Annotated in this window: 49 protein-coding genes and 1 pseudogene (2 of these 50 running past the window's edge); 25 read left to right on the top strand and 25 right to left on the bottom strand. The window is 63.5% G+C overall.

The features are described from left to right. On the bottom strand, positions 1 to 843 hold the beginning of the coding sequence (locus LNV06_RS12210) for a response regulator (RefSeq protein WP_318013484.1). 2,727 nt of this gene lie to the left of the window's left edge; the window shows 843 of its 3,570 coding nt (coding positions 1-843); it begins with the start codon at positions 841 to 843; the stop codon falls past the left edge of the window. Between the two features lie 89 nt (positions 844 to 932). Between LNV06_RS12210 and LNV06_RS12200 the strand changes: the two genes are divergently transcribed. From LNV06_RS12200 to LNV06_RS12170, 7 genes are all read left to right on the top strand, one after another. Next, on the top strand, positions 933 to 1,889 hold the full coding sequence (locus LNV06_RS12200) for a hypothetical protein (protein ID WP_263538564.1): 957 nt from the start codon (positions 933 to 935) through the stop codon (positions 1,887 to 1,889). A 140-nt stretch (positions 1,890 to 2,029) separates the two neighbouring features. After that, complete coding sequence (locus LNV06_RS12195; protein WP_263538563.1) at positions 2,030 to 2,611, top strand: LuxR family transcriptional regulator; 582 nt, start codon at positions 2,030 to 2,032, stop codon at positions 2,609 to 2,611. 149 nt (positions 2,612 to 2,760) lie between these two features. Next, complete coding sequence (locus LNV06_RS12190; RefSeq protein WP_263538562.1) at positions 2,761 to 3,531, top strand: ABC transporter ATP-binding protein; 771 nt, start codon at positions 2,761 to 2,763, stop codon at positions 3,529 to 3,531. 2 nt (positions 3,532 to 3,533) lie between these two features. Next, entirely contained in the window at positions 3,534 to 4,247 is a 714-nt protein-coding gene (locus LNV06_RS12185; protein ID WP_263538561.1) for an ABC transporter ATP-binding protein, read from the top strand. A 65-nt stretch (positions 4,248 to 4,312) separates the two neighbouring features. Next, positions 4,313 to 5,527, top strand: a complete 1,215-nt coding sequence (locus tag LNV06_RS12180; protein ID WP_263538560.1) for an ABC transporter substrate-binding protein — start codon at positions 4,313 to 4,315, stop codon at positions 5,525 to 5,527. A 235-nt stretch (positions 5,528 to 5,762) separates the two neighbouring features. Next, positions 5,763 to 6,650, top strand: coding sequence for a branched-chain amino acid ABC transporter permease (locus LNV06_RS12175; protein WP_263538559.1), 888 nt, complete (start codon positions 5,763 to 5,765; stop codon positions 6,648 to 6,650). Beyond that, on the top strand, positions 6,647 to 7,630 hold the full coding sequence (locus LNV06_RS12170; protein WP_263538558.1) for a branched-chain amino acid ABC transporter permease: 984 nt from the start codon (positions 6,647 to 6,649) through the stop codon (positions 7,628 to 7,630). The genes LNV06_RS12175 and LNV06_RS12170 overlap by 4 nt, the downstream gene beginning before the upstream one ends. A 47-nt stretch (positions 7,631 to 7,677) precedes the next feature. Here LNV06_RS12170 and LNV06_RS12165 read toward each other — a convergent pair whose 3' ends face one another. After that, positions 7,678 to 8,055 carry a response regulator transcription factor gene (locus LNV06_RS12165; RefSeq protein ID WP_263538557.1) on the bottom strand — a complete coding sequence of 126 codons (378 nt, stop codon included), beginning with the start codon at positions 8,053 to 8,055 and terminating at the stop codon, positions 7,678 to 7,680. Between the two features lie 641 nt (positions 8,056 to 8,696). Between LNV06_RS12165 and LNV06_RS12160 the strand changes: the two genes are divergently transcribed. From LNV06_RS12160 to ubiA, 3 genes are all read left to right on the top strand, one after another. Next, entirely contained in the window at positions 8,697 to 9,590 is an 894-nt protein-coding gene (locus tag LNV06_RS12160; RefSeq protein ID WP_263538556.1) for a PEP-CTERM sorting domain-containing protein, read from the top strand. Between the two features lie 136 nt (positions 9,591 to 9,726). Next, on the top strand, positions 9,727 to 11,259 hold the full coding sequence (locus LNV06_RS12155; RefSeq protein ID WP_263538555.1) for a tryptophan halogenase family protein: 1,533 nt from the start codon (positions 9,727 to 9,729) through the stop codon (positions 11,257 to 11,259). Between the two features lie 82 nt (positions 11,260 to 11,341). After that, positions 11,342 to 12,235 (top strand): 4-hydroxybenzoate octaprenyltransferase, encoded by an 894-nt coding sequence (ubiA, locus tag LNV06_RS12150; RefSeq protein WP_263538554.1) that lies wholly within the window; start codon positions 11,342 to 11,344, stop codon positions 12,233 to 12,235. 135 nt (positions 12,236 to 12,370) lie between these two features. Here ubiA and LNV06_RS12145 read toward each other — a convergent pair whose 3' ends face one another. The 8 genes from LNV06_RS12145 to LNV06_RS12110 form a co-directional block, all read right to left on the bottom strand. Further along, complete coding sequence (locus tag LNV06_RS12145) at positions 12,371 to 12,913, bottom strand: hypothetical protein (protein ID WP_263538553.1); 543 nt, start codon at positions 12,911 to 12,913, stop codon at positions 12,371 to 12,373. A gap of 43 nt (positions 12,914 to 12,956) precedes the next feature. Further along, positions 12,957 to 13,529 (bottom strand): chorismate--pyruvate lyase family protein, encoded by a 573-nt coding sequence (locus tag LNV06_RS12140; protein ID WP_263538552.1) that lies wholly within the window; start codon positions 13,527 to 13,529, stop codon positions 12,957 to 12,959. An 18-nt stretch (positions 13,530 to 13,547) separates the two neighbouring features. Then, positions 13,548 to 14,375, bottom strand: coding sequence for a pyrroline-5-carboxylate reductase (gene proC, locus LNV06_RS12135; RefSeq protein WP_263538551.1), 828 nt, complete (start codon positions 14,373 to 14,375; stop codon positions 13,548 to 13,550). 1 nt (position 14,376) lies between these two features. Then, entirely contained in the window at positions 14,377 to 14,823 is a 447-nt protein-coding gene (locus LNV06_RS12130) for a hypothetical protein (protein ID WP_263538550.1), read from the bottom strand. A gap of 108 nt (positions 14,824 to 14,931) precedes the next feature. After that, a complete protein-coding gene (locus LNV06_RS12125) occupies positions 14,932 to 17,217 on the bottom strand; it encodes a patatin-like phospholipase family protein (protein ID WP_263538549.1) in 2,286 nt (761 codons plus the stop codon). A 66-nt stretch (positions 17,218 to 17,283) separates the two neighbouring features. Then, positions 17,284 to 18,441 (bottom strand): Lnb N-terminal periplasmic domain-containing protein, encoded by a 1,158-nt coding sequence (locus LNV06_RS12120; protein WP_263538548.1) that lies wholly within the window; start codon positions 18,439 to 18,441, stop codon positions 17,284 to 17,286. A 183-nt stretch (positions 18,442 to 18,624) separates the two neighbouring features. Beyond that, entirely contained in the window at positions 18,625 to 19,518 is an 894-nt protein-coding gene (ppk2, locus tag LNV06_RS12115) for a polyphosphate kinase 2 (protein WP_263538547.1), read from the bottom strand. Between the two features lie 41 nt (positions 19,519 to 19,559). After that, the gene (locus LNV06_RS12110; RefSeq protein ID WP_263538546.1) at positions 19,560 to 19,889 is read right to left on the bottom strand and encodes a hypothetical protein; all 330 of its coding nucleotides are present in this window, start codon (positions 19,887 to 19,889) and stop codon (positions 19,560 to 19,562) included. Between the two features lie 320 nt (positions 19,890 to 20,209). Here LNV06_RS12110 and LNV06_RS12105 point away from each other — a divergent pair, with 320 nt between their 5' ends. The 5 genes from LNV06_RS12105 (at position 20,210) to LNV06_RS12085 (ending at position 25,788) form a co-directional block, all read left to right on the top strand. Then, positions 20,210 to 20,896, top strand: coding sequence for a nitroreductase family protein (locus LNV06_RS12105; protein ID WP_263538545.1), 687 nt, complete (start codon positions 20,210 to 20,212; stop codon positions 20,894 to 20,896). Positions 20,897 to 20,983: 87 nt separating this feature from the next. Next, positions 20,984 to 22,165: a GGDEF domain-containing protein gene (locus LNV06_RS12100; RefSeq protein ID WP_263538544.1), complete on the top strand. Its 1,182-nt coding sequence runs from the start codon at positions 20,984 to 20,986 to the stop codon at positions 22,163 to 22,165. 54 nt (positions 22,166 to 22,219) lie between these two features. Next, positions 22,220 to 23,809 carry a sensor histidine kinase gene (locus LNV06_RS12095; RefSeq protein WP_263538543.1) on the top strand — a complete coding sequence of 530 codons (1,590 nt, stop codon included), beginning with the start codon at positions 22,220 to 22,222 and terminating at the stop codon, positions 23,807 to 23,809. Continuing rightward, on the top strand, positions 23,802 to 24,683 hold the full coding sequence (locus LNV06_RS12090; RefSeq protein ID WP_263538542.1) for a phosphate/phosphite/phosphonate ABC transporter substrate-binding protein: 882 nt from the start codon (positions 23,802 to 23,804) through the stop codon (positions 24,681 to 24,683). The genes LNV06_RS12095 and LNV06_RS12090 overlap by 8 nt, the downstream gene beginning before the upstream one ends. Before the next feature lie 31 nt (positions 24,684 to 24,714). Further along, positions 24,715 to 25,788, top strand: coding sequence for an AI-2E family transporter (locus LNV06_RS12085; RefSeq protein ID WP_263538541.1), 1,074 nt, complete (start codon positions 24,715 to 24,717; stop codon positions 25,786 to 25,788). A 1-nt stretch (position 25,789) separates the two neighbouring features. Here LNV06_RS12085 and LNV06_RS12080 read toward each other — a convergent pair whose 3' ends face one another. From LNV06_RS12080 to LNV06_RS12070, 3 genes and pseudogenes are all read right to left on the bottom strand, one after another. Continuing rightward, complete coding sequence (locus LNV06_RS12080) at positions 25,790 to 26,263, bottom strand: c-type cytochrome (protein ID WP_263538540.1); 474 nt, start codon at positions 26,261 to 26,263, stop codon at positions 25,790 to 25,792. A gap of 91 nt (positions 26,264 to 26,354) precedes the next feature. Continuing rightward, the gene (locus LNV06_RS12075) at positions 26,355 to 28,583 is read right to left on the bottom strand and encodes a sensor domain-containing diguanylate cyclase (RefSeq protein WP_263538539.1); all 2,229 of its coding nucleotides are present in this window, start codon (positions 28,581 to 28,583) and stop codon (positions 26,355 to 26,357) included. Positions 28,584 to 29,481: 898 nt separating this feature from the next. After that, a pseudogene (locus LNV06_RS12070) lies at positions 29,482 to 32,403 on the bottom strand (L-glutamate gamma-semialdehyde dehydrogenase); the annotation flags it as partial. A gap of 104 nt (positions 32,404 to 32,507) precedes the next feature. Here LNV06_RS12070 and LNV06_RS12065 point away from each other — a divergent pair. Further along, positions 32,508 to 32,981 (top strand): Lrp/AsnC ligand binding domain-containing protein, encoded by a 474-nt coding sequence (locus tag LNV06_RS12065; protein WP_263538537.1) that lies wholly within the window; start codon positions 32,508 to 32,510, stop codon positions 32,979 to 32,981. A 343-nt stretch (positions 32,982 to 33,324) separates the two neighbouring features. On the opposite strand, the gene LNV06_RS12060 is transcribed toward LNV06_RS12065, so the two are convergent. From LNV06_RS12060 to LNV06_RS12040, 5 genes are all read right to left on the bottom strand, one after another. After that, positions 33,325 to 34,110 (bottom strand): phosphatase PAP2 family protein, encoded by a 786-nt coding sequence (locus LNV06_RS12060; protein ID WP_263538536.1) that lies wholly within the window; start codon positions 34,108 to 34,110, stop codon positions 33,325 to 33,327. Between the two features lie 96 nt (positions 34,111 to 34,206). Then, positions 34,207 to 34,887, bottom strand: a complete 681-nt coding sequence (locus LNV06_RS12055) for a hypothetical protein (RefSeq protein WP_263538535.1) — start codon at positions 34,885 to 34,887, stop codon at positions 34,207 to 34,209. Positions 34,888 to 35,051: 164 nt separating this feature from the next. After that, the gene (ppk2, locus tag LNV06_RS12050; RefSeq protein WP_411970118.1) at positions 35,052 to 35,936 is read right to left on the bottom strand and encodes a polyphosphate kinase 2; all 885 of its coding nucleotides are present in this window, start codon (positions 35,934 to 35,936) and stop codon (positions 35,052 to 35,054) included. A gap of 153 nt (positions 35,937 to 36,089) precedes the next feature. Continuing rightward, positions 36,090 to 38,402: a putative bifunctional diguanylate cyclase/phosphodiesterase gene (locus tag LNV06_RS12045; RefSeq protein ID WP_263538533.1), complete on the bottom strand. Its 2,313-nt coding sequence runs from the start codon at positions 38,400 to 38,402 to the stop codon at positions 36,090 to 36,092. A 173-nt stretch (positions 38,403 to 38,575) separates the two neighbouring features. Next, entirely contained in the window at positions 38,576 to 40,648 is a 2,073-nt protein-coding gene (locus tag LNV06_RS12040) for an NADPH-dependent 2,4-dienoyl-CoA reductase (RefSeq protein ID WP_263538532.1), read from the bottom strand. 245 nt (positions 40,649 to 40,893) lie between these two features. Here LNV06_RS12040 and LNV06_RS12035 point away from each other — a divergent pair, with 245 nt between their 5' ends. Beyond that, the gene (locus LNV06_RS12035) at positions 40,894 to 42,195 is read left to right on the top strand and encodes a DUF4397 domain-containing protein (RefSeq protein WP_263538531.1); all 1,302 of its coding nucleotides are present in this window, start codon (positions 40,894 to 40,896) and stop codon (positions 42,193 to 42,195) included. Positions 42,196 to 42,250: 55 nt separating this feature from the next. Further along, on the top strand, positions 42,251 to 43,231 hold the full coding sequence (locus LNV06_RS12030; RefSeq protein ID WP_263538530.1) for a DMT family transporter: 981 nt from the start codon (positions 42,251 to 42,253) through the stop codon (positions 43,229 to 43,231). 6 nt (positions 43,232 to 43,237) lie between these two features. Here the strand turns inward: LNV06_RS12030 and LNV06_RS12025 are convergent, their stop codons facing one another. Beyond that, a complete protein-coding gene (locus LNV06_RS12025; RefSeq protein ID WP_263538529.1) occupies positions 43,238 to 43,993 on the bottom strand; it encodes a substrate-binding periplasmic protein in 756 nt (251 codons plus the stop codon). A gap of 251 nt (positions 43,994 to 44,244) precedes the next feature. Between LNV06_RS12025 and LNV06_RS12020 the strand changes: the two genes are divergently transcribed. Further along, the gene (locus tag LNV06_RS12020) at positions 44,245 to 44,907 is read left to right on the top strand and encodes an alpha/beta hydrolase (protein ID WP_263538528.1); all 663 of its coding nucleotides are present in this window, start codon (positions 44,245 to 44,247) and stop codon (positions 44,905 to 44,907) included. A gap of 40 nt (positions 44,908 to 44,947) precedes the next feature. Further along, positions 44,948 to 45,448: an LEA/WHy family protein gene (locus LNV06_RS12015; RefSeq protein WP_263538527.1), complete on the top strand. Its 501-nt coding sequence runs from the start codon at positions 44,948 to 44,950 to the stop codon at positions 45,446 to 45,448. A 30-nt stretch (positions 45,449 to 45,478) separates the two neighbouring features. Here the strand turns inward: LNV06_RS12015 and LNV06_RS12010 are convergent, their stop codons facing one another. From LNV06_RS12010 to LNV06_RS12000, 3 genes are all read right to left on the bottom strand, one after another. Next, positions 45,479 to 47,230, bottom strand: a complete 1,752-nt coding sequence (locus tag LNV06_RS12010; RefSeq protein WP_263538526.1) for a diguanylate cyclase domain-containing protein — start codon at positions 47,228 to 47,230, stop codon at positions 45,479 to 45,481. After that, positions 47,227 to 48,249, bottom strand: coding sequence for an extracellular solute-binding protein (locus tag LNV06_RS12005; protein WP_263538525.1), 1,023 nt, complete (start codon positions 48,247 to 48,249; stop codon positions 47,227 to 47,229). The genes LNV06_RS12010 and LNV06_RS12005 overlap by 4 nt, the downstream gene beginning before the upstream one ends. A gap of 193 nt (positions 48,250 to 48,442) precedes the next feature. Next, entirely contained in the window at positions 48,443 to 51,022 is a 2,580-nt protein-coding gene (locus tag LNV06_RS12000) for a cation-translocating P-type ATPase (protein ID WP_263538524.1), read from the bottom strand. A gap of 122 nt (positions 51,023 to 51,144) precedes the next feature. On the opposite strand from LNV06_RS12000, the gene LNV06_RS11995 reads away from it, so the two are divergent. Genes LNV06_RS11995 through LNV06_RS11975 form a run of 5 tightly spaced genes read left to right on the top strand, consistent with a single transcriptional unit; the run spans position 51,145 to position 54,878 of the window. Next, entirely contained in the window at positions 51,145 to 51,546 is a 402-nt protein-coding gene (locus LNV06_RS11995) for a DUF1924 domain-containing protein (protein WP_263538523.1), read from the top strand. Positions 51,547 to 51,555: 9 nt separating this feature from the next. Then, on the top strand, positions 51,556 to 52,035 hold the full coding sequence (locus LNV06_RS11990; RefSeq protein WP_263538522.1) for a diheme cytochrome c: 480 nt from the start codon (positions 51,556 to 51,558) through the stop codon (positions 52,033 to 52,035). Next, a complete protein-coding gene (locus LNV06_RS11985; RefSeq protein ID WP_263538521.1) occupies positions 52,007 to 52,756 on the top strand; it encodes a cytochrome b/b6 domain-containing protein in 750 nt (249 codons plus the stop codon). The genes LNV06_RS11990 and LNV06_RS11985 overlap by 29 nt, the downstream gene beginning before the upstream one ends. Before the next feature lie 20 nt (positions 52,757 to 52,776). Beyond that, complete coding sequence (locus LNV06_RS11980) at positions 52,777 to 53,454, top strand: winged helix-turn-helix domain-containing protein (protein ID WP_263538520.1); 678 nt, start codon at positions 52,777 to 52,779, stop codon at positions 53,452 to 53,454. Between the two features lie 38 nt (positions 53,455 to 53,492). Beyond that, complete coding sequence (locus LNV06_RS11975) at positions 53,493 to 54,878, top strand: ATP-binding protein (protein ID WP_318013482.1); 1,386 nt, start codon at positions 53,493 to 53,495, stop codon at positions 54,876 to 54,878. Here the strand turns inward: LNV06_RS11975 and LNV06_RS11970 are convergent. The 3 genes from LNV06_RS11970 to LNV06_RS11960 all read right to left on the bottom strand — a co-directional run. Continuing rightward, positions 54,875 to 55,360: an EF-hand domain-containing protein gene (locus LNV06_RS11970; protein ID WP_263538518.1), complete on the bottom strand. Its 486-nt coding sequence runs from the start codon at positions 55,358 to 55,360 to the stop codon at positions 54,875 to 54,877. The genes LNV06_RS11975 and LNV06_RS11970 overlap by 4 nt on opposite strands. A gap of 11 nt (positions 55,361 to 55,371) precedes the next feature. After that, complete coding sequence (locus LNV06_RS11965; protein WP_263538517.1) at positions 55,372 to 56,172, bottom strand: DUF4198 domain-containing protein; 801 nt, start codon at positions 56,170 to 56,172, stop codon at positions 55,372 to 55,374. A 71-nt stretch (positions 56,173 to 56,243) separates the two neighbouring features. Continuing rightward, positions 56,244 to 56,623, bottom strand: the 3' portion of a protein-coding gene (locus tag LNV06_RS11960; protein WP_263538516.1) for an energy transducer TonB. Its footprint extends 1 nt past the window's final position; the window shows 380 of its 381 coding nt (coding positions 2-381); the start codon is cut by the window's right edge — 2 of its three bases fall inside, at positions 56,622 to 56,623; it ends in the stop codon at positions 56,244 to 56,246.

Here is a 56,623-nt window from a genome sequence, read left to right as displayed (position 1 = left end):
AAAAGCCCCGACGATGCGCGCCGCCCGCCCATCCACCGATTCACAAACGCCCACGGCCCGAACCCAAATGTGGCGCCCATTTCGCAAAATTTGCGGCAGCTGCAGATCGAAGCCCTGGCCGGTTTGAATCGCCTGCTCAAAGGCTTGATAGATCTTGGGCCTTGCCTCCGGCGTATAAAACTGGATCGCCTCTTCATAGCTCGGCACATAGCCGGCCGGCAGGCCGTGGATACGACAGGTTTCGTCGGACCAGTACAGGCGTTGTTCGATCAGATCGAGCTCCCAACCGCCCACGCCGGCGAGCCGACCGGTGCGGTCCAGGCGCGCCTCGCTGGCGGCCACGGCACGCATTGCCTTGCGCCCCTCCAGCGAACGAGCAGCGGCCGTGGCCAACTCACGCAGCACCTGGCGCTGGGTGTCGTTCAAGACCCGCGGTTGGCGATCGATGACGCAGAGCGTACCGATGCGCGACCCATCGCTGAGCTTGACCGGTGCGCCGGCATAGAAGCGAATGTCCGGCTGCGTCGCCACCAAGGGATTGTCGGCAAAGCGCGGATCTTGCAGGGCATCCGGCACTTCAAACAAGCTGTCGCCCAGCACCGCATGGGCGCAAAAAGCCAAGTCGCGCGGCGTCTCGCTGACGCCGTCCAAGCCGATATTGGCCTTGAACCACTGCCGATCGGTATCGATCAGGCTGATCAGCGAGATCGGCACGCCGCAAACCACCGAGGCGGCGCGAACCAGCGCGTCGAACTCGGGCTCGGGGCTGCTGTCCAGCACCTCCAGGGCTCTCAGGGCCGCCAGGCTGGCGGCCTCGTCATCGCGCGGCGGGGCTGATTGCATGGCTCATGGACCTTTGCGGATACGAGTCCCGACTATGCCTGAGGGCCCAAGGATTCAGCGGCCCTGCTGCACCTAAAATTCGGCCCATCATGTCGCTGCCTCAATGCCCAGAAACTGCTCCTCTTACCGCTGCACCTGCTGCGGGCGCTGCCACCGAGATCTTGGAGTTCGGCGGCAGCCGCTGGCGCGTGCGCCGGCCCAAGCCTTTTGTGCTGGTGATCGAGGGCGAGGCCACCGCTGAATCTTCGGCGCCCAGCGACTATCTGCACGACAAGCTGCTGGACCCGGCTTGCCGCGAAGCCTTTTACCAACTGGTGGACGCCACCGGCCTGGTGGTCTGCCTGAATGTGGCCACGGCCCACCCGACCTATCGGGATGTGCGCGGCCGCTCCAGCAAGGGCCGGCTGAGCCAGGGTGAGTATTACCACCACGATGGCTGCTCGGGCCCGACCAAGCCGCGCTTTGTGGAGATCCGCTGCCCCATCCAGCCGCAAACCCGCGGCATCGCGACCGCGGTGGCGCCCCACCATGCTGTAGTGGCCGCCATGGTGCAGGTGCTGCCGGCCGAGCTGGCCGCCACGCCCGCGCTGGCTGAAGCTCTTGCTGAGGCCTTGGCCGGGCAAGACCTGACACCCGCCGGTATTTCGGCCCTGAGCGACGAAGCGCTGGACCACCTGCAAGGCCTGATCACCCGCACCGTACGCCGCAAGCTCGACGCAGAGGGCGCGCGTGCCTATTTCCGCGCCGTCGATCGCGCGGCAGACGCTTATTTCGAGCCTTGGCAGCTGGGCGAGAGCCGCTTCATTGCCAATGCCAACGCCGGCGTGACCATGCAGCATCGGCGCGCCTATCAAAACGTGCACAGCGGCGGCGTAGCCAACGGCCACCTCGTCAAGCGCTGGACGAATGAAGAACTGCTGCTGCCCGGCCAAACCCTGGACGCCGCACTGATTGCTGCACTTTGCAGCGAGGAAGAAGGCGAAGGCCGGGAAAACGGCCAGGGTCGTGAGGACACAGGCCGCAGCTGCTACCTCAGCGACCACTGAACGGCACCATGGAGCCGCTGGGCTCGCCGCGCCCTTTTGTGCGTCCTTTGTGCGAGCTACGGACAAGGGGGAGCGCGAGCGCATGCCGAGGGCGCAGCTGTTAACAAAGCCGCCGCCAAATTCGGTTAGCCTACGCAGCCATGAGCGCCGCGCCTAGCCCCAAAACTACCCCCGGGTTTTCCCCGGCCGAGACTTTTGCGGCCCTCTGTCCCCTGGGCCTGGCCCTGTCCAGCGAACGCGTGCTCACCTGGGTGAACGACGGTTTTGCCGCCATGTTCGGCTACGCGCCCGAAGAACTCAGTGGCCAAAGCTTTGCCCTGCTGTTCCCGACCGAACTGGAATTCCGCCGCATCGGTCCGCGCATTCAAGCTGCCATGTTGGGCAGCGGCAGCTACCGTGATGAGCGCTTGATGCGGCATCGCGATGGCAGCATGCGCTGGTTCCGGGTGCACGGCCAGGCTCGCCACTTGAACGCCCCTTTTTTGGAAGCCGCCTGGACCTTTGAGCCGATTCCCGGTGGCGGCGATGCCGACACCCTGAGCCCGCGCGAACGCGAAGTCTTGATGGCCATGGCCTCCGGTCAAACGGCCAAGGAATGCGCCCAACAACTGGGCCTCTCACCCCGCACGGTGGAGAAGCTGCGCGCCAAGCTGCGCCAGCGTTACGGCGTTCACAATGCCGCCGGTCTGCTCGGCCGACTGATGAGCACCCTGCCGGAATAAGGCGTTATCCCAGCGAATTCCTTGCAAAAACCAGGGTTAACCCTGGCGAAATGCTACCCACAGGTAATTCCTGTGCCAAGGAGGTGCGGAACGCCCTACATTGGCGACTCAACTAATGCCGCGCCCTCGATCGGTGCGGCCCGGTCACTGTGAGCGAACTCATCCTCGAAACACGCGGACTCAGCAAGGATTTCAAGGGCTTCACCGCCGTTGACGGCGTGAACTTGCGGGTGCAACGCGGCGCCATTCATGCCTTGCTGGGCCCGAACGGCGCCGGCAAGACCACTTGTTTCAATCTGCTGACCAAGTTCTTGGAGCCAACCCGCGGCAGCATCCATCTCAACGGAGTGGACATCACCGCCGAGAAGCCGGCCGAGATTGCCCGCCGGGGCGTGATCCGCTCCTTCCAAATTTCGGCCGTCTTCCCGCATCTCACCGTGCTGGAAAACGTGCGCATCGGCCTGCAGCGCTTCACCGGCACCAGCTTTCATTTCTGGAAGGGGCTGACCGGCCTGAAGCAGCTGGACGCCCGCGTCTTGGCGCTGCTGGAACTGGTGGACCTGCGCGATATGGCCCAACTCAAGGCCGGTGACCTGCCCTACGGCCGCAAGCGCGCGCTGGAGATCGCCACCACCATGGCCATGGAACCCACGCTGATGCTGCTGGACGAACCCACCCAGGGCATGGGCCATGAGGACGTGGACCGCGTCACCGACTTGATCAAGCGCGTGGCCGAGGGCCGCACCGTGTTGATGGTTGAACACAATATGAAAGTGGTGGCCAAGATCGCTGACCGCATCACCGTGCTGGCGCGTGGCGCCGTGCTGGCCGAGGGCAATTACGCCGAGGTGTCCAAGCATCCGGCCGTGCTGGAGGCCTATATGGGCAGCGAAGCCGCTGAACTTCAAGGGGCGCATTGAGCATGGCTGAAGTCGCGCTACAAATCACCGACCTGCATGCTTGGTACGGCGAAAGTCACATCCTTCACGGCATCAATCTGAGCGTCAACAAGGGTCAGGTCTTGACCCTATTGGGTCGCAACGGCGCTGGCCGCACCACCACGCTGCGCGCCATCATGGGCCTGACCGGCGCTCGCAAGGGCTCGATCAAGGTGCATGGGGTGGAAACCATCGCCATGCCCACCCACCGCATCGCGCATCTGGGCCTGGGTTATTGCCCCGAGGAGCGCGGCATTTTTGCCTCGCTGACGACCGAAGAAAACCTGCACCTGCCGCCGCGCCTGAGCGGCGGCCGCGGTACGCCGATGACGGATGAGCAGATTTACGCCATGTTCCCGAATCTGGCCGAGCGCCGCCACAGCCCGGGCACGCGGCTCTCGGGCGGCGAGCAGCAGATGCTGGCAGTGGCACGCATTCTGCGCACCGGCGCCGACATCTTGCTGCTGGATGAAATCTCCGAAGGCCTGGCGCCGGTGATCGTGCAAGCCCTGGCCCGCATGATCAAAACGCTGAAGGCGCAGGGCTTCACCATCGTCATGGTGGAGCAGAACTTCCGCTTCGCCGCCCCGCTGGCCGACCACTTCATGGTGGTAGAGCATGGGGAGGTGGTGGAGTCCTTCCCTGCGGCCGAGCTGCCCGCCAAGCAGGCCAAGCTCGATGAATTGCTCAGTGTTTGATGAATCGTTTGATTGACCGATTGACAGATTGACCGACCGATTGACCCCTTGAAGGAGACAAACCCATGAACCCCAGTTTCAAGCGCATTGCCCTCGCCAGCCTGGCCGCCTGCGGCCTCATCGGCAGCGCCGCCCAGGCGCAGATCTCCGGTGACGTCGTCAAGATCGGCATCATCACCGACATGTCCAGCGTCTACGCCGACATCGACGGCGCCGGCGGCGTCGAAGCCATCAAGATGGCCATTGCCGATATGAAAGGCATGGTCGCCGGCAAGAAGATCGAGCTGATCTTCGCCGACCACCAGAACAAGGCCGACGTGGCCGCCAGCAAGGCGCGCGAGTGGATCGACACCCAGGGTCTGGACATGTTGATCGGCGGCACCAACTCCGGCGCCAATCTGGCCATGGCCAAGATCGCGGCCGAGAAGAAGCGCCCCTTCATCGTCATTGGCGCCGGCTCGGCCCGCCTGACCAATGAGGACTGCTCGCCTTACACCATCCACTACGCCTACGACACGGTGGCCCTGGCCAATGGCACAGGCGCGGCCGTCACCAAGGGCGGCGGCAAGAGCTGGTACTTCCTGACCGCCGACTATGCTTTTGGCGCCTCACTGCAGGCCGACACCGCGGCGGTGGTGGCCAAGAGCGGCGGCAAGGTGGTGGGCAGCGTCAAGCACCCGCTCAATGCCAGCGACTTCTCGTCCTTCTTGCTGCAGGCCCAGGGCAGCGGCGCGCAGATTCTGGGTCTGGCCAATGCCGGTGGCGACACCATCAATGCCATCAAGGCCGCCAATGAATTCGGCGTCACCAAGACCATGAAGTTGGCCGGTCTGCTGATGTTCATCAACGACGTTCACTCGCTGGGCCTCAAGACCACCGAAGGCATGTACCTGACCGACAGCTGGTATTGGAACCAAACGCCCGAAGCACGCACCTGGAGCCGTCGCTTCTTCGAGAAGATGAAGCGCATGCCTTCGTCGCTGCAGGCCGCTGACTACTCGGCCGCTTGGAACTATCTGAAGGCCGTGGAAGCCACCAAGACCGACGACGCCGACAAGGTGCTGGCCCATATGAAGGCCACGCCGATCAATGACTTCTTCTCCAAGGGTCAGATCCGCAAGGAAGACGGCCGCTTCGTCCACGATATGTTCCTGCTGCAGGTCAAGTCACAGAAAGACTCCGTGGAACCCTGGGATTATTTCAAGGTCGTGACCCGCATCCCTGGCGATGAGGCCTTCACCAAGCTGGCCGATTCCAAGTGCCCCGCAGTGAAGAAATGAACCCCTCGCTCACACCCGCGTCGCTGAACGCGCGCGCGTCTGAGCGGGCTTGCAGCCCGCGCTGCGGCAGGCGCCGCAGCACTTCGGCAGCCACATCGCACCCGCAGGGTGTGATGTGTGCGGCCTCAGCCCACGAGGGGACGCCGATCGACGCCGGCGTGGGCCGGCATCGACATCGGCCCTGGCCGCCCTTGGGAGCGGCCCGGCGGGCATCCAGGGTCAGCAAAGACACACCATGACAGATCTCTTCGGTATCCCCTTGCCCGCCCTCTTGGGCCAGTTACTGCTGGGCCTGGTGAACGGCTCGTTTTACGCGATGCTGTCGCTGGGTTTGGCCGTCATCTTCGGCATGCTCAACATCATCAACTTCGCCCACGGCGCGCTCTACATGATGGGCGCCTTTCTGGCCTGGATGGGGCTGGAGTACCTGGGGCTGAATTACTGGGTGATGTTGCTGCTGGCGCCGGCCGTCGTGGGCGTGGTGGGCATCATCATCGAGCGCACCATGCTGCAGTGGCTCTACAAGCTGGACCACATCTACGGCCTGCTGCTGACCTTTGGCATCACGCTGGTGATGGAAGGCATCTTCCGCAGCTTCTACGGCGTGTCGGGCCAGCAATATTCGGTGCCTGAGGCGCTGCAGGGTGCCACCAATCTGGGCTTCATGATTTTGCCGAATTACCGGGCTTGGGTGGTGGTGGCCTCCATCACCGTCTGCCTGGCCGTTTGGGCCTTGATCGAGAAGACCTCGCTGGGCGCCACGCTGCGGGCCGGCACCGAGAACCCCAAGCTGGTGCAAGCCTTCGGCATCAATGTGCCGCGCATGATCACGCTCACCTACGCCGGCGGCGTGGCCTTGGCCGCCTTTGCCGGCGTGCTGGCGGCGCCGATTCTGCAGGTCAGCGCGCTGATGGGCAGCAATCTGATCATCGTCGTGTTTGCGGTGGTGGTGATCGGCGGCATGGGCTCCATCCTGGGCTCCATCTTGACCGGCCTGGGCTTGGGGCTGGTGGAGGGTCTGACCAAGGTGTTCTATCCCGAGGCCTCGAGCACGGTGGTGTTCGTCGTGATGGCCATCGTGCTGTTGGTCCGTCCTGCGGGTCTGTTCGGGAAAGAAAAATGAGCCTCCAGAAGAACCCCCTCCTCGGCTACGCCGCTTTGTTCGGCGCCATCGCCCTGCTGCCGGCCCTGGGCGTGTACCCCATCTTCGTGATGAAGGTGCTGTGCTTCGCGCTGTTCGCCTGCGCCTTCAATCTCTTGATCGGATTCACCGGCCTGCTCAGCTTCGGCCATGCGGCCTTCTTGGGCACGGCCGCTTACGGCGCCGGCCATGCGCTGAAGGTCTGGGGCCTGTCGGCACCGCTGGGTCTGATCTTCGGCGCGCTGGCGGCAGGCGTCGTAGGCTTGGCCATCGGTCTGCTGGCGATTCGGCGCACCGGGATTTACTTCTCGATGATCACGCTGGCGCTCAGCCAGATGCTTTACTTCTTCTTTCTGCAGGCCTCGTTCACCGGGGGTGAAGACGGTTTGCAATCGGTGCCACGCGGCAGCTTTCTCGGCCTGGACCTGTCGAACGATCTGGTCTTGTACTACGTGGTGCTGGCCATCTTCATCGCCGCCTTCTGGCTGATCTATCGCACCGTGCATTCACCCTTCGGCCAGGTGCTGACCTCCATCCGTGAGAACGAGCCGCGCGCCATCTCGCTGGGCTATGACGTCGATCGCTTCAAGCTGCTGGCCTTTGTGCTCTCGGCCACGCTGGCCGGCCTGGCCGGCGCCACCAAGACTTTGGTGTTGGGCTTTGCCACGCTGACCGATGCCTTGTGGACCACTTCGGGCCTGGTCATCTTGATGACCCTGGTGGGCGGCATGGGCACCTTGGTCGGGCCCATGGTCGGCGCGCTGATCATCATTGCGCTCGAGAACAAAATCGGTGACCTGGGCAAGGGCCTGGCCGAGCTCAGCGGTATCAACTGGTTCAACGGCCTGGGCGAGTCGGTCAGCCTGGTGACCGGCCTGATCTTTATCGTCTGCGTCTTGGCCTTCCGACGCGGCGTGGTGGGCGAGGCGCTGGCCTTGCTGGAGAAACGGCGCGGCGGCTGAGTCTGAAGCGATGGGCGGGGCGTGGTCGCTCGCGCCGCCCCATCGATTCAAGTCCGATACAGCGCCGTCAAACTCTCCACCAGTTGCACAGGCCCGAAGGGCTTGGCAATGAAGAGATCGGCGCCGCAGGACTTGGCACCTTCCTTGATTTGATCGACCGGCTTGGCGCTGATCAGCACCACCTTGGGCGCCGCATCTCCTCCAGCCGCCTTGATCTGCCTGCAGGCCTCCACCCCATCGATGGGGCCGGGCATCATGATATCCATCAAGACAATCTCGGGCTGCAAGGTGGCCACAGCCGCCACCGCCGCAGTTCCATCGCGGGCTTCATGCACCTCGAACACCTCGGCCAAATCCAGCGTCGCATGCAGCAAGGCCAAGATGTCGGCGTTGTCGTCAACGATGAGAACTTTTTTCTTCGTCATGCACCCACTCCCAATTGAGAGTCAATACGACCCAAGCTAATCACAGAGTAGCGCAAGCCTGCAATGCCGACAACCGGGAATTGGAGCCTTAGAGCCTCACAGATGCCCACCGGGCCCTTCGGCTTGCAAAAAAGTTTCAACAAGCTGCATACCGCCACCCCTTTGCGCTGCCGATCTGAAGCCGTTCCGCTGAGACCGGCCTGCCTGCGCTGGCTGGCTGCTCTGGCCCCCCTTGAGCGCTCTGGGCATCGCCGTCGATATCGACGCCAGCCGCAATCTCTCCCTCGCCTTCACACGGGGCACGGTGCGAACGCACTCGGACCGTGATGCATTAACGATGCGGCAGGCAAAGAGTTTGGCCAGCATGTCAAAGCCACCACCAACGGGCCGGTCGCCAGCGACGCCGTCTCGATAACGCGCGCGGGTGCTGGGGCCAGGTCTTGCCCAGGCTGCGGATTGCAGCTTGGCCTTGCTCCGCCCAAATGAGGGATTAGAAATGCCACACTTCTCGTTCGCATTTCACGCGATTGAAAACTCCCCGGCGATGACAAAGCCGAATTGGGTGGCCCACGCACTGACACTGCGTGGCCGATCTGCACGCTCTTCTGCTGTGCGACGCCAACCGATAGAGGAGCAATCCCATGCAACGCAAGAATCGTCTCAGCCTGGCGCTCGTGGCCGCCGGCTGCATCGCCAGCACGCCGGTGTTCGCCGCGCCCGTGCTGCTCAGCCAGACCTTCCAACTCAGCAACTCGCTGGATCGCAACAGCGTCAGTCTGAAATTCGATTTAGGCAGCTTTTTGTCCGGCCAGGGCTATTCGTCGAAGGACATCGTTTCGGCTAACGCCACGCTGCATGGCTACTCCGACGTGCAGTATTACGGCGGGCTCCCAAATATTGCTTACGGTGCGTATCAGGTCACCGGACAGTCCAGTCACCAAGCTCAGTATTTGTTGTATGACATCCCGGACACCAATGACTGCGGCTTTTGGGGCAACAGACCTTGCGGCAATGCTCGCAAGGAGTACCGCCAATACACGATTCAAGACACCATATCCACCCAATCCATCGACTGGCAGCATGAGGATTTGGTCGCGGACGCCATGCGACTGTTGATTGGTAACAGCAGCGCAAGCGATGTGGCCGACACCCGCAGCAGTTCTGCCGGCAGCTATGGCCCTGCTCGTTTTCAAACCCAGGTCTGCAAAAGCACCGACTGGTATGGCAACTGCAGCTATGACAACCGCTACGCCCAACAGCGCGACACCTACAGCGCGATCTATGGCGGGCTGGATACCAGCCTGAGTTTCGACGCGGCGGCCTTGTTGGACGTGCGAAGCGATGGCATCTTGGGGGTCGGCGTCCAAGCGACGACCGGGCAGTTCAAGCTCAACACGATCAGCTTTGACGTGTTGGTGGAAAAAGCCGCCGCAGTACCCGAGCCGGCTTCCTTGCTGCTTGCCGGATCGGCCTTGGCAGGCTTGCTGCTGACGACGCGTCGACGCCAGAAAGTGACGGCTCTCAGCAAGCCCTGAGCCAAGCTTTGGCGCCGCGCGGCTACCGCCTCGTACTTCGGCACGCATTCACATTGGCCCGCTCAAGGACTCAGGGTGAATGCCGAAGTTCGAGGCTGCGGCCAACCTGGTCGCCTTGATTTAGTCTGAGTTCCCCATGATTCCTTACCGTTCGATCTTGATTGTGGGCGGCGGCACCGCCGGCTGGCTGGCGGCCGCCTATTTGCAACGTGTACTGGGCTCAAACCCTGAATTGCCGCTGCAGATTCGTCTCGTCGAGTCGCTTGAAATCGGCAGCATCGGGGTCGGCGAGGCGACCGTCCCCACCCTGCTGACCACCCTGCAAACGATAGGCATTCCCGAGTCCGCCCTGTTCACACAAGCGGACGCCACTTTGAAGAACGGTATCCGTTTCAATGGTTGGAAGCATGGCGGCTCGGCCAGCGCCGACCACTTCGATCACCCCTTCGACCACCCGATTCAGTTGGCCGGCCACTCGACCATGCTGCATTGGATGAACCTGCGCCAGCGTGGCTTGACGGAGCAGGCTTTTGACGAGGCCGGCGTCGTGCAAACGGCCTTGTTTGAGACCAACCAGTCACCGAAGTTCCTGAACTCGCCCGACTACCAGGCCCCCATCACCTACGCCTACCATCTCGATGCCATCAAGCTTGCGGCGCTCTTGCGCAAGGTGGCCAGCGAGCGCGGCGTGCAGCACAGCTATGGAGAAGTCACAGAAGTGGAGGTCGGAGAGGAAGGCATCCAGGCCGTGCGGCTGAAAGATGGCCAGCGCCTGACGGCCGACTTGTATATCGACTGCACCGGCTTTGCCGGCCTGCTGATCGGCAAGGCACTCAATGCGCCTTGGGTGTCGTATGCGGACAGCCTCTTGTGCGACCGCGCCGTCGCCTGCCCGATTGCCCACCGGGATGCGCAACAGCCGCTGCGCTCCTACACCACCGCCACCGCCCGCGGCGCCGGCTGGACCTGGGAGATCGACCTGCAGTCCCGCACCGGCACAGGCTATGTGTATTCGTCCGCCCATTGCTCCGACGACGAGGCTCTCGCCACGCTGCGGCAGATGCATGGTTCGGCAATTCCGATGGCGGAGCCCCGCTTGCTGAAAATGCGCATCGGCCATCGTGCCCGCATGTGGGAGAAAAATTGCCTGGCGCTGGGCTTGGCCGGTGGCTTTATCGAACCGCTGGAATCGACGGGCATCTATCTGATTGAGCGCGCCTTGCAGTCGTTCGTCGACTTCTTGCCCGCTACCGCCTCGGCCGCGCAGGGTCGAAACAAGTTCAATGCCTTGATGGCCGATCTGTACGACGAATTGCGCGACTTCATCTTGCTGCACTACGTGATCTCGGGTCGCCGCGACACACCGTTCTGGCGCGACTACACCGAGGAGGTGGTGATTCCGCCGAGCCTGCAAGAACTGCTGGACTTGTGGGATGAGAAGCTACCCCATAACACCGACATTCAGCGTAAGCAGTCGCTCTTCGTCGCCGGCAACTACTTCTACATTCTGGCCGGCATGGGCAGGCTGCCGTCCAAAGGCATCGGCCAATCAAGCTTTCTGGCGCCAGCCATCAGTCAAGATGTGCTGGCCCATATCGCCAGAATTCGCGCTGCCGCCGTTCAGCAATCGCCAACGATGCGCGAATTCACCAACAAGATGCGCGCCTGAGGGCGCTTTGGCTCTCTGATGGCCAGGCTGGCAGCATCTTGTCGGCAGGGGCCGGCCGCCAAAGGCTGGCTAAACTGCCCCCATGTCGACTTCCCGCTTCGCCTCCTACCTGAACCTGATCCGCTGGGACCGACCCGCCGGCTGGTTGCTTTTGCTCTGGCCCACGCTGTGCGCGCTTTGGATCGCCGCCGATGGCTTCCCCGGTTGGCATCTGCTGATCGTGTTCACACTCGGCACGGTCCTGATGCGCTCGGCCGGTTGCTGCGTCAATGATGTGGCCGACCGAGACTTCGACAAACACGTCAAACGCACCGCCAACCGGCCGGTCACCAGCGGCGAGGTTTCGGTGAAAGAAGCAGTGATTCTGGGGGCAGGTCTTGCCTTGCTAGCCTTTGGCCTGGTCTTGACCACCAATGCGCCGACCATTTTGCTATCCTTTGCGGCGTTGGCGGTCACCCTGCTCTACCCCTATGCCAAGCGCGTATTGAACATGCCGCAGGCGGTTCTGGGCGTCGCCTTCAGCTTTGGCATCCCGATGGCTTTCTCGGCGGCTCTGGGCGGCACTGAATGGAGCTTGGGCGCTATCAAGGCGGCCGTGCCGCTGTCGGCCTGGGCGCTGCTGGTGGCGAATCTGTTTTGGGTGCTGGCCTATGACACCGAATACGCCATGGTCGACCGCGACGACGACATCCGCATCGGCATCAAGACATCGGCGCTGACCTTAGGCCGCTTCGATGTGGCCGGGGTGATGGCCTTCTATGCGATCTACCTGGGTCTGTGGACGGCGCTGGGACTGCGCCTGGGCCTGGGGCGGGTGTTCTTGCTGGGCATCGCGGTGGCCGCAGCCCAGGTGGTCTGGCACTACCGCTTGATCAAAGACCGCAGCCGCGAGGGCTGCTTCAAGGCCTTCCGCGAGAACCATTGGCTGGGTCTGGCGGTGTTTGCGGGCACCGCACTCGATCTAGGCTTGCGCTGAGCAGGCCTGACTAGGCGCAATTTAGCGCTGAGTCGATCGGAATACCGACACACTGAGCCCGCATCGCGAGCACAGCTTGGCAGCGACCGAAAACGGCCGGGCCGCCAAAGCCTGCGCTCACCTGCCGGCCAAAGCTCAGGCCTTGGCGGACTTGAGCAATTCTTTCAGTGCCTTGCCTTCGGCACGTTTGGCCCGAGTGGCCGCACGCTGGTAAGACTCTTCGGCCTTGGCGCGCAATTCCACGGCCTTGGCCAGAGCGGCTTGGTACTTCTCGATCGTGTAGGTGTTCTCAGTGCCGATGTAGACACTGCGGCCACGCGGCGCGGCACCATAACGGGGCAAGGACACGGCAAAGCTACAGTCGCGAACGCGGCTGCTGGCACGCTGACGCACGATGGGCCCGGAGATGCCGACCGGCAAATCGTTACCCTTGTTGCCACTGGGCTTGCGTTGCAGCCGGGAGGGCGCAGGCAGCTTGGCAATTCGGCTCAACAATTCTTTGGTCGCCAGGGCCAGCGCTGCTGCGGCACCGCTGCCGTCTTGCGAGTGGTCGGAGAAGAGCTTGGTGCCGCCATAACGCAGTTGCCAACCATGTGTGCTCTGGTGGTCAATGCGCTGGATGCATTGGGGAACAGCAAACTGTTCACCGCTAAAAATGACAATGTCTCGTGTTTTCATGAGATTCCTCAATACGGCTGATGAACCCCCCTAATTTGTAATTCTACGACCGATTGTGCGCTTTTGTGCGGCCCCTAACGCGTCCAATAGTCGGTATATATGCAGCCAATTCAGGATTGAACAATTCCATCACACGTAACTGGGCACCGCAGCGGCTAAAAACCGAGTTGCGGGACCACAACATCTGCTTGGAAGCCGCGGTACCGGTGGCCACCAGCCACTGTTTTTCCATTTGACGGCGGGTGTGGCCATAGCGGGCCAGCCGTACGGGCTGCAATTCGCTGCGGTGCACCCGAGGGTCGGCATAGAGCAAATCGGCCAGTGGCCGTGGCCCCAAACCCTTCAGGGCTTGCCAGGGCCCGGCCAAGGCGGTGGAATGCAGGCTGGAGCGCGCCCAGACCAGGGGCTGGCCGTCGACCCGCAAAATCACCTCACGCACCAGGGTGCAGCCACGGCGCGGGCGCCCCAGAGCATCGAGCTCACGGCTGCGCAGCGGCGCGGTGCGTTGGCTCAATAACTGCACTTCAAAGCGGTCGCCCAGCAGCGCCAAGCGGCGACTGAGAGAGCCGGGCGCACGCAGCCAAGCGCGCAGACTGAGTCGACTGGCAAGCCCCATCGATGCGCAGCCCTAGACTCAGGCTTGGCCGAATTCGTCGCCCAGTTCCCGGGCGCGCTGCTGCGCCGCCTTGACGGCGCGCTGTATGGCCGCCCCGACCCCATCGGCCTGCAAGCTGCTGAGCGCCGCATAGGTGGTGCCACCTTTGGAGGTGACGCGCTCGCGCAAGGTCGCCGGCGACTCTGTGGACTGCTGGGCCAAGGCGGCCGCGCCGGCGCAGGTGGCCAGGGCCAGCTGACGGCCTTGCTCAGCGCTCAAGCCCATCTCGACGGCGGCAGCTTCCATCGCTTCGATGAAATAGAAGAAGTAAGCCGGGCCGGAGCCGGACAAGGCGGTGACCGCATCCAGATCGGACTCCTGCGCCAACCACATCAGCTCGCCGGTGGGCGCCAAGACGCGCTCGACCAACTGTTTGTCTGCGGCGCTGACTTCGGGGCGGGCATAGAGCCCAGCCATGCCGCGCCCAATCAAGGCCGGGGTATTGGGCATTGCGCGCACGATGCGTGCCGCGCCGCACGCTTGCAGCAAGGCCTCGCTGCGAATGCCGGCCATCACCGACAAATGCAAGGCCTGGCCAACAAAGGGCGCAAATGAGGCAAGAGGCGCGGCGGCTTCTGCAAACATCTGCGGCTTGACGGCCCACATCAGCAAATCGGCCTGCGCCAACGAGGCATCGGCGCTCGCCAAGGCTTGCAAACCGAAGTCAGAAGCCAGCTTGTCGCGTTGCGGGGCGTAGGGCTCCACCACGATCAGCCGATCGCGAGGATGGCCACTCTCCAGCAAGCCGCCGATGATAGCGCTGGCCATATTGCCGCCGCCGATAAAGGCCAAAACGGGATGACTCATCTCAGTTCGAAGCCGCTGGGCTGCTGGCGGGTATCGCTGCAGGCTCGGCCGGATTGGTATGCACCACCACGCCGGGCGAGAGCGAGATATCGCTGGCCACCGCCACCTTGGTCACGTAGTGCCGCGTCTCACCAAAACAGGAGGTCGGCAGGCCCACTTTCTCCTCGTAGTGCAGCGTGACGCGTTTGCCCATCACCTCGGTCAGCTCGGCCGCCACGGCGTCATTCGCCACCGTGAACTGAAACTTCTCGACGGTCGAGCTGCCAGGAATCGACACCAAGGCCAGCTCGCCCTCCCAGGTCTTGCAGACCCAGCCCTTTCGGGAGAGTTTCTGAATCCAGCCGGCTCGTTCACCCGAGGAATAGCTCCAGTTCAACGCGACATAGAAGTAGCCGGTTAGCAATACGGCAAGCACCAGCAAGGCAAGGAAAACGCGTTTGAGGGTCATGGTGGGCGCAATGGATTCAGTCAGACGGCAGGAGAACGCGGCGTCAGCCTTTCAGCGCGCCTGGGCCAGTGGAGGCATGACGCCCTTCCCGCCCTTCGGGGGGCGATGTTACCGCCCCGGCGTTAAGACGCTTCCCAACACCAGATAGAAGCTGGTGGCCCCATCGGACGCACGGCCGGCGCCGAAATAGAGCGGGCCGACAAAGGTGTCCAGGCCAACATAGACCGCCATCGACTTGCGCCAGGCTTCCGAGTTGACCCACATCAGAGGGCCGGTCACGCGACCCAGTTCCAGCGACAAGCCGCCGTAAGCGCCCTCCAACAATTGGCCCTGAGACACCCGGCGGTAATACATCAGGCGGGCGAATTCCAAGCGCTGACCCAAGAGCTGACCCTGGGCATAGCCGGACTGCTGAAGGAAGCCGCCCCACTGAACCAGACTGTGTCCGGGCAAGTCATTGTTGCCCATGGGGCCGGCACCGACCAGCGCCAGATTGAGGGTGTTCTCGCCAAAGGTATAGGCCCCCGCCGCCGTGGCATCCCACTTGGTGTAGTCATCATCTGCACCCATGCTCTTCATCGATCGGAACAGGCTGGCACCTGCCAGCCAACCGGAACGTGGGAACAGCACGCTGTCCAAGCGATCCAACTGCAAACGCGCATTCAAGCCGCCCGTGGACACTTGAGCCGATCGGGGCACACCGATGCCGTCCCCGGTATTGAGACGGGCGCTGACGCGTCCCCGCTGCGCGCCCAAGCGGAACTCGCCGTATTGGTAGAAATGCCGGCCTAGATCCAGCCCGACTTGGCTCGACACCAGAGTGAAAATCGACTGGCGGGCATCGCCGGCGTAAACCGAGATGGTGCTGCGCCCCACATTCAGGCTGGGCGCGACAAACCAATCCTGACGCGCGTCCAGGGGCTGATAGAACTCGCTGTTCAGGCTGTGGTTGTAGCCAAAGCGCAGATCGGTGCGCCACTCGGCACCGAGGGAGTTGATCCAGGTGCGGCGGTAGGACGCAAACAAACTGGCCTGCGACTCGCTGCCAAAGTCGCTGCTCATGCCCAGGCCGAAACGCAGATAGTTCGGGCCCCAGCTCTTTTCGAGAGCTTCGATGGCCAAAATGCGCTTGTTCTTCTCGGTCAGGACACGGTAGTTGACATGCTCGAAGTCACCGCTGCCGTAGAGCCGGCGCATATCGTCGTCCAGCACTTCCTGCTTGATCGGCGCATTCGCCGTCGTCACCATCAGCGAGGCGGCTGCCTCGGGATTGACGCGCTTCAGATTGACGAAGCGCAGCTCATCCACCGGCCGCAAATCGGCCGAGACCGTGGCCTTTTGCCGCTGGCGCAAGGCTGCATACTCCTCCGGCGACACCGAGTAACGGCTCAGCTGCTGGGCCACCAACCGAGCCGCGATCTCGCCCTTGGGGGCAATCTGGCTCAAATGGTCGAAGTCAGCGGTGGAGAAGTCGCCGAGATCGGGCGAGATCAAGATATCTCCAGGCCTCAAAGAGGCCAAAGACGCTTGCACATTCTGCTCGGTCAGAATGTTCAGCATCTGGTTGGCCACGCCCAAGACGCCATTGAGTTGCTCGCGCTTGAGCAAGGGCGTACCGACATTGACGGCTATCACCACATCGGCCCCCATGGCCCGCGCTGCATCGACCGGCAGATTGCTGGTCAACATGCCGTCCACCAGGAGCAGGCCGCCGATCTCGGCCGGCGCCACCGCCCCGGGCACCGCCATGCTGGCGCGCATCACATTGGAGATATCGCCCTCGCTGAAAACCACCGCCTTGCCGCTGACCAAATCGGTGGCCACGGCGCGAAAAGGAATCGGGAGGTTGTCAAAGTCCCGGTAGCCACGCACCTTGGTCAGCTGGCGCAACACGCTTTCCAGCTGCACGCCCGACACAAAGCCCTTGGTCGCCACCGCTTCCTCGGCGCCCACGCCGATCTCGGGGCCGACGAAGTTATAGAAATCGTCTTGCTTGCGCCGCATGGTCAGCTCTTTGCGAGGCGCCTTTTCCTTGAAGAGCTTTTCCACCGTGATGCCGGCATTGACCGCATCCATCTCATCCACGCTCATGCCCGTGGCATAGGCGCCCCCGACCAGCGCGCCCATGCTGGTGCCGGTGATGCAGTCAATAGGCACCCGCAAGTCTTCCAAGACCCGCAAAACACCGGTATGCGCAGCACCCCGAGCCCCGCCGCCCGACAAAACCAGGCAAATCTTCGGTCGCTTGGGCTTGGGGGTCGGCGCTACCGCCTCAGCCGCCTGCGCCTCGGACGGCACCGGCTGCACGGCGGCCGCCCTTTTGCAGGCGGCCATGCTCAACAAAGCCGTGATCACCAGCAAGACCGCCGAGCTGCGACGGCTAGGAAAGTTCATGACTGAAGACATACAAGAACGAAGGCGCAAGCGTTGGGAAGGTGAGGCGAAGCTGGCACCTAGACCCTAGGGTTGTTTGACTGCAGGGCCACCCGCGCGGTTGCCATTGTTGCCGCTATTGGCAGCGTTCGATGTGCCGGCTTTCTTGGCCGTCTGATTGGCCGTCAGTTTGGCTGGCTTGTCCTGCCCGGCCACTGTCTGCAGCGTTGGCGCCCGGATGCGCGCTGAAAAGTCGCTGGCTTGATCAGCCGCCTTGGCACGCTCATTGATGTGCGAGCGCCGCTGTAGCGCGGCTAGATCCAAGCCGGCATCGGCGTCGAGCATGTCGAGCTCAAACAAATACTCGGGCACATGGCCACTGGCAATGATCTTCCAACTCAAAGGCAGTTGCGCCGGGTAGATGCGCGCATTGAGCCAGATATTGGTGGTGCAGTTGGTGAACAAGCTGTTGTAGAAGGCCGGTTTTTCTTTCAACTCATTCATATGCCGCAGGTACTCGAGGAACAAGCGACGGCCGCCTTCCAGGCTGCCCTTGAGGCGGTAGACATACACATCCTCCGGCGGGTCTTGCCGGTAATTGCTGCGCACGCGGATCAGGTCGCGCTCGTCACCCACGGCATAGAACAACTCATATTGCCGAAAGAAGCCCTTCAGCGTCGAGTAACCCTCACCCTTCTCGGTGCGGGTCTCGATGGAAATGGCCAGATGCTTGCCGTCTGAAAAGGCAAAGCTGAGAAACACATGGGCGATGTGCGGGCCCATCCAATACGAGGTGACCAGGTCCACCCCCTCGAACTTGTTCAGGTCATAGCGCCGCTCTTCCCAGGCCGGTGTGAAATCCAGCTCGCTGCGGTAATCAAAATTTCGCACCTCATGAACGGTGACGTTGTTGCCGTTGATGGTGGCGTACGGTGTGCGGGAGACCTCTTCACGCCAGTTGCGATCATTCGAGGGCTGTTGTTCAAAGAACAGCACAAGACTGAATACCAACATCGCCGCAAAAGCCGCCAGCGCCAAGCGCCGCCACAGCGTGCGCACCGTGGGCAGCAGGCCCAGCAGCGCCAGCAGCGTGCTGAGCCCCAAGGCCGCCAGGCAGGCATAGCGCTGCTGCGGACTCGCCGGCCCGGTCAAGGCCAAGGCCACCGCGCTCCAGGCGGCGCACAAAATCACCAGCAAGGCGAGCAGCAGTCGACCCAGACGCTCCACCACCGTCATGAGCGGCATCCGATCCAATTGAAAAAGCAGGCTGAATACATGCGGTGATCCTGTGGCGGGCCGACAGACATGACGCCCAAATCAAGCGGAGAAAAACGCGCCATCATAGTCGGCGAAGCACCGGAAAACCGGCCTGTCAACAGGCGCAAAGATTCACCTGAGTCGCTGCGCTGACGGGTCGACTTCTCCGCCTCAAAAAGTCTCAGGGACGAAGCGGAAGGGGTAGTCGGTCTCTTGGTAGTCGCCGCGCTTTTGGCGCTTGGGCAAGACTATTTTTTCGCGCGGCAAGATCTCGTAAGGAATGCTACGCAAGACATGCTGAATGATGTTGAGCCGGGCACGACGCTTGTCATCCGAGTGCACCGCAAACCAGGGTGCCCAGGGTGTGTCGCTGGCCTTGAACATCTCGTCGCGAGCGCGCGAATAGTCGTACCACCGGCTGTAGGACTTCAAGTCCATGGGCGAGAGCTTCCAGAGCTTGCGCCCGTCTTCAATGCGGTCGGTCAAGCGCCGAGTCTGCTCTTCGGGGCTGACCTCCAGCCAGTACTTCAGCAAGATCACGCCGGAGGCCACGATGGCTTTCTCAAACGCCGGTACGATGGCGAGAAAATCTTTGGATTGCTGCTCGGTACAAAAACCCATCACCCGCTCTACACCGGCGCGGTTGTACCAGCTGCGATCAAAGATCACCACCTCACCGGCGGCGGGCAGATGCTGGACATAGCGCTGCACATACATCTGGCTTTTCTCGCGCTCGGTCGGCGCAGGCAGCGCGACCACGCGGAACACGCGCGGGCTGACCCGCTCGGTCAAGGCCTTGATGGTGCCGCCTTTGCCGGCGCCGTCGCGGCCCTCAAACACGATGCAGACCTTCAAGCCATGGTGCTGCACCCATTCCTGCAGCGACACCAGCTCGATATGCATTTTCTCCAGCGCCTTGTCGTATTCGCGGGCTGAAAGCGAGGAGCGCGCCTCCTGAGTCGGCAAGCCAGCATCGACTTCACTCTGATGGATTGCCAAGCCCTGACTGCCCATCTGAGCGGATTTGGCGGGCTTGCGCTCCGCGCTTGTTTTCTTCAAGGCCACCATGCGGGCTCCTGCGTTGACGGTTTTAGATCAGGCGGGCTTCAAGCCTCGGGGGCACCGAGCCGGTCACCGAAACGCTCGCGCAGGCGATCCACCACCTGACTGACGATGGCCAGCGCCTGCTCTGGGCCCAGCACCTCGATCGCCTTGGCCTGGTCCGAGTAATGCATCATCAAAAGACCTCGCAGCTTGCCAAAAGAAGCCGGCTTCTCTTTGCCGCAGACCAGGATGTCACCATGCAAGACGCGCTCGATCACACCCGGCTGGATCAAGGGCACTTCACACATCATGGCCAAGGTGGCGATTTCTTTGTCGATCTCTTCGAAATGCAGGGCCCAGCGGCCGGTGCGGTAATTGGGTTCGTCAGACATCTCGACTCTCCTGGGCTAGAACTACAAGAAAACAAGCTCACCGGCCGTAAGGGCGTGCCTCGCCGACTTGGCTCCACTCTAACGCCTGCACGCGGCGCAAAAATGAAACGCTGGCGAATGGCATGTCCGAACTTCAGCACAAGCCAGGGCAGCTACAGCGGCACAGAATGCCGCACAGCACCTGGCACACACAGCAGCGTCGCATTTGAACGTTATGCTTGAAACCGCTTTGAAACTGTCAGCCCTCGTTGCCCAGCCTTGAACTCAAGACCCGACTGGCGGCAGCGCGCCCTCATCCATTCATCTGCTTCAATTTGCTCATGCACACAATGCCTGCCCCCGCCATGGAGCCCTTGAGCGGCTACCGCGAACTGCCTCGCGAGACCATGTTGGAACGCGCCCGCGCCAATTACCAAAGCCTCTTGCGCCGACGCACGGTGCGTGACTTTGACAGCCGCCCGGTGGATCGCGCCGTCATCGAACAATGCTTGCTGGCGGCCGGCACCGCGCCGTCTGGCGCCAACCAGCAGCCCTGGCATTTTGTGGTCATCACCGATGCCGAGCGCAAAACCCAGATCCGCGCGGCGGCCGAGGAAGAAGAGCGCAATTTTTACAACGGCCGCGCACCCGAAGAATGGCTGCGCGCCTTGGCTCCGCTGGGCACCGACCAGCACAAGCCCTTTCTTGAAGAGGCGCCGCTGCTGATCGCCATCTTTGCGCAGAAGTACGGCATCGATGCGCAAGGCGAGCGCTACAGCCATTACTACGTGCCCGAGTCGGTGGGCATTGCCACCGGTTTCTTGATCAGTGCGCTGCACGATGCCGGCCTCGCCACCTTGACGCACACGCCCAGCCCGATGGGCTTTTTGAGCAAACTGTGTGGCCGGCCCGATTCCGAGAAGCCGGCGATCCTGCTGGTGGTGGGCTACCCCAAGGACGGCTGTCAAGTACCGGTGCACGGCGGCATCAAGAAACCGCTGGCGGAGATCAGCAGCTGGTTGGAATAGAGACTTTAGACCGAGCGACTTAGCGGAGTATTCAAAGGCCGCCAGCGAAAAGCCAGCTCGGGCGTGGACAATGATGGCAATATTGCCATGACAGTGTTCATCCCCTTCCCCGACCTGCACCTGCCCACGCTGCTGATCGTCTACCAATTGGTGGCGACGCTGATGATGGTGATCGCCGCCGGCAGCGCCTGGCAAGCGCGCGGACGCTATGGGCTTTGGTACTGGACTGGTGCCTTCGCCGCGATCGCGCTGACGCAGCTGATTCGCAATCTCTGCATGGCCTTTGGCACGCCGACGGCGCTGCAAACCATCGGCCATATCGGAGGTGTGTTGTCCAGCGGCCTGGTGGTCTTGGGCTTGCGCGCCTTTTTGGGACTACCGCTGCGCTCGGCGCCGGTGCTGACTCTGGTCGCATTGGCAAGCGTGGCTTCGATGGCCACGGCCTTCATGGCTTTGCCGGCCTGGACTTCGCTATCACTGACGCTCTTGGTCAGCGCGTTCTTGCGGCTTTGGGCCTTGCCTGCCTTGCTGCGCGCCTGGCGCCGCGACGGCGGCTTCCCACTGCTCTTGATGCTGCTGGATATGGCGCTTTGGGCGACCGCCTACTTCTTGCGCGGCAGTACCTCCACCCCTTGGTTCGCGGGTTCGGTCGACATGGCCCGCGTCGTCAACGCCCAGTGGCTGCTGCTCTTTATTGCCTTGTTGATCGTGCAGGGCTTGTCTGTGCTCTTGTTGATCAACAGCGAGTTGCAGCGCAGCTTGTGGGCTTTGATCGAAATCGACCCCTTGACCGGTCTGCTGAACCGGCGCGGTTTGAAGAGCCGACTTGGCCGCTTGCGGCAGCGCCACAGCGGCGAGCCGGACGGCGCGGGGCTGGTGGTCGCCATGATCGACTTCGACCACTTCAAATCCATCAATGACCGCTTTGGCCATGCGGCTGGCGACGCCGTGCTGCGCGGCCTGGGCAAGCTGCTGCTGAGCCATGTGCGGCCCAATGATCTGGCCGTGCGCATGGGGGGCGAAGAATTCGCGGTGGTGTGGCAAGAGGTCGATGCGGAGCTGGCCATGGGCTTGGCGGAACGGCTGCGCAAGAGCGTGGCGGAAATCAGTTTTGATACCCCGGTCGGCCCCATCCAAGCCACCGTCAGCATTGGTGTGGCCATGCCGCGCACCGAAAGCGAGGCCCTGGAAGAGCTGCTGGGCCGCGCCGATTCGGCCCTCTACAAGGCCAAACGCGAAGGCCGCAACCGGGTCGAACAGGCTTTTTGAGCGCAGCCCCCGCAGGCCGTTATGCTTGCGTGCAGGGACTCCTCAAAAGAAGCCATGTACACGCTCCAACAAAGGCTGGTTTTGGCGACCGCTTTGGTCTTCAGCGTCGCCTCCCTGGTGATTTTGCTGGCCACGCGCTGGATCGTGGCGGATGCCATGGCGCAAGAAACCCAGCGGGCCGCGGAGCGCAGCGCTTCTTTGCTGTCGGCCGCCATGGCGCCCTTGCTGGCCGAGTCGGACCTTGGGGCGATTGATGAGCTGAGCCACGCGCTGGTGCAGCGCGGCGACTTCAGTTATTTACGCATCAGCGACAGTCAGGGCGTGCAAATTGCCAGCGCCGGCGCGCCTGAGAGCCAAGAGTCACAGCGCTTCGAGCGCGCCCTGCGCCTGGGCCATCGCAGCTATGGGCAAGCGCTGTTTGGCATCACTCGCATCGGCGAGCGCCAAGCGGCCCAACAAGTGTTTTGGCAATTGCTGGCGGTCTGCTTGGGCACCTTGGTGCTGGCGGCGGGGCTACAGGTCTATCTGTCACGTTTGCTGACCGCGCGCCTGGGCGATCTGCGCCAAGGTGCCGAGCGGATGGCTGCCGGCGAAGCTCATGTGCAAATCAAGACGCAAGGGCGCGATGAGTTGGCGGGTTTGGCGCGCGCCTTCAACCAGATGTCCTCCACCTTGTCGGAACGCTTTGAAGCGCTGCGCATCGCCGAGCGCTCCTTGCAGGATGCCAACGAAGCCTTGGAGCAAAGAGTGGCCCTGCGTACCGTGCATCTGGAAGATGCGCTCAAAGCTCTGCGCCTCACCCAGGCCGAGTTGGTCGAAGCCCAGAAGCTGGCATCGCTGGGCGCCTTGGTGGCGGGCATCTCGCATGAGCTGAACACCCCGATTGGCAATGCGGTCACCACCGCCTCCAGCTTGCAGGTCCTCTTGCACAAGACCAACGGCATGGTGCAAGCCCAGCAGGTGTCACGTCGTGCGCTGACCGAGGCGCTGGACCAAGGCGAGCAAATGGCCAGCCTGGTGCTGCGCGCCTCGCAAAGAGCGGCCGAGTTGGTCAGCAGTTTCAAGCGCGTGGCGGTGGACGACAGCTCCGAGCTGCGCCGCCACTTTGAACTGCAAAGCGTGCTGCAAGACCTGCTCTTGAGCTATGGCCCCACACTCAAGCGCAAGCCTTGGCATATCGAGCTGGACGTGCCCGAAGGCATCACGATGGACAGCTACCCCGGCCCCTTGGATCAGGTGATTGGCAACCTGATTCAAAACGCCGAGCGTCACGCCTTCAGCGGCCGTGAAGCTGGACTGCTGCGCATCAGCGCCAGCACTGTGGGAGAACAAGTTGAATTGCGAATTGAAGACGATGGTTGGGGCATGAGCCCCGAGACCGCCCAGCACATCTTTGAGCCCTTTTTCACCACCAAGCTGGGGCAAGGCGGTTCGGGCCTGGGCTTGTCCATCGTGCGCAATTTGATCTGTGGCCTGCTAGGCGGCCAGATTGCGGTACAAAGTGTCGAAGGCCAGGGCACTTGTTTCATCATCAAGCTGCCACGGGTCGCCCCCGAAAGAATCGAGAACAGCCGCCCCGCCGAACTGGACGCCTTGGCTCCCAGAAAACGCGGCAACGCAGAGCAGGAAGTCAATGATGGATGAGAGCGAGGTCTTGCGACGCCGGCGCTGCCTGGCATGGCTGGGCGGCTTGGCCGCGACATGGGCCTCGCCCCCTATCGCGGCGCAATTGGCGGCACAACATACGAATGGTAGCCCGCTGATCTTTGGCATGGTGCCCTATCTGCCGGTGCAGCAGCTGGCTCGTTTGTACGAGCCCATCGTCGGCTTGTTCGAAAAGACCATGGCCCGCCCCTGCCGGCTGAGCTCGGCCACCGACTTCAGCCAGTTCATCGAGCGCGCCCGGGCGGGCGACTTTGACCTGGTCGGCGCCTCGCCCCATGTCGCGCGCATCCTGCATCGGGAAGAACATTTCATCCCCATGGTGCGGGCTACAGCGCCGCTGGAACCGCTCATCCTGGTGCCGCAAGCCAGCCCTATCCATCAGCTGAAAGGCCTGGCGCAGCAATCCTTGCTGGTGGCCGACCCCTTCGCGGTGCATGTCTTGATCGCCCTGCGCCATCTGCGCGACCAAGGCCTGGTGCCCGGGCGCGACGTCAAGCTGCTGGTGGCGGGAACCCAGCGCAATGGGGTGCAGCGCATGCTGAAAGGCGACGCCGCTGCCGCCGTCGGCTCAGCGTCCACCCTGGCCCTGCTGCCCGCCGAGCTGAGCAGCCGCTTCCGCGTGCTTGCCGCGGCACCCAAGGGGCTGACGCCCATGGCTTATTTGGCGCATCCACGTTTGCGCGCCCAGGTCGACAAGCTGAGTCAAAACCTGCTGGCGTTTTCGAGCAGCAAAGAGGGTCAGGTCTTGCTCAAAGAAACACAGCACGAAGGCCTGAGCCCACTGACCGCCGCCGAGATGGTCAGTGTCGATCCCTTGGTGGTCGAGTACTACAAGCAGCGCAGCGCCAACTGAGTGTGAAAGCCCGGGGCTATCATCGCGCCCCATGAGCCCCCCCGACCGGAATGCCCAGACCCCACTCGAGAAAGGCAGTCTGCTGATCTTGCTGGTGGCCGTGACCGCGGCCCTGATCTGGATCTTGCTGCCTTTTTACGGTGCGATTCTCTGGAGCGTGGTGATCGCGCTGCTGTTCGCGCCCTTGCAGCGCCGGCTGCGCCAGCGCTTGCGCATCGGGGCCACGTCGGCCGCTTTGATGACGCTGCTGCTGGTGCTCCTGATCGGCATCTTGCCGGTGGCCCTGATCTCCACCGCCTTGGTCAATGAAGTCGCCGGCCTGTATCTGCGCCTGCAGTCGGGCGAGCTCAATCCCTTGCCCTATCTGCGCGGCCTGTTTGACGCCTTGCCCAGCGGCGTACTGGCCTTGCTGAAGAATATCGGCCTGGGCGATCTGCATGCATTGCAAGTACAACTCAGCAGCGGCTTGGCCAAGACCAGCCAATTTCTGGCCGGCCAGGTCTACAGCTGGGGGCAAAACACCTTCGGCTTCGCCACCAGCGTGGCCATCACGCTGTATCTGTCCTTCTTTTTGATTCGCGACGGCCAACAAATCGTCGCCCAACTCAGCCGCGCCATCCCCTTGGCCGTCGCCCACAAGGCCGAGCTCTATGACAAATTCGCCACGGTGATCCGCGCCACCGTCAAAGGCAATCTGCTGGTGGCGGCCATCCAAGGCCTGCTGGGCGGCTTGGCATTTTGGTTTTTTGATGTGCGCGGCGCGCTGCTCTGGGGCGTCTTGATGGCCTTTTTGTCCATCTTGCCGGCGGTCGGGGCTAGCTTGGTGTGGGCGCCGGTGGCGCTGTACTTCTTATTTACCGGTGCCATCTGGGAAGGCCTGAGCCTCAGCGCCTTTGGTGTGCTGGTGATCGGCATGATCGACAACCTACTTCGCCCCATTCTGGTCGGCAAAGACACTCGGATGCCCGACTACGTGATCATGATCACCACCCTCGGCGGCATGGCGGTCTTTGGGCTCAATGGCTTCGTCATCGGCCCGGTGATTGCCGCCATGGGTGCGGCGCTGTGGCATCTGTTCACACAGACGCGCACCTCGTCGGACTGAACTAGCGCGCCGGCTGCCCCGGCCCTTGCGTACCTTCCGAGCGTGCGCTCAGGTAAGCGTACAGGTCGACGATATGCGCGTTCACCACCGGGTCGCTTTGCCAGGCCGGCATCTGCGCTTGGCCGGGCAAGCGCGGGCTCAGGCCTGCCGCACTGCCGGCGCTGGGTGTGGCCGACCAGTCGTAGCGCTTCAGCACCAAATTGGCAAAGCGCTCGGAACCCATCTCCCGAACGCGTGGCAAAAGATCCGGGGCCTTGACCGTGCCGGTCGCGGCGGCGCCATGGCAGGCGGCGCAGTTCTCTTGAAACACGCGCCAGCCGACCGCTACGGAACCGGGCAGCTTGGCGGCCTCGGCAATCTCTTTGGCACCTTGCTTGTTTTGGATCTCGATCGCACAGCCCGCCAATGAACAGGCCAGCAGCGCCAGCGCTATCGATTTGCCAAGCCCAAAGGTCCGAATTTGATCTGCTTGCATTTGCTTGTCCTCCACTGTGCTTGGGGTCCATTCGATTGTGGCGCCCCGTCCTTGTGCGCCCTTGATCAAGATCATGCCCAAGCGCCGAGACTCAATCGTCACCGCTGCCCAGCTTGACCCCATTGCGGCCTTGGTTCTTGACCGCATACATGGCCCGATCGGCGCGGATCAAGGCGGTTTCGGCGCTGCCATCGGTCCAGCGCATGGGGCTTACGCCGATGCTGACCGTGACCGGGATGACGGCGCTGCGGTATTGGGCCGGGTTTTGTTCGACGCGCAGCCGCAGCCGCTCGGCCAGAGCAAAGGCATCTTCGCTGCTGGTGTCGGGCAGCAACAAGGCAAACTCTTCGCCGCCGATGCGGGCCACCACGTCCAGGGGCCGAGTTCCCAGGCGCATCAGCAAAGTCACATGGCGCAGCACCGCATCGCCGGCGGCATGACCCAGGCTGTCGTTGACTTGCTTGAAGTGATCAAGATCCAAGGTCACCACGCAGCTCGAAATCTCGGTCTTGCGCTGAATGCGGCTGTACTCGGCCTGCAGCCGCTCCATGAACTGGCGCCGATTGGCCGCGCCCGTCAAATGGTCGGTGCTGGCTTGGCGGCGTAACTCCTGACGTGTACGGACCAGCTCGGTGATGTCTTCAAAGCTGGCATGAACCTCGGTCAACTCAGACTGTTTGAACAGCGGCGTGGCATGCGCCTGCAACCAGACCAGAGCACCGTCGGGCGTATGCACCCCCATCACCACCTGGCGCACCGGCAGACCCAGGCGCAAAGCCTCCATGGCCGGATGCTGCTCGGGCGGGAAGTCGCTGCCGTCCTCTCGCATGGCGTGCCAGCCAGGATCGAAAGGCGTCTTGCCCAGCAACTGCGCAACCTCCAGGCCCAAGATTCGGCCGGCCGCCGGATTGGCCGCGGTGATGCGTCCGCTGCGGTCGTGATAGACCACGCCCAGGGGCACGGTCTCAAAAAAGGTTCGGAAGGTTTCTTCGCTGACCTTGAGCGCCGCTTGCGCTTGGCGACGCGCGCTGACATCGGAAAGCACGCCGGTCCAGACCTGGGCGCCGCTGTCGGGGTCACGCTTGGCACTGGCCTTCGCATGCACCCACTTCAGCACGCCAGCCGGGGTGCGGATCTGCATCTCGCATTCCCAATCCTGACCTTGCTTCAGGGCGCGGCGCAAGGAGGCCTTGCAGGCCTCACGTTCAGCGGCCAAGACACAACGCCACAGCGCTCGGCCATCCCCCAACACCTGCTCGGGCTTGAGCCCGATCAGTTCTTCAATACCTGGGCTGACATATACAAAGCGCGGGCGGCTCGCTTCGGCATTTTGGGCACTTTCGGCATTTTGCGCACTTTGAGTACTGTGGGTACTTGAATGGCTGAGCCTCCCGCTGCCGGCTTGAAAACGAAACAAGGCGCCCGGCAGTGAAGCCGCCAGATCACGCCATTCCGCTTCGCGCTGGCGCAGCACTTCTTGCGCCAGTTTCAGTTCGGTGACGTTGTCATGCGCCACCACCACGCGCATCGGGTCGGCCCCGCGCACGCGCGAGACCCGTGCCAGATACCAAGCAGGCCCAGCGCTCGAGGGGCAAGCGTATTCCAGCTGAAAGCTGTCCAGACGGCCCGCCAACACCTCTTTCAGGCGGGTGACGAAGTCCTGCGCTTCGGTCCACGGCAGCACCGTGGCCGCGGGATCCTGGGCCCGAGCCTGCTCGCACGCCTGCAGATAGTTGCTGCCCTCGCAGCAGCGCTGGATATCAGCCCCTTGCTGGCTCGCGAACTCCCGCCACGCCTGGTTGACTTTGATGATGAAACCCTGTTCATCCAACACGCAGACATGGGCCGACAAAGCATCCATCACCGACAAAATCATGCGGCGGGAGGACTCCTTGGTCTGCTCCATCTCGCTGCGCGCGGTGATGTCCAAGACATAGACCAGCCGGTGGTTTTGCCCCTCCGGCCCGCGCACCGCCACCGATTCCGACAGCACCTGCAGGCGGCGGCCGTCACGTCGAATCACCTCCCATTCGCCATTGAGCTCACCCCCCTCACGCAGGAACTGTTGGTGCCGCTTGAAGACTGCGTCCCGCTGTTCGGGCGGAAAGACGGTCAAAAAGCTCTGGCCCAATAGCTCGGATTCGGTATAGCCGTACAAGGCGCAGTAGGCCGGATTGACGGACAGGTACAGGCCGCTCGCGTCGATGACGGCCACACCGATCAACGCATGGCGGACCAAAGCCTCCAGCCAAGCACCGCCGTTTTGAAGTACATCGCGGCTGGACGCTTGCTGCTGCATGCGCGGGTCTGGAATCGGCATCGCCTCCCCCTTCGAATCGAGCCCCCAGCTGGCTGTGGCCATGCATCAGTCAACCATCACGCGAGCAGCCGGGCTGAGCCCGCAATTTACCCTCAGGCCGTGCCGCTGTGTACAGAAGCTGACAAATCTGCACAAAAGAAAATCGCGGACAAAAAAAGGGAGCGCCAAGCGCCCCCTTTTGATGCAATGCCCGGCCCTGCATCGCAGGGCCTAACAACAAAGCTCAGTGCAGACCGGCCAACAAAGCCGCGTTGCCGCCCGCCGCCGCCGTGTTGATGGTCAGCGTCTGTTCGGCACTGAAGCGGTATTGCTGACGCACATCGAACAATTCGCTGGCGGTGATCAAGGGGCGGATGGCGCCATCGTCCGCGGCCAGCTGGCGCAGCAAGGCGCGCTCGGCCGCCACATCGGCGGCAGCCAAGCAGACACCGGCCACACGCTCGTCGTCCAACAAGGCGTTCAGAGTCTGAGCTGAAGCCGGCAGCAAGATCAGCACTTCGGTCGGCAAGCCTGCGGCACGCAAGCGGCTTTGCAAGGCTTCGGCCTGGGCAGCGCCGGCGCCATCCAAGAGCAGGGCCACGCTATTGCCGGCCACCAAGGCGGCAGCCAGCGCCAGCGTCAGCGCCTCGGGTGCCGCGCCTGCGGCTTGCAGCACCAGCACACCGCGCCCATGCAGACGCAGGGCATTGCTTTCGCCAGTGGGGCCAGGCAATTGCTGTTCGTCCAAGAGACGCTCGGCCTGGCTCAGGCGCTGCTGCGCAGCCCCTTCGAACACTTGTCCCAACAGCGCAGCGCGTTCGCTCAAGGGCTTGTCGCTCCAGACCTCATAACCCGCCGCCAGCGCCGCGATCGCCGCCGGCACAGAGACATCCACCGATGTCAGCGGCGCAGCTGCGGGCGCTGCGATGCTCTTGGGCGCAGCGGCCAGCGCGCAGAAGCGGTACAGATAGTTTGGTCCGCCCGCCTTCGGGCCAGTGCCCGACATGCCTTCGCCACCAAAAGGCTGCACACCGACCACCGCGCCGATGATGTTGCGGTTGATATAGACGTTACCGATGCGGGCCTTGTCGGCCAGGCGCAGGGCGCGGCTGTCGATGCGGGTCTGAATGCCCAGGGTCAGGCCGTAACCGAGCGCGTTGATCTGTTCGATCACCGCATCGGCATCGCCGCCCCAGCGCACCACATGCAAGACCGGGCCAAAAATTTCCTGGTGCAGCGCGCCGATGCTGGGCAACTCGAAGGCCACCGGACGGATCAGGCGCGGCAACTGGTCATGCACCGGGGCTTCGGCGATCAGCTTGGCTTCGCGCTTCAGGCGCTCGACGTTCTTGGCCACGTTTTCATAGGCCTCGTCGTCGATCACCGGGCCCACATCGGTGGCCAGATCGGCCGGTTGGCCGACCCACAGCTCTTGCAGCGCGCCGCTGAGCATTTCGATCACGCCATCGGCAATGCTTTCATGCACGCACAGCAAACGCAGCGCCGAGCAACGCTGGCCAGCCGAGCGGAAGGCCGACTGCACCACCGCGTCAATCACCTGCTCGGGCAGCGCGGTCGAATCGACCAGCATCGCATTCAGGCCGCCGGTTTCGGCGATCAAAGGCACGACCTGACCCTCTTTTGCGGCCAAGGTGCGGTTGATGATCTGGGCCACGATGGTGGAGCCAGTGAAGCAAACGCCGGCAGTGCGCTCATCGGCCACCAAGCCGGCACCGACGGTCTCGCCCGCGCCGTGCAACAGTTGCAAAGCGTCATGCGGCACACCGGCGGCGTACATCAACTCCACAAACTTCAGCGCCACAAACGGTGTTTGCTCGGCGGGCTTGGCCGCCACGGTATTGCCCGCCACCAGCGCCGCCACCACTTGGCCGGCGAAGATGGCCAGCGGGAAGTTCCAGGGGCTGATACAGACAAACACGCCACGGCCTTGCATGCGGACCGCGTCGCTTTCGGCCTGATCGGCGTAGTAGCGCAGGAAGTCGACCGCTTCGCGCACCTCGGCCACGCAGTCACCCTGGGTCTTGAAGGCTTCCTTCACCAGCAGGGCGCAGAACTCGGCCAGGCGGGCGTCCAGCGCATCGGCGGCACGACGCAGGATGGCGGCGCGCTCTTGCACCGGTGTGCCGTTCCAGCCCGCAAAGCCGGCTTGCAGGCCGGCCATGGTCGAGGCCACATAGCCCGGCGTGGCCTCGGCCACCGGCAGGACCTGCACTTCCGCCAGGGCGCGCAACAGCGGCTGGCGCTGGGCCATATCGGTCAAGTCAGCGCCGGTGGAGTTGAGGCGGCCATGGCCCAAACGGTCCAGGTACAAGGCCTTAGGCAGCGGCAAAGCGCCATGCGTTTGAATCTGAGCCAACGGCGAGCCCAGCAGCTCGTGGACTTGCACATTCACATCGGCCAGCTGGTGCACAAAGGACGAGTTGGCGCCGTTCTCCAGCAGGCGACGCACCAGATAGGCCAAAAGGTCGCGGTGCTCGCCGACCGGGGCGTAGACGCGACAAGGGATCGTGCCGTCGCGCAGCACCTCGCGGTAGACGCCTTCGCCCATGCCATGCAGACGCTGCATCTCAAACTTGGCGCCGGCCTTGCGGGCCATCAGCACGATGGCGGCAATGGTGCCGGCGTTGTGGCTGGCGAACTGCGGATAGATCACATCGGCATGGCCGATCAGGGCCTGGGCGCAGGCCAGGTAAGACACATCGGTGTGCTGCTTGTGGGTGAAGACCGGGTAAGCGGCCAGACCCTGCTCTTGGGCGCGCTTGATTTCACCGTCCCAATAAGCGCCCTTGACCAGGCGCACCATGAAGCGCAGGCCATGTTTTTTGGCGATGGCAGCGACCTCATGAATGACGTTCAAAGCACGCGTCTGGTAGGCCTGCACCGCCAGACCGAAACCGCGCCACTGCGGGTAATGCGTGGCGATACGGGCGGCCAGCGCGTCCAACACGTCCAGCGACATTTCCAGACGATCGACTTCTTCGGCGTCGATGGTCAAGTTGATATTGGCCTGGGCGGCCAGGGTGATCAGCTCCCAGACGCGCGGCAGCAGCTCGGCGAAGACCCGCTCGCGCTGCAAGACTTCATAGCGCGAGAACAAGGCGCTCAGCTTGATGGAGATGCCATCGGCACTCTCGGGCGCATCGGCACGGGCACCGCTGGCGATGGCCTTGATGGCGCCGATGTAAGCCGCGTGATAGCGGCGCGCATCGGCCTCGGTGCGGGCGCCCTCGCCCAACATGTCATAGCTGAAGCTCAGCTGCGGCTGGGCCTTGCGGGCGCTGGCGGCCTCGCCCATGGCTTCTTGGATATTGCGGCCCAGCACGAACTGGCGGCCCAGCAACTGGATGGCGCGCACGGTGGCGGCCACCACGGTCTGCGAACCCAGGCGGGTCATCAAGCCGCCCTGGCCTTCGGCATCCGGCAGGAATTTCTTCGACAAAGAGATGGCCGAGGCCGACAAGCTGGCCAGCATCTTGTGCGGGCCCTCGGAAGCGCCAGCAAAGTCGGCACGGCCGAGTTGGTCGGCCGTCAGGGCGATGGCGGTGGGCGCATCCGGCACCCGCAAGAGCGCTTCGGCCAGGCGCATCAGGGCCAAGCCCTCGGCGCTGCTGATCGGATATTCGCGCAGCAAGGACTCCATGGCCCAAAAGGGCGCCGGGTTGGCGCGCACCTGCTGCACCCAGGGGCCGGCCAGACTCAGCACGGCCGACCAATCCAAGCGCTCGGCCATGGTTTGGGCCAGCGCATGGACCACCGCGATCTCCTCGCGATACGGGTCGGGCAAGCGGGCGGCTTCGGGTGGCAGAGCGAAAGCGGTCATGGAATTCCCCTTGATGGGCGGTTTCTAGCGAAGATCCGAACTATAAAAATGATCCAGATGGATTAAATTCAGATGATTCCCAATTTGACAGTTGAAAATCCAGCATGAACGACGAATCGACCACCCTGGACAAGATTGATATGCGCATCTTGCGGGTGCTGCAAAGTGACGGGCGCATCTCCAATCTAAAGCTCGCCGAGGCCGTGCACCTCTCCCCCACGGCGGTGCTGGAACGCGTCAAACGCCTGACCCGCGAAAACTACATCCTCGGCTACGAGGCAAGGCTGAACCCGGAAAAGCTCGGTGCGGCCATGTTGGTCTTCATCGAGATCTTGCTGGATCGCACGGTACAAGACGTGATGGACAACTTCAAGGCTGCCGTGCAAGCCCGGCCCGAAATCCTCGAATGCCATCTGGTCGCCGGCGGCTTTGACTACCTCTTGAAGACTCGGGTGTCCGATATGAGCGCTTACCGGGAGTTCATCGGCAGCGTGATCTGGACCCTGCCGGGCGTGCGCGAAACCCGCACCTACGCGGTGATGGAGGAAGTCAAAAACACCACAGCGCTGCCGTTCTGAACGGGCGCTCCCCCCCGTTTTGGGGGAGAAGCAGCGAGGGGGGTGTCCCCCTCCCCCCCTCACCCCACCCCCGGTGTGATGGGAATGTGTGGAGGAATGCACGAAAGTTTGGACGCGTCACCCAAAGAGGCGGCACATCACCCTTCCCTCCTCCTGATCGTCCTACGGAGTCCCACCATGCAAGTCCTTGCCAGCCAGTCCAAGCCCCGCCCCACGACCCACCGGACGGCCAAGACATTGCAAACCCCAGCAGTGGCCGAGGACGAGCAGGAAATAGCCACACCAGCTTTTTGCGCTTGCGGCTGGTTTGACTCCAGTTACGAGCTGAACACCGGCCTGCAAGTCACCGAGGGGCAAGACCCCAGCCTGCTGCAGCTTTGGGCACAGGTTTTGAATGGGACGATGGCGCGGCATTGAGCGGCGCCGATGGCTGCGCCGGTAATGTCGGCAAGCGACGACGCAAATCATCCCGAGTGAAGGCGGTGCTACGCCCCGAGATCTTCAAAGCCAGATGAATGACCGCATCATGGGTGCGCGACTTTGGAGCTCCAAAAGGCAAGAGCAAAAGTGCGGCCATCAGGGCGGCCGGCAAGTAGAGCGGCAACGCCAGGCCCGGCCCCGGTCTCAGCAAGACCCCGCGCAAGCTGAAGGCACTGACGGCACTGCCAAGCACAAAACCGGCCAGAGATTCCGAGGGTGAGTGGGCGCCCACCTTGAGTCTGGAGTAAGCCACCAGGGCCGCCAGCAAGACCGCCAGCCCCACCCACAGCTGCTGCACCCGCAGTCTGCGCCCCTTCATGACCACCCAGGCCAAGCCAGGCAAGATCGAGGCCGAAGCCATGGCATGGCCCGAAATGCCGGTGAAGTCCCAGGCAGCGATCCCGATTCCCCAACCGAAAAACGCCAGCTTGCTGGCCGCAGTGAGGGCGATGGCCAGGCTCAAACCGAGCAGCCAGCGCTTGGCCGTCGCGGTCTGCGGGTCCGCCTGGCTGGAGACGCGCTGATGCCAAAGCAAGGCCATCGCCAGCAAGGCGAGCGGCAGCAGTAGCTGCAGCTCGCCCAATCGGGTCAAAACCTGCCAAAACACCGAGCTGCTATGGGAAACGGAGCCGAAATTCATGGCGTCCATGCTAGCTGCTGAGAATGACGACTCCATGCAGCCATGAACGCAGCTCTTACCGCTGCCAAGGAACGACCCGTTAAGCCTCGGCCTCAGCCACAAGCCTCAGGGTGTCTTCATCGCCACCGAACCATCTTCGGATACATAGCTGATGCTCATAAAAGAGCCCAGGCTGCCGTCCGCCAGCAGTTGATGGCACTGTGCGCCGACGCGATTGAATCCGGTCGCCACCACCTTGGAGCTGCGATTCAGGCACAGCAGGACCCGGCCGCCTTCTTCTTTCACCTGCCATGTGTCGACGTAATTCGCCTCGACCGCAGCACCGAATGCGCAGCTCACATATTCCACGCCACTGCCGTTGGAGCCGGTGTCACCCACCTTGGCGCTGCGCGAAAAACTGCCTTTGGTCTGAGCCAGTTCGCAAGCACCATCACTGCGCGAACTGTTGGCTTCGGTTTGAACCAAGGCCGCATCGAAGAACAGCTCCGAGCTGGACGTCGTGCTTTGCCCATTGGCGCTGAGCTTCATTTCCTGCAGCGTGTAGGCATAGGACTTGCCGTTGACCGGGAAGACCGCCGTCCCCGTCTTGGGCGTCAAACTGAGCACCGCGCTGACTGGAACGGTCCCGCTCGTGCCACTCAAAGACCAGGTTTGGGCCTTGGTGTAGTACTGGGTCATCGCGGCTTGCAGGTCATAGCTGCTGGGCTTGACCGGCTCGGGGTCAGAAGAACTGCCGCCGCCGCCACAAGCCTGCAAAAGGCCCAAGCTCAAGGCCACAGTCGCCATCGCCAGGTGACGTGGGCGGCTTAGCGAGGAAAGTGCGCTAACAGTCGAAGTTTGGATACAGGGCATCGTTGGAGCTCGCGAAGTAGACAACAAATGAAAAAGCGGGCGCATTGCAACCCGCCGCTCCCTCACCGTCCATCGCCCGAAATGGGGGACAGCAAGCCTCAGTAAACCTCCGGCACGATCATCTCTGGCGGCACCGGCTGGCGCAGGTAGTCGTCGTGGCGCTCGCGCGGCGGCAGGGTCACCGGCGCATGCTCGATCTCGTGATACGGCATCTGGGCCAGCAAATGCGCCATGCAGTTCAGGCGGGCTTTTTTCTTGTCCACCGCCTGCACCACCCACCAAGGCGCCTCGGCGATATGGGTGCGCTCCATCATCGTTTCCTTGACCTTGGTGTAGTCCTCCCAGCGGCGGCGCGATTCCAGGTCCATGGGGCTGAGCTTCCACTGCTTCAGCGGATCATGGATGCGGCCCAGGAAGCGGGTGTGCTGCTCTTCGTCGGTGATGGAGAACCAATACTTGATGACCTGAATGCCGGCACGTACCAGCATCTTTTCAAACTCGGGCACCGAGCGGAAGAACTCTTCGTACTCGTCGTCGCTGCAAAAGCCCATCACCCGCTCGACGCCGGCGCGGTTGTACCAGCTGCGGTCAAACAAAACGATCTCTCCGCCGGCCGGCAGGTGCGAGATATAGCGCTGGAAGTACCACTGGGTGCGCTCGCGGTCATTCGGCGCCGGCAGGGCCGCAACCCGGCAAACGCGCGGATTCAAGCGCTGGGTGATGCGCTTGATGACACCGCCCTTGCCGGCCGCATCGCGGCCTTCAAAAATGATGACGGCCTTGTGCTTGGTGTGCACCACCCAGTCTTGCAGCTTGACCAGCTCGCCCTGCAGGCGAAACAGTTCCTTGAAGTAGGCGCGGCGCTGGGCGCGCTGCTCGGGGCTGAAAGAGCCGCTGCCTTCGTCAAAGGCGCGGTCGTCGATCTCCATCTCCAGTTCTTCGTCGTAACTGTCAATCAGATCGGCCTGCATGCGCTGCATCATCTCGGCATGGGGGTCGGCCGAGGGAGTCGCTGCCGGGCGGGTGTTTTCGCTGCTCATAAAAGTAGGGCTGACGCATCAAATGCAATCAGCCCAGACTGCCACAAAGGCATGACACGCCGATGACGCAGCGTGCAGCCCCGAAGAAAAAGCGACTCAGGCGAGCTGCAAACGCTTCACCGGCACCAGCTTGGGGCCTTGCGGCAAAGCATGAGTGGTGACGACAAAATCCTCCGCCGGCATCGGGCGGCCGTAATGCCAGCCTTGGGCCCAGTCGCAGCCTTCGCGCTGCAGCCAGGCGGCCTGCTCGGCGGTTTCCACGCCCTCGGCCAACACGTCCAAGTGCAGGCTGCGCGCCAGCACGATGACGGTGCGGGCAATCGCTGCGACGTTGGCATCCTGGCCCAACTCGGAGACAAAGCTGCGGTCAATCTTCAGCGTATTGACCGGCATGCGGCGCAGATAAGACAGCGAGGAGTAGCCGGTGCCGAAGTCATCAATCGCCACCCGCACGCCGCGCGACTTCAAGGCGCCCAGCAGCTCGATGGCGCCCTCGGCGTCTTCCAGCAGCAAGCTTTCCGTGACTTCCAATTCCAGCGCATGGGCCGGACAGCCGGTGGCCGCCAGGATGTGCTCGACGGAGGCCACGAAGTCCGGCTGACGCAGCTGCCGCGCCGACACATTGACGGCCACCTGCTGCGGCTTGCCCGCCACGCCTTGCCAGCGCGCGGCCTGCGCGCAAGCGGTTTCCAGCACCCAGCGGCCGATCGGGATGATCAGCCCGGTTTCTTCCGCCAAGGGGATGAACTCAGCCGGCGACACCGGCCCGCGGGTCGGGTGCCGCCAGCGCAGCAAGGCCTCGGCTCCGATCAAGGCGCCGTCGGACAAACGCACCTGCGGCTGGAACTCCAGCCTGAATTGCGCGGCCTCATTGGCCAAGCGCAGCGCATGGGTCAACTCGAAGCGCTGCTTGACGGCTTGCGTCAGTTCCGGCCGATAGGCCTGCACCGTGTTGCGAGCATGGGCCTTGGCCCGCACCATGGCGGCCTCGGCATTGCGCAACAAGTCGTCGACGTTCTCACCATCGGTGGGGAACAAGGCCAGGCCAATGCTGGCGCCGAGGTTGAAGCGTTTGGTGATCTCCACCGCACCGTCAAAAATGGGCTCGCGCATCGCATCAATCAGACGCTCGCCCAGACGCATCGAGGTCTCTTCATCGACCAGGCCAGAGAGCACGATGACAAACTCATCCGCCCCCACCCGCGCCACCGTATCACTGGTGCGCAGCGACTGGTTGAAGCGCTCAGCGGCGGCCTTCAAGACGGCATCGCCGGCGCTGTGGCCGGCAATGTCATTGACTTCACGGAATCCGTCCAGATCCACATACAGCACCGCGACGCAGGTGTGGTCGCGCTGGGCCTGGCTGACCTGCTGCTCGATACGGTCGCGCAGCAGGGCCAGATTGGGCAGACCGGTCAAACGGTCATGCAGCTTTTGGTGCAGCAGCTCGGCCTCGGTCTGCTTGATGCGCGAAATATCGGTCAGCACGGCCAGGTAATGCGGCTCGCCGCCCTGCTCGGCCGGCGGCACGCACACCAGCGTGACCCACAGCGGGATGCAGCGGCCGTCCTTGTGGCGGTCAATCAGCTCGCCGCTCCACTTGCTCTTGGCGCCGACCTCGGCCCAGAGCTGCTTCAAGACTTCCGGGTCTTGCTCGCTCAATTGCAAGTAATGCGGCATGGTGCCCAGCAGCTCATCGCAGGCATAGCCGGTGATGGCGCTGAGCGCCGGATTGGCATCGCGGATTAGCAGATCGGCGTCCATCATCATGATGCCTTCGCCGCAATGCTCGAACACGGTGATGGCACGGTGCAGCTTGGTGGTGGCTTCACGCAAGGCGGTCACATCTCGGGCCACGCCGATTTGCCCCAGGCATTGGCCTTCATCAAAGACCTGGGCCTGCACCACGTCCAAGCAGGCGCGGTGTCCGCCGGGCTGGTTCACCCAAGCCATGGTGCGTTGGGTGGTGCCGGCGCCGGTCAGCGCGGCGCTCCACTCGGGGCGCTGCTCCAGTTCATCATCACGGCGCCCGATCAGCTGAGCTTCGGTCAGACCGGTACAGCGCTCAAACGCCGGGTTGGCGCCCTCATAGGCGCCGTTGGCATCTTTGAAATAGACCGGGTCAGGGATCGCATTCAGCAAAGCGCTGAGCTTGCTGCGCTCGCGCCGCACGCGAGCCAGCTCGGTGCGACGTTGACGCAAACGCAGGCGCTGCGACTGCACCAAGGCCAGCACCAAACCCATGGCCAAGGCACCCAGCAAGCTGAAAGCCACCAGCCAGGTCACCGGATCGGACGGATTGATGCCGCTGCTGCTAGCGTCCAGGCTGTGAGCCAGGACGGGTGCAGCAGCGCATAGCGCGATGAAGGCGCCCATGGCCGCCTTCCAGCGGTGGAGTAAATGAATCATCAGCTACCGAATCTTTTGCTTTGAACCCGACTCACCCGAACTCTTGATCCGGTGTGCCTGGTCTTGCGTTTATGACGGTTCAAGCCCACCCACTGCATCCTGCTCGGCAGCGGGTAGCCCCTCGTTCTCGTCGTTTCGGTAGTGTCTGTGCCCGACTTGAGCCTGCCTAGGGTTTACAGGGAGCAGCCAAGCCGGGTTCCCTGCAGGATTGCACGTTTTGCGTCCAATTCGCCGGCTTCTTGGGCGCCGCCCAGCAGATGGACCGAGCGGCCGGCGGCCTTCAGCGGCGCTTCCAGTTCGCGCAAAGGCTCCTGCCCGGCGCACAACACAATGGTGTCACAGGCCAGCAATTGGCGGTCGATGCGCTCCTTGCCGTAGCTGACCCACAGGCCTTCGGGCGTGATGGCCTCGTAATTGACGCCCGCCAGCATTTGCACCGCCTTCATCTTCAAAGCGGCACGGTGGATCCAACCGGTGGTCTTGCCCAGACCCGCGCCCAGCTTGCCCGCCTTGCGCTGCAGCAAATAGATGGAGCGTGCCGGGCTGGCCGGCAGGGGCCGCACCAGGCCGGCGCGCGATTCGACCGGGTCACCAATGCCCCATTCACGCCGCCAAGCCGGCGCGTCTTTGGTGAGCGAGTGACCCTGCTCGGCGCCCGGCTCGGCCAGGTATTCGGCCACGTCAAAGCCAATGCCGCCGGCACCGATCAGCGCCACCGTTTGGCCGACCGGTTTTTTGTGCAGCAAGACGTCGATATAACTCAAGACCTGACCCCGCGCAGCGCCTTCGTCTTGGCCCGGAATGCGCGGGTTGCGCGGCGTCACACCGGTGGCCAGCAAGACCTCGTCAAAGCCCATCAAGTCGGGCGCGGCCACGCGGCGGTTCAGATGCAACTGCACGCCGGTGATTTCCAGTCGGCGGGCGAAGTAGCGCAGGGTTTCGGAAAACTCTTCCTTGCCCGGAATCTGCCGCGCCATATTGAACTGGCCGCCGATCACCGCCGCCGAGTCAAAGAGATGCACCTCGTGGCCGCGCTCGGCCAAGGTGGTCGAGGCTGCCAGGCCCGCCGGGCCGGCGCCGACCACCGCGATCTTCTTGCGCGCTTGCTTGCTGGCGGCCAGCGGAATGACGCGAATCTCCTGCTCATGCGCCGCCCGCGGGTTGACCAAGCAGCTGGCGATCTTTTGCTCAAAAGCGTGGTCCAAGCAGGCCTGGTTGCAAGCGATGCAGGTGTTGATTTCGTCGGCACGACCTTGGCGGGCCTTCTTGACGAACTCCGGGTCGGCCAAAAAAGGCCTCGCCATGCTGACCATATCGGCCGAGCCATCGGCCAGCACGCCCTCGGCGACCTCGGGGCTGTTGATGCGGTTGCTGGTGATCAGCGGCGTCATGATGCCTTCGGCGCGCAGCTGGCTGCGCAGCTTTTGCGTCACCCAGGCAAAGCCGGCGCGCGGCACGCTGGTGGCAATGGTGGGGATGCGCGCCTCGTGCCAGCCGATGCCGGTGTTGATCAAGGTCGCCCCCGCCTTGACCACACCGCGTGCCAGCTCCAGCACCTCGTCCCAGGAGCTGCCGTTGGGGATCAGGTCCAACATCGAGAGCCGGTAGATGATGATGAAGTCCGGCCCCACCGCTTCGCGCATGCGCGTCAGGATCTCAATCGCCAGCCGCATGCGATTGGCATAGTTGCCGCCCCAACCATCGGTGCGCTGATTGGTCGCGCTGACCAAGAACTGGTTGATGAAATAGCCTTCGGAGCCCATCACCTCGACGCCGTCATAGCCAGCCTCGCGGGCCAGCTTGGCGCAGCGGATGAAGGCGCGGATCTGCCGCTCGATGCCGCGCTCACTCAGCTCACGCGGGGTGAAGGGCGAAATCGGTGACTGAATGCGCGAGGGCGCCACGCAGAAGGGCTGGTAGCCATAGCGACCGGTGTGCAGGATCTGCAGCGCGATCTTGCCGCCCTCGGCATGCACCGCCTTGGTCACCACGCTGTGGCGACGCGCCGCACCGGAGGTAGCCAGCGTGCCGGCGAAGGGCTTGGCCCAGCCTTCGATATTGGGCGCATAGCCGCCGGTCACGATCAGGCCGACCTCGCCGCGCGCGCGCTCGGCGAAGTACTCGGCCATGCGATCGAAATGCTTGCGCCCATCTTCCAGCCCGGTGTGCATGCTGCCCATCAACACGCGGTTTTTCAGGGTCGTGAAGCCCAGATCCAGCGGTTCAAGCAGATGGGGGTAGGTCATGGGGCGGCTCCGGGGCGAGTGAATTTTTGATGCTAGCAGTCGATCCCCCGCCCCTCCCCCGTGCTTGCCCTGCTTTGGAGAGCTCGCCCTACTTGCGCTGCGGCTTGGCAGCACAGGGCGAGGGACGGACGCGGCGTTCGCGCAGCAACAAAGCTTTATGCGGCGGAAACCTTGCCACATCCACCAGCAAAGCGCCCCAAGCCCAATCGCGAGCTTGCGACCTTTTCTCCACGGAGCCTCTCTCGATGCATTTCAAATTCTGGACATCCGGCCTGATCCTGGCCACGGCACTGGGCGCCACCCTGGGCTTGAGCGCCTGCGGCGGCGGCAGCAGTGACAACAAGACCACGCAGCTGCGCCTGCTGAATGCCAGCGCCGCCTACAGCTCGCTGGATCTGAGCGTCAACAGCGCCAACCTGAACACCAATGTGGCCTACGGCTCGGTGGGCAGCTATGGCTCGGTGAACACCAGCGCCACGGCCAGCGAGGTACAGACCAACGGCGTCGGCGCCGTCGTGGCCTCACTCACACCGACACTGAGCGCGGGAAGCAACTACACCTTGATCGCCTATGGCTGGAGTGGCGCGGTCCACACCAGCTTGCTGCAAGAGGCCGAAGCCGCAGCGGACAGCAACAAGTCCAAGCTGCTGGTCCTGAACCTTGCTCCCGATGCCGGTGCGCTAGATGTTTACGTCAGCGCCGCCAACAACAGCGAAGACCTCAGCAACTTCACCCCGGTCGCGGCAAATATTGGGGGCGGCTACAGCAGCGGCTACAACAATCTCAACAGTGGCAGCTTCCGGGTCACCCTGACCGGCGCCGGCCAGCCCAAAGACATTCGCCTGGACATTCCCTCGCTGACGCTGGATTCCACCGGCGTGTCCTCGCTGATCGTGACGGCCTCGGTCGGCGGGCATTTGGTCAACGCCATGCACTTGAAACAGCAAGGCGCCGTCACCCATATGCCGAATGCGCTGGCGCGAGTGCGCTTGGCTGCTACGCTGTCGGGCAATCCGCAAGTGAGCGCCAAGCTCGGCGCCAGCTCGGTACTCCCCAGCTTGGTGGCCCCGCAGGTCGGCCAATACCAGGGCTACACGGCCGGCGCTCAAGACCTCAGCCTGGTGGTCAATGGCTCTCCCGTCAGCGTCAGCAGCCCGACCTTGAAGGCCGGCGGCGACTACACCTTATTAGTTTGGGGCACGCCTAGCGCGCCGCAGCTGAGCGTCTTGAGCGACGACAATCATCTGCCCACCAGCTCCAGCATCGCCAAGATCCGCATGATCAACGGCCTGGCCTCCGGCGCCGCGGGGCTGAATCTGACGCTGGACTACAGCACGCTGGCCAGCAATGTGCTGCCCGGTACGGTCTCGGCGCTGAGCTCGGTGCCGGCCAGCAGCAGCTCACTGCTGACCGTCAGCTCACCCAGTTCCTCGACCCCGGTGTTCGGCGCCAGCGGCCTGGCCGTGCCGCAAGGTGCGGTGTTCAGCCTGTTCATGATGGGCGACCCGGCATCACCGGTGGGGCAGCTGGTGCGCGACGACCGTTGATCTCGGACTGAGGCGAAGAAAAAGAGAGCGGCGAGCGCTGAGGCAAGATGCGAGCATGTCTGCCTCAGCCCCGCCGTCCTCCAGCGCCCCCTCCCATAGCGCCCCATCTCTCAAGCCAGCCTCCCGCCACAGTCTGGCGGTGGGCCTGGCCATCGTCATCGCCTGGGGGGTGAACTTCCCTCTGCAAAAGGCGCTGCTGACGGCCATGCAGCCCGAGGGCTTTTTGTTTTTGCGCTTTGCGCTGATGCCGCTCTTGGTGATCGGCCTGCTGCTGCATCGCTATGGCCTACGCTGGCCACGGGTTTCGCGCAGCGACGGCTGGGCGCTGCTGCGCCTAGGTCTGCTGGGCCAAGGCCTGCATCTGGCCTTGAGCAGCTATGGCATTCATTTCTCCACCCCATTTTCAAGCTCGGTGCTGTTGGCCTGCGGGCCGGTGTTCACCTTGCTGATCCTGCGCGCCTTCGGCATCGAGAAGCTGCGAGCGGCGCAACTGGCCGGCATTGCGGTGGCGGCCGGCGGCGCGCTGCTCTTCATGTCAGACAAGCTCTTGGCCGCCAATTGGCGCGCCAGCGGCGGTGACGCAATTTTGCTGCTGGCCGCGGCCATGTTCAGTTATTACACCGTGGCCGCCAAACCGCTGATTGCCCGCCACGGCGCCGTGCTGGTGATGTGTTATGCCAGCCTGGCGGCCACGCTGCCGGTGCTGGCCTACGCCTGGCCGGTGGCACGCGCGGTGGATTGGTCTGCCGTGACCCCGCTGCTCTGGCTGGGCTCGGTCTGGGCCATAGCTGGCATTGGCTTTTTGACCTGGCTGGCCTGGGGCTGGGTGAATGCCGAGCGTGGCGTGGCGCGCACCGCGCCTCTGATTTACCTGATGCCGCCGATTGCCGGTCTTGCCGCCTGGATCAGCACCGGCGAGCAATTCACCGCGCCCAAGTTGATCGGTGCGGCCCTCACCCTGGCTGGCGTGGCCTGGGCCCAGTTTGCACCTCAATCCGGAAACAAAGCGCTCGAATCGACGCTGCCTATGGACTGACAGGTCTCAGCGCGGCCGCGACTCATGAGTCAACCTCAGCGCCTCTTCATCCAGATAGGTCTTGCTTTTGCGCGCCTTTTCTAGCGCAGCCCAGATGGACTTGACCAGCGCCGGCTTGGCCTCAAAAAACGCCGTGTTGAAAACCAGGTACTGATCGGCCACCTTCACCGGCGCGCCCTCCTCCACCATCAGCTTGCGCAGGCTGGGCGAGGCATTGAGCAAGCGCATGGCTTCAAAGTTCTGCAGCACCGCCACCTGCAGCACCCCATGCGTCAACATGCGCGCCAGATCGTCAGAGCTGCGCGCGCTCTTGATCGGGTAGCCCAATTCCTCGATGTTCTTGCCCACGCTATAGCCCAGCTGCACGCCAACCGGCTGGCTACCCAGGTTTTCAAAGCGCTGTTGTTGCCATCGCACCGGGCTGTCGACCCGCCGATAAACATGGAAGCTGTCGGTGTGCATGCGCAATTCGCGGTTCAAGCTGCCATCGGCCAGGGTCGGGTAGCTGCCCCAGACGGCCCGCTCTTTGTTGTAACTGGCGGCAATGGCGGCGTGCATGCGCCCCAGTTGCACCTCCAGCAAGCAGCGCCGCCAGGGCAGGCGCTGATACTCGAACTTCAGGTTCAGCTCCTTCTCCACCAAGCCCAGCTCCAGAAAAGCCAGGCCCCTGGCTTCGCCGGTGATCCAGGGGTAGACCATGGTGTCTTCAAAACACAGGCTGACGGGCGCCTCGGCTGCGCCGGCGTGCAGCGGGACCGCCATGCCGAGGGCACAGCCGAGCGCAAGCGCGCGCCTCATCCCCCACCCAGCCTGCCGCTTGAGACTCAGAACCGCCATCGCACTTTCTCTAAATCAGCGTCCACCCCAGCAAACGCTCTCCGACCTTGATCCTTTCATACTTCCCTGCACCGAACAATTGCCACCTACCCCGAGGCATCGAGGCGAGAGATCAAGGCTGAGGCTACGATCACGCCCATGCTCTGGCCCACTCATTCAAGCGATTCGCTCACACCATGACGCTCCAAACCATTGAAATACACCCGGCCGGCGAAGCCCGCGCCAGCTTGATCGTCTTGCACGGGCTTGGCGCCGATGGTGCCGACTTCATTCCCATGGTCGATGCGCTCCAGCTTGCCGAAGTAGGCCCGCTGCGCTGCGTGATGCCGCGCGCGCCGGAGCGGCCGGTGACGCTGAACAATGGCTATGTGATGCGCGCCTGGTACGACCTCTATGGCCTGGAGACCCACCGTCGCGAGGACGAAGCGGGCTTGCGCGCCTCCATTCGCGAGGTCCACACCTTGATCGATCGCGAACGCGAACGTGGCGTGCCGGCGCATCGCATCGTGCTGGCGGGCTTCTCGCAAGGCTGTGCCATGACTTTGCTGGCCGGCCTTCGCTACCCGGAACGCTTGGCTGGGCTGGCAGGCCTGTCGGGCTATCTGCCTTTGATGGCCAGCACGGCAGCCGAACGCCATGCGGCCAATGCTGAAACCCCCATCTTCATAGCCCATGGCAGTCAAGACGATGTGGTGGCTATTGAGCGCGGCCGCACCGCTCGCGATGCCTTGGCCAACCTGGGCTACCGCATCGAATGGCATGACTACCCCATGGCGCACTCGATGTGCATGGAAGAGGTCAACGATCTGAACCGTTGGCTGCTGCAGGTCTTGAAATAGAAGATTATGCTGGCGGCCTCCAGGCCAAATTTCTGATGCCATGAGCACTGTCTTTTCCCATCCTTTCTCGATCATCGCCACTGCACGCGGCTTGCGCGGACTGCTCGCGGCCCTGAGCTTGCTGCTGCTCTTGCCGGGCTGCGCCGGCTTGGCGCATCGCGACGCGCTGAAGGTGCAAGTCGCCGGCGTTGAATCGATGCGCGGCGAGGGGCTGGAGCTGCGTTTTCTGGTCAAGCTGAGGGTGCAAAACCCCAACGAGGCCGCGATTGAGTACGACGGTGTGGCCTTGGATCTGGAGCTCAATGGCAAGAGCTTTGCCAGCGGCGTCAGTGACCAAAAAGGCGTGGTGCCGCGCTTTGGCGACAGCGTGCTCGAGATCCCTTTGACGGTCTCGGCTTTCGCGGCCGTGCGCCAGGCTTTGACTCTGCCCGGCGCGGCCGAAAAGGGCGAGCTGCCTTATGTGCTCAGCGGCAAGTTGGCCGGCGGCTTGTTTGGCACCGTGCGCTTCAACAGCAGCGGCACGCTGAAACTGCCGAACTAAAGCGCAGCAACGGGGGCCGCCCCGGCCGGCCTAAGCCTGGATGTCCGAATAGAAGCGCACCCCGCCCTGCCCCACGGCCTTGGCCTCGTACATGGCCTTGTCCGCCTTGGCCATGATCTCGGCGCGGGTGAGGCCATCTTGTGGGTAGCGGCCAATGCCGATGCTGGCTCCCAGTTGCAGCTGATGGCCTTCATAGGCAATCGGTGCGGTCAGGCCATTGAGTAACTTTTCGGCGATGGCGGCCACATGGGCCATGCTGGTCTGGGCGTCCAGCAGCACCACGAACTCATCGCCGCCCAAGCGCGCCACGGTGTCCACCTCGCGCATCATGCCTTGCAGTCGCTCGGCCACGATCTTCAAGACCGCATCGCCGGCATCATGACCAAAACGATCATTCAGTTGCTTGAAACGGTCCAGGTCAATGAACAAAACACAAACGCCGCCGCCATGACGCTTGGCGTGGGCGCAGGCGGCGTCGAGCCGGTCTTCCAACAAGCGCCGATTCGGCAGGCCGGTCAGCATGTCATGTTGGGCCAGATGCTCCAGTGCCTCTTGCTTGCCCAGCAGCTCGGCCATCTGCGCCTTGATCTGCTCCTGCATCTGCGCAAAGTTCCGCGCCAAGCTGCCGATTTCGTCCTTGCGGTTCAAAGGCAATGGCCCGGCCGGCAGCCCTTGAGCAAAGCGCTGGGCAGCATCGCTGACGGCATTGATGGGGCGAGTGAAGAGTCGCGCCAGGCCGAAGGCGAGCAAGAGGCAGAGCAGACACAGGGCGGCCACGATTTGCAAGGTGGCCAAGGCCAGCTCACGGGTGCGGCCCAAAACATCATCGAGGGGCTCGCCCAAGCCCAGCACCATGCGACTTTCGTTGGCGCGCACCTTGATGTCTTGCGCAATGAAGGCCGCCACGATGGGTGTTTGCGCATAGGCCTTGTCGCTGGCCTCGAACACGACCTGGTTTCTCTTGCCTTGCACCAAGTCCAGATTGGGCGGCATATCGTCTTGAATCAGCTGACGCTGGCCGCGATCAAAGCCAAAGGTCTTGCGCGCATCGGGGTGGATCAGGATGTCACCTTCGGCATTCGCCAAAAAGACCTGGTAGCTGGAGGGCAAGTCCGCCTTCAGCAAGGCGAAAACACCCTGCAAGTCCACATTCACCACCACCAGGCCCAAAGCTGTGGAGGTGGCGCCTGCGGCTTGAGCCGCGGCTGCACGCACCGGCATGGCCAGTTGCAAGGTGGGCTGGTCCTGCCCCGCATTGGCGCTGAGTTCGTGGTTGATGCTGATGCGGGACATATAGGTCTCGCCGGCGGCCAGCTGCAGGGTGTCGGCGACATAGTCGTAATGCCCCTTCTCCTGCAAGTCTTGGCCTTGCACCCGCACCAAGGCGCTGCCTCGGCGATCCACCCGAACACGCTCCAGCCCGTAGTCGCTGGCAGACACCAGACGCAACTGGAAGTAGGCGGGGTTGGCGCCCATGAATTGACTGAACAGCGTGGCCATCTGCTCAGCCGCCACCGAGTCACCCGGCTTGAGCAAGGCTTCCACCGCCGCTGGGTGGCTGCTCAAGACCTGCAGATGGCGGCTGATTTCCTCCCGGTTCACCGAGATGCGCCTGGCCAGCACACGAGTTGAGGTCAGCAACTCTTCCTTGGCGGCATTGACCAGCATGTCGCGGCTGGCCTCATAGGCATAAAAGCCGGTCAAGCCGGCCGCCAGCACGCCCACGGCGGCCAACAAAAGGCCCAGCTTGACGGCAATGCCCTGACGCCTCATCTTGCTCATGACTCCAGCACCTTGGCGGCGCGGTCGCCCGAAATGATGCGCGCCCAGAGCTGATTGCGCCGCTCTTCACTCTCCACCGGCTCCAGCCAGATCAGCTTGTCTTCGGCCCGGTAGTCGCTCGACTCCAAGGTGGTATTGCCCAGGCCTTGGCGGCTGCCCAGCAAGCGGCTGGCCTCGTCCTCCAACACATGGTTGATCCAGGCATGCGCCAGCTGTGAGTCTTGCGCCTGGCGCGTGATCACCCAGCAATCCAGCCAGGCCAAAGCACCTTCTTTAGGGATGGCATAGGCCGCGTCCACACCGGCCGCCCTCAGCTGCAGCAATTGCTGGCGACCGAAGTTGGCCAGCATCAGCGCGGCCTGGCGGCGTTTGAACAGCGCCACCGATTCCTCCGGCCGAGTGTAGAAGCCGCCGGCATTGCGCCGCAGTGCAATCAGGCGCTCGATGCTGGCCCGCCATTGCTGAACGCTGAGCTCAAAAGGCTTGGGCAAACCCAGGCTTTGTGCGGCCAGAGTGAAATTGTGGGTGCCGCCGTTGTAGGCGATAACGCGGCCGCGGTAGCGCGGGTCCCAAAGCGCAGCGATCGAATCCGGCGCTTCTTGCACCCGGCTGCGGTCATAGATCAAGCCCATTTCTGCAAAAGTGAAGGGCACGCCATAGCGGCTGCCGTCGACACTCAAACCCGCAAGCGCGCTGCCGCTGCGAAAACGCGGCAACTGCTTGGCCAAATTGGGGATCAAACTGGGCTTGATCTCGGCCAACAAGTCTTGCCGAACATAACGTCTCAACTCGGCTGTGTTGACTGCGAAAACATCGAAGTCTCGCCCCTGCCTGGCAGTCATTTTTTGCCACAGGTCCACATCGGAATCGATCACGGTCAGCGCCACCTGGGCGCCGCTGCGCTGCTCAAAGCGTTTCACCACCTCGGGCTCGGCATAGCCGGGCCAGGCCAGAACCCGCAAGCGCGTGCCTTCCGCCGCCCAGGCGGGCGCAGCGACCGACGCCAGGGCCGTGCTCATCTGCTTACAAAAATCTCGTCGCTGCCACATGGCCCAATGCACTGAAACTGAAGTTCGACACCGGGCGCTCGGCCCGCAATGCCTGAAGAATGCTTCGATCAAAGTCGAATACTGCGCTATGCCGCCGACTTTTCCTTGAAAGGCCCTTGTGACTAGACATAGTCCGTTACTTTTAGCACAAAGAATGCCCGACTCAGGCCGCCGAGCGAGGCGGCAGGCCGCGCCACAGCAGGCGCTTGAAGACCTCCAGCAGCAGCAAAACCGCCATGCCCAAGCCCATCGCCGCTGCGAGCAAAGGCAGCGGCGGTAGCGCAAAGCGAAACACCTCACGCAGGACCGGAACGCCCAGGGCCAGGGTCAGCAAAACCACGGTGCCCCCCAGCATCAGCCAGAGCAGTCGATTGGGCCGCAACCATCCCTTCACCATGCCGCCGGACATGGAGCGATTCGCCAGGATCAAAGCCATATCGCAGACCACCAAGGCGGTAAAAGCCAAGGCCCGTGCCTGCGCCTCTTCCACGCCCCAGGACAAAAGAGCCGCAAACCAGCCGCCCACGGCAATCAGCAAGACCACGCCTTGCGCCAAGCTCCACAACAGCAGGTTGGTGGAGAACAAAGGCGCGGCCGGATCGCGCGGCGGGCGGCTCATCACATCGGGCTCTTCCGGCTCGGCCTCAAACACCACCGAACACACCGGGTCGATCAACAACTCCAAGAACGCGATATGCACCGGCGACAAGATCACCGGCCAGCCCAGCAACAGGGGCAGCAGCGACAGGCCCGCGATCGGCACATGCACCGCCATCACAAAAGCCATGGCCTTGCGCAGATTGTCAAAAATGCGCCGCCCCAGGCGCACTGCATGCACGATGGAGGCAAAGTTGTCATCCAACAAGACCAGGCTGGCCGCCTCGCGCGCCACATCGGTGCCGCGCCCGCCCATGGCGATGCCGATATGGGCCGCCTTCAGCGAGGGCGCGTCGTTGACGCCGTCACCCGTCATGGCCACCACCTCGCCCTGGGCCTTCAAAGCCTCCACCAAGGCCAGCTTTTGCGCCGGCTTGATGCGAGCAAAGACCTGCAGACTTTGCACCTGACGCTGCAAGTCAGCGTCACTCAGGCCGGCCATGTCGGTGCCGGTTAGCGCTTGGGACTTGGCGCCCGAAGGCAGCAAGCCGGCTTGGCCCGCGATGGCCAAGGCCGTGGCCGGATGATCGCCGGTCACCATCAAGACACGCAGCCCGGCCGCCCGGCATTCGGCAATCGCCGCCGGCACTTCGGGTCGCAGCGGGTCGGCAAAAGCCAGCAAGCCCAGCAGCTTGAAGGCAAAGCCCGCCGGCTCGGCCGGCCAGGGCGAGCCCGGCCATTCGGCTTGCGCCACTGCCAAAACGCGCAGGCCGCGTGCGGCCATGGCCTCGGTCTGCGCCAGCACGGCCGCCCGCAGCTGCGGCTCGGGCGCACACAAGGCCAGCACAGCCTCCACCGCGCCCTTGATGGCCACGGCATGCGAGCCTTGCTCATGGGTCTGCCAGACATGGGTCATGGCGGGCAGGCTGGGGCTGAGCGCGTATTCATGCACCAAGACCCAAGTCGGGTGCAGAGCCTCAGCCGGCAACTGGGCTTGAGCCAAGGCCAACAAGCTGCGTTCCATGGGATCAAACGGCTCGAGCTCGCTGGCCAAGACGGCCCACTCCAGCAAGGGATGCAAGCCGGCTGGCAGCGCAGCCTTGCCCAAGGACCAGGTCTGCAGAGCTGGATCTCCCCCCGGGCCGGGCACCCAAGCGCTCAGCTCGGCCAGCGCCATTTGATTGAGCGTCAAGGTGCCGGTCTTGTCGGTGCACAAGACCGTGGCCGAGCCCAGGGTTTCAATGGTCGCGGGGCGGCGAGTCAGCACCTGCTGGCGCGACAAACGCCAGGCGCCCATGGCCATGAAGACAGTCAGGATCAGCAAGAACTCCTGCGGCAACATGGACATGGCCAAGGTGATGCCGGCCAGCAGGCCGCTCAGCCACTCACCGCGCGCCAGGCCGTAGATCAAGAAGAGCAAGAGGCTCAGGCTCAAGCCAATCACCGAGAAGATGCGCACCAGCCGCCGCGTTTGTTGGTGCAAGGGCGTGGGCGGGATGTCGATCTCGGCCAGAGACTTGCCAATGCGGCCCATCTCGGTGCGCGGCCCGGTGGCGGTGACGCGCGCCCGCCCTTGCCCGCTGACCACCAAGGTGCCGGCAAAGACCTGCTGCTGCTCACCGACGACGGCCTCGCCCGGCTCTGGGCTGCGCTTGGCCACGGCCAAAGATTCACCGCTGAGCATGGACTCATCGCACTGCAAATCATTCGCCTGCAGGAGCTGCGCATCGGCGGCGACCCGGTCACCCTCGGTCAGCAACAGCAAATCGCCACAGACCAGCTCACGGCCCGCGATGCGCAGCATCTTGCCGTCACGGATGACCTGGGCTCGCGGGCTGCTCAGATCGCGCAGCGCCTCCAGCACCCGTTCGGTACGCTGCTCCTGGCTGACGCTGATGATCACCGTCAGCAAGACAAAGGCCAGCAGCATCAGCGCCTCGCCGCGATTGCCCAACAGCAAATAGACCGCACCGGCGGCCAGCAAGAGCTGCAGCATCGGCTCGCGCGCCAAGTCGGCCAGGATGTGCCAAGCGCGGCGCTTCTTCGGCGGGCTGAGTTCGTTGGGGCCGTCTTCAGCCAAGAGCCGGTCAGCCTGCGTTTGGCTCAGGCCTAGATCTTCTGCCGGTGGGCGGGAGGGGGCGTTCATCTCTCTCATTGTCCAAAGCTGTGGGGTCTTGCAACTGATGTGGCGCAAGCCCCGGCCAGTCTTTCAGCCCCGCGCAGCTCACCTTAAGACTGCCCTAAGCTGGGCCGCGCAAGATCTCGGGCATGAGAAACGCACACCATCTCCTCCTCGCTGCGCTGGTTGTCATCTGCACTCTGGGCGCACAGGCAGCTGCAGCCACGCCGGCCGAGCTGCTGGCCGACTACAGCGCGCAAGCCGGCCGCCCGGCCAATGCCCAGCAAGGCCAGAGTTTCTTCACACGCAGCCATGGCGGCGAATGGAGCTGCGCCTCTTGCCACCAGGCGCTGCCTACGAGCGTCGGCCGCCACGCCGGCACCGGCAAGACGCTGGAACCGCTGGCCCCGGCCTTCAACCCGCGCCGTTTCAGCGACTCGGCCAAGGTGGAGAAATGGTTTCGGCGCAATTGCAAAGACGTGCTCAGCCGTGAATGCAGCGCCGCCGAGAAGGCCGATGTTTTGGCCTGGTTGATGACACTCAAACCCTGAGGAGGCCGTATGAAAAATTCCCTATGGATGGGCCTGGCGGTCCTGACCCTCTTCGCCCAAGGAAGCGCCGGCGCAGATGAGCATGGCTCACGCAGCGCGTCCGTGCCGCTGCTGCCCAAGTACCAGCAGGAATGTGCGGCCTGCCATTTGGCCTATCCGCCGGGCATGCTGCCGGCGGCGTCTTGGCAGCGGCTGATGACGAATCTGCCCCAACATTTCGGCGCCGACGCTTCGCTGGACCCGGCCAGCGTGGCGGAGTTGCAGCGCTGGTTGCTTGCCAATGCCAACACCGCGAAACGAGTCAGCAAGGAAGCGCTACCGCCGCAAGACCGCATCACCCGCTCGTCTTGGTTTATTCGCCAACACGATGAGATTTCAGCCGCCACCTGGCAGCGCGCCAGCATCAAGAGCGCCGCCAACTGCGCGGCCTGCCACCGCCAAGCCGAACAAGGAGATTTCAATGAACACCGCGTCCGCATCCCCCGTTAATTCCATGCCCCAAGTGAGCCCGCCCGGTCGGCGCGTCATCGATGCACCGACTCGCATGCTGCATTGGCTGCTGGCCCTCAGTTTCAGCGGTGCTTACCTCAGCGCCGAGAGTGAGCGCTGGCATGCCGTTCACATCACCCTGGGCTACACGGTGATTGGCCTGGTGCTGGCCCGTGTGCTTTGGGGTTTGCTGGGCCCCAAGCGGGTGCGCTTTGGCAGCTGGGCCAGCAAGCTGCGTGGCCTGCCGCAGCAGATGCTGGCCTGGCCGCAAGGGCGCGGCAATGCGCTGGCCAGCTTCCAAGGCTTGAACACCTTGCTCGCAGTGGCGCTCTTGCTGGCAGCCCTGGCTGCGGCTCTGAGCGGCCTGGGACTCGAGCAAGAATGGGGCGGCGCGCGGGTGGAAGACCTGCTCGAGGATGTGCACGAGCTGCTCGGCAACACGACCTTGGCCGTGGTGCTGGGTCATATCGGTTTGATCCTCGGCATCAGCCTGCTGCGCCGCCAGAACCACGCCTCGCCCATGCTGAGCGGCCGCACCCCCGGCGCTGGCCCCGACCTGGTCAAGCAGAATCTGCGCCCGCTGGCCGCACTGCTGCTGGTGGCGGTCTTGAGCTTTTGGACCTGGCAGTGGCAGCAAGGCTCGCTTGCCACCACTGAGCGGCCCGGCATCAGCGCCCGCCATACCGGCTCGGATCAGGGCTCGGATGACGGCGATGACTAAGTCGGGCCAATAATCCAGCCATGCGAATCCTGCTTGCCGAAGATGATGCTCTGCTGGGAGACGGCCTGCGCGCCGGCCTGCGCCAGCAGGGTTTTGTGGTCGATTGGGTGCGCGACGGCCTGGCCGCCGAGCGCGAGTTGCGCGCCGAGGGCCAGCCCTATGCCGCCGCCGTGCTGGACCTGGGTCTGCCCTTGAAGGACGGCTTGGACGTATTGGCCGGCTTGCGCCGGGACAAGATCAGCTTGCCGGTCTTGGTGCTGACGGCCCGCGACGCGGTGCCCGATCGGATTCGCGGACTCGACCTCGGGGCCGACGACTATGTGATCAAACCCATCGATCTGCACGAACTCGGCGCCCGGCTGCGCGCCCTGCTGCGTCGATCTCATGGTCAAGCGCAAGAGCTGCTGCGGGTCCAAGACCTGCTGCTGGACCCGGCCGCGCGCACGGTGCAACGTGGCGAGACGGCCATCCCCTTGTCCACCCGCGAATTCGATTTGCTGCAGGTGCTGATGCTGGCCGCCGGCCGCGTGCTCTCACGCGAGCAGTTGGAGCAGCAGCTCTACAGCTGGGGCCAAGAGGTGGAAAGCAATGCCATCGAGGTGCACATCCACCACCTGCGTCGCAAGCTGGGATCCGAGCTGATCCAGACCGTGCGCGGTGTCGGTTATGTGCTGATGCGTGAGGCGCCAAGCGCATGAGGCTCAGGCGCCCGCGGTGGCTCAAGCAGCCCGCCTCCTTGCAAGGCCGCTTGCTGGCCTGGGTGTTGAGCGGCGTGCTGGCGCTTTGGCTGAGCCTCAGCGTGACCATCTGGTGGGACGCCAGCCACGAGCTCGATGAACTGCTGGACGGTCACCTCGCCCAGGCCGCCGCCCTGCTGGTGGCGCAGCAAAGCGGCGCGGATGCGGTTGATGACGACGAGCGCGCCATCGACGCCCCCACCCTGCACCGCTATGCCAACAAGGTCGCCTTTCAGGTCTTTCACGAAGGCCGGCTGGTGCAGCGCTCGGCGCAAGCGCCGACCGAGCCGATGCTGCGTTTTGAAGAGGGCTTTCGAGAAGGCCTGCGCAGCACCGAGATCGAAGGCCGCCGCTGGCGCGTCTTTGCCGCCTTTGGGGCCGAGCGCGATGTGCAGGTCTATGTGGGCGAGCGCCTCGATTCGCGCCGCTCGATTCTGTGGGCGGTCTTGCGCGGCGCGCTTTGGCCGATGGCGCTGAGTCTGCCCCTGCTGGCCTTGGCGGTGTGGTGGACGGTGCGGCGCGGCACGGCGCCGCTGCGCCATTTGGGCCAAACCTTGTCGCGGCGCAGCGCCCTCGATCTGGCGCCGCTCGACCTGCCGGCCGCGCCCAGCGAGATGCAGCCCATGCTGCAAGCGATGAACGATTTGTTCGCCCGCATCAGTGCCTTGATGCAGGCCGAGCGCCGCTTCACTGCCGACGCCGCCCACGAGTTGCGCATGCCCATCGCCGCCATCCGCGCCCAAGCCCAGGTTGCCCTGGCCGAGCCCGACGCATCGCTGCGCCAACATGCGCTGCAAGCCACCCTGCTCGGCTGCGACCGTGCCACCCGCTTGGTCGAGCAGTTACTGACGCTGGCCCGGCTGGAGGCCGGCGAGCGGCCGGCCTTTCAAACGCTGGACCTGGCCCAACTGCTCCGCCAAGTGCTGGCCGACTTGGCGCCCTCCGCTTTGCAGCGCGGGCAGCTGCTCAGCCTGGATGAAGCGCCAGCCAGCGCGCCACTGAAGGGCAATGAACCCCTGATCAGCGCCCTGCTGCGCAATCTGGTCGACAACGCCCTGCGCTACAGCCCGGCCGGTGCCCGCGTGGAGCTGCGACTGCAAGGCGTTGATGAGAGCGCAGAGCCGAGCGCTGAAGTCCAAGGCGGCTGGCGGCTATGGGTGGAAGACAGCGGCCCCGGCATGTCCGAGGCCGAGCTGCAGCGCCTGGGCGAGCGCTTCTACCGCGTGCTCGGCCATGAGGCCAGCGGCAGCGGCCTGGGTTGGACGATTGCCCAGCGCATTGCCGAGCTGCACGGCGCCCGTTTGCAAGCCGGACGCAGCGAGCGCCTGGGCGGCTTGGCGGTGGGCTTGAGCTTCACGATCGATACCGCAGAGGCGAAGCCTTAGGGCGCCACAAAGCTCTCTTTGCCGGCCTTGCGCTCCGCCTCGGCGATCTTCACATCGGCCTCGTCAACGACGTTGTCTTGGTTGCGATCATGCAGCTTGAACATGCGCATGCCGGCCGCTTGAAACTCTTCAAAGCTGATGCTGCCGTTTTTGTCGGTATCCAGCACGCCAAAGCGCACCTTGGCCTGGCGCATCTGGCGCTGCAGTTCTTCGCGGCGGCGCTCGGCGTCGGCCGTCTTGCCGATGCGCTGCATCAGGCGGCCTTCAAACTCGCCCAAGTACTCGGCTTCGCTCAGCAGCCCATCGGCATTGAAGTCGATGCGCACAAATTCAACATGGCGGCTGAGCTTGAACTCCTCCAGGCCGACCTTGCCGTCGCCATTGAGGTCTTGTTCTTGTATGAAGATGGTGGAGGAATGGGATGCGGCCAGAGAAGGAATGGCACTCAGGCCGAGCAGGGCTGCCAAAAGCAGGTGTTTCATGGGCGTGAACCTCAGGGTTGGGGCAAAACTTCGAGGGTGAGCGTGGCCGTGGTGCTGAGCCACAGCGCAGGGTTGTCAGGCGAAGCGCGCCGCACACGCACCTGCAACAAGTACAGGCCGGCATCCTTGGGCGTAAAACTCACTTCGCCGGCGGCATTGGTCTTGAAGTCCACTTCGGCCTGCTTTTGCTTGGCGTAGTGCTGGCCGTCGGTAATCAGCGTTAGCGTTTCACCGGCGAGTGGCTTGCGGTTCTCGCGCACCCGCACGGTGACGGGCTCACCGGCATACAGGTCATAGGGCTTGCTGACCGGGTAGATCTCGACGCCCTCGGTGTCGTAGTCCACCGCGCTGGGCCGGCCACGGCTGACGTAGACATCGGCTCGGGAGATGCTTTGCACCTCGATGGGCGTGTCGCCGGCTTGCACATCGTCTTTGCGCTCAATGAACTGCACCTTGCCTTGGCGCAGCACCGCCTTGGCCAGGCGGCCCTTGCGCACGCCGGAGGAGATCAGATAGGTGCCATTGCCCGCAGCCAGCGGCACTTCCAGGTAGCTGGCGTCCTTCAGCTGCGCGGCCGCTGCCAGGGGCAGTTTCTTGCCATCCGGCCCGATCAGGTGAAAGGCCTCGGACTTCATCGCAACGTCCGGGCGCAAATCGCCCTCGGCAAACGAGGCTTCGACCGTCACATGCTTGCGCTGCTCTTCGGCGTTGAAGGTATTGGGTTTGAGGTAAGGCGAGTGCGCCTGAGCCGCAGCGCCGCAAAGCAGCAGGGTCAGGCAAAGGCTGAGTTTTTTTGACTTGAGTTGTGACATGGTTTTGCTTGTGCCTGTTGGAGAAAGAAGTGGTTTGTTGAATTGAGTCCGGCGCTCTCGCTTATCGCCCTTCACTGGACGGCTCGCCCCAGCGCGAATTGCACCGGGTACTCGACCCAGGAGGAAACGCGCTGATCGCCTCGGCGCGCCGGCTGGAAGGGGCAGGACAAGGCCACTTGGCGTGCGGCCTCATCCAGAAGCCGCCAGCCACTGCCGCCCTGGACGACGACCTCCGCCGCCCGGCCCTGCTCGTCCACCTGCACGCGCAGAACGACCCGGCCCTCAACGCCGCGCTCGCGCAGCATCAGCGGGTAGAGCCGCTCGACGCCGCGCGCGCTGCAAGCGCCATGCTCGGGAGGCAGCGCGGCCGCCTGGTAGCGGGCCTCCTGGGGCTTTGCTGCTTCGGCCGGCGCCGGGCGCTGCGTGGCCGTGATCTCCGTCGGCTTTGACA

This window comes from Paucibacter sp. Y2R2-4 (genome assembly GCF_025717535.1).
In the GTDB taxonomy this organism is placed as follows: domain Bacteria; phylum Pseudomonadota; class Gammaproteobacteria; order Burkholderiales; family Burkholderiaceae_C; genus Paucibacter_A.
Note: the sequence above shows the minus strand (reverse complement) of the source record. Positions and strands in the feature narration are given on the sequence as shown.

What these genes read in the sequence shown, in the direction of transcription:
- ppk2 (WP_411970118.1), bottom strand. Translation starts at nt 35,936, where the DNA reads ATGATGCAGCGCATGCAGGCCGATCTGATTGACAGTTACGACGAAGAA.
- LNV06_RS12175 (WP_263538559.1), top strand. Translation starts at nt 5,763, where the DNA reads ATGACAGATCTCTTCGGTATCCCCTTGCCCGCCCTCTTGGGCCAGTTA.
- LNV06_RS12025 (WP_263538529.1), bottom strand. Translation starts at nt 43,993, where the DNA reads ATGGCGGTCCCGCTGCACGCCGGCGCAGCCGAGGCGCCCGTCAGCCTG.
- LNV06_RS12040 (WP_263538532.1), bottom strand. Translation starts at nt 40,648, where the DNA reads ATGACCTACCCCCATCTGCTTGAACCGCTGGATCTGGGCTTCACGACC.
- LNV06_RS12200 (WP_263538564.1), top strand. Translation starts at nt 933, where the DNA reads ATGTCGCTGCCTCAATGCCCAGAAACTGCTCCTCTTACCGCTGCACCT.
- LNV06_RS11995 (WP_263538523.1), top strand. Translation starts at nt 51,145, where the DNA reads ATGAGAAACGCACACCATCTCCTCCTCGCTGCGCTGGTTGTCATCTGC.
- LNV06_RS12125 (WP_263538549.1), bottom strand. Translation starts at nt 17,217, where the DNA reads ATGAACTTTCCTAGCCGTCGCAGCTCGGCGGTCTTGCTGGTGATCACG.
- LNV06_RS11985 (WP_263538521.1), top strand. Translation starts at nt 52,007, where the DNA reads ATGAACACCGCGTCCGCATCCCCCGTTAATTCCATGCCCCAAGTGAGC.
- LNV06_RS12165 (WP_263538557.1), bottom strand. Translation starts at nt 8,055, where the DNA reads ATGACGAAGAAAAAAGTTCTCATCGTTGACGACAACGCCGACATCTTG.
- proC (WP_263538551.1), bottom strand. Translation starts at nt 14,375, where the DNA reads ATGAGTCATCCCGTTTTGGCCTTTATCGGCGGCGGCAATATGGCCAGC.
- LNV06_RS12100 (WP_263538544.1), top strand. Translation starts at nt 20,984, where the DNA reads ATGACAGTGTTCATCCCCTTCCCCGACCTGCACCTGCCCACGCTGCTG.
- LNV06_RS12010 (WP_263538526.1), bottom strand. Translation starts at nt 47,230, where the DNA reads ATGAGCAAGATGAGGCGTCAGGGCATTGCCGTCAAGCTGGGCCTTTTG.
- LNV06_RS12095 (WP_263538543.1), top strand. Translation starts at nt 22,220, where the DNA reads ATGTACACGCTCCAACAAAGGCTGGTTTTGGCGACCGCTTTGGTCTTC.
- LNV06_RS12185 (WP_263538561.1), top strand. Translation starts at nt 3,534, where the DNA reads ATGGCTGAAGTCGCGCTACAAATCACCGACCTGCATGCTTGGTACGGC.
- LNV06_RS12015 (WP_263538527.1), top strand. Translation starts at nt 44,948, where the DNA reads ATGAGCACTGTCTTTTCCCATCCTTTCTCGATCATCGCCACTGCACGC.
- LNV06_RS12180 (WP_263538560.1), top strand. Translation starts at nt 4,313, where the DNA reads ATGAACCCCAGTTTCAAGCGCATTGCCCTCGCCAGCCTGGCCGCCTGC.
- LNV06_RS12145 (WP_263538553.1), bottom strand. Translation starts at nt 12,913, where the DNA reads ATGAAAACACGAGACATTGTCATTTTTAGCGGTGAACAGTTTGCTGTT.
- LNV06_RS12110 (WP_263538546.1), bottom strand. Translation starts at nt 19,889, where the DNA reads ATGTCTGACGAACCCAATTACCGCACCGGCCGCTGGGCCCTGCATTTC.
- LNV06_RS11965 (WP_263538517.1), bottom strand. Translation starts at nt 56,172, where the DNA reads ATGTCACAACTCAAGTCAAAAAAACTCAGCCTTTGCCTGACCCTGCTG.
- LNV06_RS12120 (WP_263538548.1), bottom strand. Translation starts at nt 18,441, where the DNA reads ATGCCGCTCATGACGGTGGTGGAGCGTCTGGGTCGACTGCTGCTCGCC.
- LNV06_RS12000 (WP_263538524.1), bottom strand. Translation starts at nt 51,022, where the DNA reads ATGAACGCCCCCTCCCGCCCACCGGCAGAAGATCTAGGCCTGAGCCAA.
- LNV06_RS12045 (WP_263538533.1), bottom strand. Translation starts at nt 38,402, where the DNA reads ATGATTCATTTACTCCACCGCTGGAAGGCGGCCATGGGCGCCTTCATC.
- LNV06_RS12090 (WP_263538542.1), top strand. Translation starts at nt 23,802, where the DNA reads ATGGATGAGAGCGAGGTCTTGCGACGCCGGCGCTGCCTGGCATGGCTG.
- LNV06_RS11970 (WP_263538518.1), bottom strand. Translation starts at nt 55,360, where the DNA reads ATGAAACACCTGCTTTTGGCAGCCCTGCTCGGCCTGAGTGCCATTCCT.
- LNV06_RS12020 (WP_263538528.1), top strand. Translation starts at nt 44,245, where the DNA reads ATGACGCTCCAAACCATTGAAATACACCCGGCCGGCGAAGCCCGCGCC.
- LNV06_RS12140 (WP_263538552.1), bottom strand. Translation starts at nt 13,529, where the DNA reads ATGGGGCTTGCCAGTCGACTCAGTCTGCGCGCTTGGCTGCGTGCGCCC.
- LNV06_RS12105 (WP_263538545.1), top strand. Translation starts at nt 20,210, where the DNA reads ATGCACACAATGCCTGCCCCCGCCATGGAGCCCTTGAGCGGCTACCGC.
- LNV06_RS12075 (WP_263538539.1), bottom strand. Translation starts at nt 28,583, where the DNA reads ATGCCGATTCCAGACCCGCGCATGCAGCAGCAAGCGTCCAGCCGCGAT.
- LNV06_RS12195 (WP_263538563.1), top strand. Translation starts at nt 2,030, where the DNA reads ATGAGCGCCGCGCCTAGCCCCAAAACTACCCCCGGGTTTTCCCCGGCC.
- ubiA (WP_263538554.1), top strand. Translation starts at nt 11,342, where the DNA reads ATGTCGACTTCCCGCTTCGCCTCCTACCTGAACCTGATCCGCTGGGAC.
- LNV06_RS12030 (WP_263538530.1), top strand. Translation starts at nt 42,251, where the DNA reads ATGTCTGCCTCAGCCCCGCCGTCCTCCAGCGCCCCCTCCCATAGCGCC.
- LNV06_RS12160 (WP_263538556.1), top strand. Translation starts at nt 8,697, where the DNA reads ATGCAACGCAAGAATCGTCTCAGCCTGGCGCTCGTGGCCGCCGGCTGC.
- LNV06_RS11980 (WP_263538520.1), top strand. Translation starts at nt 52,777, where the DNA reads ATGCGAATCCTGCTTGCCGAAGATGATGCTCTGCTGGGAGACGGCCTG.
- LNV06_RS12005 (WP_263538525.1), bottom strand. Translation starts at nt 48,249, where the DNA reads ATGAGCACGGCCCTGGCGTCGGTCGCTGCGCCCGCCTGGGCGGCGGAA.
- LNV06_RS12035 (WP_263538531.1), top strand. Translation starts at nt 40,894, where the DNA reads ATGCATTTCAAATTCTGGACATCCGGCCTGATCCTGGCCACGGCACTG.
- LNV06_RS12170 (WP_263538558.1), top strand. Translation starts at nt 6,647, where the DNA reads ATGAGCCTCCAGAAGAACCCCCTCCTCGGCTACGCCGCTTTGTTCGGC.
- LNV06_RS12055 (WP_263538535.1), bottom strand. Translation starts at nt 34,887, where the DNA reads ATGGCGACTGTGGCCTTGAGCTTGGGCCTTTTGCAGGCTTGTGGCGGC.
- LNV06_RS12085 (WP_263538541.1), top strand. Translation starts at nt 24,715, where the DNA reads ATGAGCCCCCCCGACCGGAATGCCCAGACCCCACTCGAGAAAGGCAGT.
- LNV06_RS12080 (WP_263538540.1), bottom strand. Translation starts at nt 26,263, where the DNA reads ATGCAAGCAGATCAAATTCGGACCTTTGGGCTTGGCAAATCGATAGCG.
- LNV06_RS12065 (WP_263538537.1), top strand. Translation starts at nt 32,508, where the DNA reads ATGAACGACGAATCGACCACCCTGGACAAGATTGATATGCGCATCTTG.
- LNV06_RS11990 (WP_263538522.1), top strand. Translation starts at nt 51,556, where the DNA reads ATGAAAAATTCCCTATGGATGGGCCTGGCGGTCCTGACCCTCTTCGCC.
- LNV06_RS12060 (WP_263538536.1), bottom strand. Translation starts at nt 34,110, where the DNA reads ATGGACGCCATGAATTTCGGCTCCGTTTCCCATAGCAGCTCGGTGTTT.
- LNV06_RS12130 (WP_263538550.1), bottom strand. Translation starts at nt 14,823, where the DNA reads ATGACCCTCAAACGCGTTTTCCTTGCCTTGCTGGTGCTTGCCGTATTG.
- LNV06_RS12155 (WP_263538555.1), top strand. Translation starts at nt 9,727, where the DNA reads ATGATTCCTTACCGTTCGATCTTGATTGTGGGCGGCGGCACCGCCGGC.